Below are 57,671 nucleotides of genomic sequence, written 5' to 3' on the forward strand. Positions count from 1 at the left end.
ACGGCGCTTTAACCGCGATTACTGATAAGCCAACAGACTCGTAAAGCCAGCCATTCCTTGACCAAAGCCCCGCAACCACTTAACGCCATAGAGGAACGCACCATGTCCATACCCACCGAATCCATAGGCAGCATTCCCCGTCCGCCGCAATTGCTCGAAGCACTCCGGGAATTTCGCGCGGGCCGCCTATCGCAACAACGACTCGATGCCTGCTACGACGAAGCGGTACGCGACACCCTGCAACGTTTTGCGGACACCGGTTCACCGGTAATCTCCGACGGCGAACAGACCAAGTCGAGTTTCGCCACCTACCCCTTACAAGGTTTGCGCAACATCGCCGAGGACGGCATCGTGATCCCGTTTGCCGACGGCCACACCCGGCAATTGCCCCGATTAACCGCCGGGCCGTTTCGCTACGGCGTCTATGCCGGCGCATTTGTGCAGGCCGCCAAACGTTACACCACGCGCCCACTCAAGCAGGCGGTGATTTCAGCTTCCGCCTTGAGCCTGCTTTATCCGCCAGAAGGCATAGCCGCTTACTCACGAGAAGCGTTCATTGATGACTTGATCAAGGAAACGGTGGCGGATATTCGCGGCTGTTTGGATCAGGGCGCGCACCATGTGCAAATCGATTTCACCGAAGGGCGCTTGTCGGTCAAACTTGATCCGTCCAAGCAATTGCTGCGACAGTTTATCGAGCTGAACAACCGGGTATTGGCGCACTTTAGCCCGGAACAACGCCAACGCATCGGCGTGCATACCTGTCCCGGCGGCGATCATGACTCCACGCACAGCGCCGATGTCGATTACGCCGACCTGCTGCCGAGCTTGTTCCAGCTCGAAGCCGGTAATTTCTACATGCAGATGGCCAGCGAAAAAAATCCGGAACACGTATTAGCCATCATCAAGGACAATCTTCGTCCTAACCAACGGGTGTTTGTTGGCGTGATCGACGTGCTGAATCCTGACGTGGAAACACCGGAATTGGTGAGGGATCGCGTATTGCGCGCCGCCGAGTACATACCGTTGCATCAGCTCGGCACCACCGACGACTGCGGCTTTTCGCCTTTCGAAGACGACACCTCGACTGGCCGGGACACGGCATTCGCCAAAATCGAAGCCCGCGTTATCGGCACGGAACTGGCTGCTAAGGTGTTGAATAGCTGAATGCGGTGCGATTTGCGGTTCGAACGGGCCACAAATCGCAATGACTAACGGGTAATGCACCGAATGTTAAACGAATGCATGCGACGTAATAAGGCTACGACAATTGAGTTCCCTTGGATTACGCCCTACAGCAATAATTTACATTAACGTAATATTTGAAATGGCCCGGCAACCCGGTCACGGACAACTCGGATCCCAAACCAGGCGCCCTATGTTGGTTAAATCGACGTTTTTATTCACCGGACATTCCGGGCAATCCTGGCGATTGGGGCGATTGTGACAATTCCCGCATTGGCGGATCAACATGTCCGCCCGCTCCAGATCGCGATCCAGTTCCTCCAAATCATTCAATAATCCCCGAATTCTGATACGCAAATCATGCAGGAGTGGCTGCATCGCGGCTGATGCTTCTTTGCCGGAAGCACATTGCTGTCGGGTTTGAGCGAGCTTTTGCACCGATTCCAGCTCGATGCCGACCCGACCAAGCTGCAACGCGATAGCCATGCGCTTCAAATCTTTCCGGGCATAAAGACGGGTGCCGCCCTCGGTGCGGTCAGGAGCGATCAGTCCAAGTTCCTCGTAAAGGCGAATGGTTCTTGGCGTGGTGCCAAGTTCATCGGCCAATTCACCGATTTTAAGAACATCGCGCTGGTGTTTAGGCGGCAGGCGCATAATGGGTTACAAAATATAAGGTAGACGTCACATAGTGTAGGTATTGCACTAACCGAACACAAATTTTGCCTATCAGGATTGCCTGAAAGAATCTTGATCTACTAAGTGGCGATGATGTCTATTAAACCAGTGAAATTAAATTTGCCGAGATAGTTGTCAGGAATGACTGGCAAACACGACTAACAGGCAAGCCCAATAGTACTTAAGGAACATAAATGTTTAGCCAGACAAACCGCCAACACCCTTCGAAGCCTAGCCCACTCAGAATTGGTAGGTCGGCATGAAAACCTCCAGACTTTTGTTATTGCTGGGTATTGCCGCATTGGTGGCAACATTTTTTGCCTTGGACTTGCAGCACTATCTGACGCTGGATAACTTGAAGGCGCAGCAGACCGGTATCGCCGATTACCGTCAGGCTCACCCAATGCTAGCGTCGGCACTGTATGCCGCGCTGTATATCGCGGTCACTGCGCTGTCATTACCGGGGGCGACGATATTGACCCTGGCCGGCGGCGCGGTATTCGGGGTGTTATGGGGTACGCTGATAGTGTCGTTCGCCTCCAGCATCGGCGCTACGCTGGCATTTCTGGCCGCACGGTTTTTGTTGCGCGACTGGGTCAAATCCCGATTTAGCACCCGATTACAAGCCATTGATGAGGGTGTGAGCCGCGACGGCGCCTTTTATTTGTTTACCTTGCGATTAGTGCCGTTGTTTCCGTTTTTCATGATCAATCTGGCGATGGGTTTGACGCCGATCAAGACCAGGACGTTTTACTGGGTCAGTCAGGTCGGCATGTTGGCCGGCACCTTGGTGTACGTCAATGCCGGCACCCAGTTGGCGAAAGTCGAGTCGCTCTCCGGTATTCTGTCTCCAAGCTTGCTGGGTTCGTTTGCCTTGCTCGGCGTGTTTCCTTTGTTGACCAAGAAAATGCTCGAATTTTTCAAACAACGCAAAATTTACGCGGACTGGCCTAAGCCCGACCGTTTCGACAACAATTTGCTGGTCATCGGCGCCGGTGCTGGCGGTTTGGTGTCGGCCTATATCGCCGCCGCCGTCAAAGCCAAAGTGACGCTGATAGAAAAACACAAAATGGGCGGTGACTGCCTGAACACCGGTTGCGTGCCGTCCAAGGCGCTGATCCGTTCGGCCAAGTTGCTGTCGCATATCAAACGCGCGCCCGAGTTCGGCATCGCCAAAACCGAGGTGGAATTCGATTTCGCCGCCGTGATGGATCGGGTACAACAGGTGATCAAAACCGTAGCACCGCACGATTCCATGGAACGATATACCGAGCTGGGCGTGGAGGTCATCGAAGGTTCGGCTAAAATCGTTTCGCCCTGGGCGGTGGACGTCACGACAGCCGACGGCGTCAAAACCCTCACCAGCCGTGCTATCGTCATCGCCGCCGGCGCCCGGCCCTTCGTGCCGCCGATTCCCGGACTGGAAAACATCGATTATCTGACTTCGGATAACATCTGGAACTTGCGCGAATTACCCAAGCGCCTGCTGGTGCTAGGCGGCGGGCCGATAGGCTGCGAGTTGACGCAAACCTTCGCCCGCCTGGGCAGCAAGGTCACCCAGGTGGAAATGGCGCCGCGCCTTATGCTGCGGGAGGATGCGGAGGTGTCTGACATCATCCAGGCCCGCTTCCAGGCGGAAGGCGTGGATGTCAAAATCAACCACACCGCCAAGGAACTCATCGTCGAAAACGGCGAATACATTATGCTGGCGGAACACGACGGGCAAATCGTCAAAATTGCCTTCGATAAAGTGCTGATCGCCATCGGTCGCGCCGCCAATGTACAAGGCTATGGCGTCGAGGAACTGGGCATTGCCTTGTCGCCGCGCAACACCCTGGAAACCAACCCGTTCCAGCAAACCAACTATCCGAATATTTTCGCCGTCGGCGATGTGGCGGGGCCGTATCAGTTTACCCACACCGCCGCGCATCAGGCTTGGTATGCGGCGGTCAACGCCTTATTCGGACATTTTAAAAAGTTTCGTACCGATTATTCGGTGATCCCCTGGTCGACCTTTACCGATCCGGAAGTGGCGCGAGTGGGTCTGAACGAACAGGATGCGCAAGCGCAGAATATCGCTTATGAAGTCTCAACCTACGGCCTCGACGATCTGGATCGGGCGATTGCCGATGGCGAGGCCCATGGCTTTGTCAAAGTGCTGACCGTGCCCGGCAAGGACAAAATCCTCGGCGTAACCATCGTCGGCGAACATGCCGGCGATTTGTTGGCGGAATTCGTGCTGGCGATGAAACACGGCATCGGCCTGAACAAGATTTTAGGCACCATTCACATCTATCCAACCCTGGCAGAAGCGAATAAATATGTGGCCGGCGTCTGGAAACGCAATCACGCGCCCAAGCGTGTGCTGGCATGGTTGGGCCGTTATCACGCCTGGCGGCGCAAGGTTTGAGCCATGCAAACGCTTTTCCCCGACAGCGTGCTGCTGATTTTTTGCAAAGCGCCAAATCCCGGCCAAGTCAAAACCCGGCTGCAACCGACCTTAAGCGCCGAACAGGCTGCCAAAGCACATAAGCAGTTGACCTATATGACGCTGGACCGGGCCTTCCAGCAGCCTCTGTGCGCTGTTGAACTCCACTGCGCGCCAGACGCCAGCCATGCCTTTTTTCAGGATTGCGCGCGCCGTTATCCGCTGACATTGAAGTTGCAACACGGCGCCGATCTGGGTGAACGCATGCATCGCGCTTTCGATGATGCACTTGGCCGATACCGGCATGCATTGCTGATGGGTTGCGATTGCCCCAGTCTTTCCGGTGGCGACCTACGTCGGGCACTGACGGCGTTACACGAAGGCCACGATGCGGTCGTTGCACCGGCCGACGATGGCGGTTACGTCATGATCGGTTTAAACGAGGCACAACCGAGACTGTTCAGCAACATGAACTGGGGTCATGACCAGGTGATGTCTTCCACCCGTCGTCGGTCAGAAGACATCGGCTTGAAGGTTTACGAACTGGACAGTCAGTGGGACGTGGATACCTATCAGGACTGGCAACGTTATTTAGAGTTAACAAATCGCTGAGACGAAATGGCATTCCCCCAAAGGTTTCTTTAACTGTTTATGCATACAAAAAAGCCGAAATGCACCAATTGCACGGAATTGGCGCATTTGAGCTATGGCGAAAACAATCAACCCTTTAAGCGCATTTCTGGCTGCTGCAATGCGCCGGTTCGTCCCAAGCTTCGGCCTGGAATGCGGTGTCCAACGGGGTATTGATAATATGGTTGGTGTAGTTGCTGAGGGTTTTGAACGCCACGCCCAACACCACTTCCAAAACCTGCGCCCGGCTGTAGCCTGCCGTGATAAATTTGTCCAAGGTTTGACCGCAAACTACGCCGCGGTTTTTTACCACTGCACGGGCAAATCCGGCCAATGCCTCCAATTTGCTGTCAGGCAGCGGTTTACCGTTGCGTAAGGCTTCGACAATCGCCGGATCGGCTTTGACCATGTGTTTGGCGATCATCGAATGCGCGGCGACACAATAAGTGCAATGATTCTCGGCGCTGATGGCCAGCAAAATGACTTGCTGTTCGGTCGGGCTAAACGACGTTTGGTCAAACAAGGCCGTCAACTCGATGTAAGCTTTCAGAGCCGCCGGCGCTTCGGCCAAACCGCCATGCAAATTGGGCACGAAGCCGTATTTTTTCAACGAGCCTTCCAGTAAAGGTTTTGCCGTGGCATTGGCGGTCAGGATGGAATGAATTTGAAATTGGGACATGATGTCTCTCCTTTAATTTATAAACATGAGGTGTAATGCCGATGCGAATTCGTTTCGACGGGAATAGGTTAAGAAAAACCATTGGTTCATCCCATGCGCACACTTCCGGCGTACTTGTCCGATATTCCGGGAGTAAACGATGGATGCCTTGACCCCGTTGATCAATGGTTTGAATCTGCACGCCAAATTGGTCTATTCGGGTGGGGTGTGCGGGCGCTGGTTGATGGACCACAACTCACAGACCTCGGTCTGGTTTCACTTGGTCAGCAAGGGACGCGGTTTTGTCCACTCACCACGCTGGCCTGAGCCATTGCGGCTGGATACCGGCGATTTGATTCTGTTTTTGCCGCATGCAGCCCGGCATTTTTTGTCTTATAGCGCCGAGCATTTGCCAAACGACGCTAACGATACCCAAATGACTCCATGGCTGGAGGGCGAGGCCGGTTTCGTTTGCGGGGAAATTCAACTGGCCACCCCAAAATCCCTGTTATGGCAAGCGCTGCCGGCCGAAATCGTGATCCGGCAAAACCAGAGCGGGACTATCCTGACGCGTTTACTTGAACTGGTGGTAGCTGAAGCGTCAACACCGCGTTTTGGCAGCGATTCAATCGTGGAGCGCTTGTGTGATAGTTTGTTCGTATTGGCGATTCGTCATTGCATCGAGCAAGACTGGGTCCGCGAGGGTGTGTTTGCTGCCATGCAGGACAAGCGCCTGGCCAAAGCGCTGAGCTTGATTCACGAACAGCCTTGGCATGCCTGGACGCTCAGCGAATTATGTACCCAGGCCGGTGTTTCCAAGTCAGTGTTATCGGAGAAATTTACCTCCTTGATCGGCCATTCGCCCATCGAATACCTAACGCTATGGCGCTTGCAAATCGCTGCTCACTGGCTAATGGAACCCAACATGAGTGTAGAACGCGTTGCAGAAAGAAGCGGTTACGAGTCGGTGCCGGCCTTCAGCAAAGCCTTTAAGCGTCACCTTGGCGTATCGCCCGGAACGTTCCGGAAAAGTTAAAAGGCGCTCGTCAGTTCAACGCCAATTCTGCCCGAAGCCTTTCAACCATCAAATCGACGAACGATCGAATTTTCGCCGACGAGTGGCGGCCTTCGCGGTGCAGGATATGCACAGGAACCGGCGGGCTTTCGAATTCGCCGAGCACGATTTTTAGTTTGCCGGTTTGTAACGGCGCGGCGATTTGATAATTCAGCAGGCGGGTGATGCCCAATCCGGCCATGGCGGCGCTGGCCGCCGAGTCGTTGTCGCTGACACTCAACATCGGTTGCAATTTGACCGTCTGCACCTGTCCATCGTACTGAAAGCGCATCTCGTTGTGCGGATTTAGACCGCGTGCCAGAATGATGCGATGTTCGGTTAATTCGTCCGGCGTTTGCGGTATGCCGTGTTCGGCCAGATACTCCGGCGAGGCACACAATACCCGCCGCACCGAGCCAACCCGTAGCGAACGGTACGAGGAATCGGGCAATTCTGCGATGCGGACCGCCACATCCACCCCTTCCTCCAGCATATTGACCACCCGGTCGACAAACAAAGCATTGACTTCCACCGCCGGATAGCGACGCAAATACGCGACAATACCCGGCATGATGAACAAACGACCGAACAGCACTGAGGCTGTGACGGTGAGTTGGCCGCGCGGCTCGGCATTGATGCCCAGCGCCGCGTCGTCGGCTTCATCGGCCAAGGCGATGATGCGTTTGGCGTCCTCGTAATATTTCTGACCGGCTTCGGTCATGCGCACGTAGCGGGTGGTACGGTTCAGTAATTTAACGCCCAAGCGTTCTTCCAACGCCGCCACCGCTCGCGTCACGGCCGGTGGTGACATGTGGAGCTTACGCGCACCGCCGGCAAAGCCTTCCGCCTCGACCACCGCGACATACACGCTCATTAAATGCAGACGATCCATTGATAATTCCTATTATCGGAATAGTTAATTGGAAATTATAGATATTCTTTATTTTTATGCAATAAGACACACTGTACCCGCCTGCTGAATTTAACCCAGGCATACGACAACCTATTTCATTTTTTGGAGAACACTCATGAGCCGTATTACCAGCGTTAGCAACGAAACCGCCAATATCGAACAACGTGCCCTGTTTGAAGCCATCCAAGGTCAATTGGGTATGGTGCCCAATTTTCTGCGTGTATTCGCCCATTCGCCGGATGCCTTGAAAGCCTTCCTCGGTTTGCATCACATCGCCAATCACGGTTCGCTGGATGCCAGCACCCGCGAACGGATTGCATTGGCGCTGGCACAGCAGAACCAATGCGCATACTGCTTATCCGCCCATACCGCCATCGGTCGCGAAACCGGTTTGAATGGCGCGGAAATCGAAGCCAACCGGGCTGGTACCAGCCAGGACGCCAAAGCGGCGGTCGCGGTCCATTTCGCCCGCGCCTTGGTCGAGCATAAAGGCGAGGTGACCAATACCGAACTACAAGCGATGCGCGATGCCGGTTTCAGCGAGGCCGACATCGTCGAGGTGATCACCCATGTCGGCATGAATATCCTCACCAATATTTTGGGCAAAGCCAGCCGGGTCGACATTGACTTCCCGAAAGTCGAGTTAAAACAAGCCGCTTAAAGCCTAACCGGGCGAAGCGCAGAGATGGCGTTTGGCCCGGTTTATTGCGCTGATTGGAATAAGGTATTTCAAATTATGACTATTCAGCACAGCTGATGATTGTGCCAGAGTAGCCATCAACATTTCACCCCGTCCGGAGTAAAGACCATGGCCCGTGCGTTTGCCAAGATCAGCTTCACCCCCAACGTCCAAGCGGTACAAACCGAAATGGGCAGTCGCACGGCCTACCGGACAGCCGAACTGGGCGACACCGAAACAGTGGCTTTGAGCGAATTCGAACAAGCCTTCATCACCGAACGCGATAGCTTTTATCAAGCCACCGTCAGCGAATCCGGTTGGCCTTATGTCCAACATCGCGGCGGACCGGCGGGATTTTTGAAAGTATTGGATGAACAAACCATTGGTTACGCCGATTTCAGCGGTAATCGCCAATACATTTCGGTGGGCAATTTACGCGGAGATGATCGGGTGAGCTTACTGTTGATGGACTATCCTGGTCGACAACGCTTAAAAATCTGGGGACGAGCACGGGTGGTGGACGAACGTAGTGAACCGGCATTGCTATCCAAGCTAGAACCGACAGACTTTCGTGGCCCAGTTGAGCGCGGCATCGTGATCCGAGTCGAAGCCTTTGATTGGAATTGTCCCAAGTACATCACACCACGTTACAGCCAACGCGAAGTCGAAGCGCTATTGGAGCAAACCCGGCCTCAACAACAAACCAATCCGGTAGCACCGCAAGCGCCCATTGTTTTGGGAAACGGCGCATTGCCCTTGACCATCCGCGGGATTCGCCAGTTAACACCGCGCATTCGCGCTTACGAATTACGCCATGCCGACGGCGAGTCGCTGCCGAACTACCGGGCAGGGGCGCATATCCGCGTGCCGATCATCCTGCCGGACGGTAGCGTCACCTCCCGCACCTATTCGCTAACCGACACGCCGGAGGATCCGGATTGCTATCACATCGCAGTTTTGCGTGTCGACGATGGCGAAGGCGGCTCGTCGGCATTGCACGACGGCTGGCAATTGGGTAGCCGCATCAACGTCGATGCGCCGGAAAACTATTTTCCATTACACGATGATGACCGCCCTACATTGTTAATTGCCGGGGGTATTGGCATCACACCCATCAAAGCCATGGCCGAAAGCTTGGCCGCACGGAATACGGAATTTCAACTGCATTACACCGGCCGAGCGCCGCAAGACATGGCCTTTGTTAAAGACTTGCAACGGCAGTTTTCCGATCGATGCCGGTTTTATTTCAGCCAGGCGCAAAGCCCTATCCGGTTGGACGTATCGGCGCTGCTTGCTAACGTATCCGCAGATACCGTCATTTATGTCTGCGGCCCACCCCGTCTGATTGACAGTGTGCGCCAAACCGCTCGCCAACTCGGCATTGCAGACGACAGAGTGCAATTTGAGAGCTTTAATTAACCGAAGGAGTCCAACATGATTACCCTGTACGACATGCCACTATCAGGCAACTGCCACAAAGTTCGCTTACTACTGAGTTTGCTGGCTTTGCCCTATCAAATCCAAGCCGTGGATTTACGCGGCGGCGAGCAGCGCGGCCCGGAACATTTGCAACGCAACCCATTCGCCCAGGTGCCGGTGTTGGATGACGAGGGCCTAATCATCCGCGACAGTCAGGCCATTTTGGTGTATCTGGCCAAACGTTACGGCGGGGAACGGTGGTGGTCGGACGATGCTTACTCGTTGGCGCAGATCGCCGCCTGGTTATCGACCGCCGCCAACGAAGTTGCTAACGGTCCTGCCAAACTGCGCGTACACCATAAATTCGGTAGTCCTATCGATACGGCAACGGCCCGGCAAACCGCCGACAAAGTGCTGGGCATTATCGACCGCCATCTGCAAAGCCGCGATTGGCTGGTCGGCGATTCGGTATCCATCGCCGACATCGCTGTCTACCCCTATTTGGCGTTGGCGCCGGAAGGCGGTTTGGACATCGGAGCCTTCCCCAACATCATCGCCTGGTTCCAACGCATTCGCGCATTGCCCGGTTACATGACCATGCCCGGCATGTGGCAAGAATAAATCAATTCCTTTTCATCACGGAGAAACATCATGACCCAAGAAATCAAAGCCCCCGTCCCGCCCTTTACCGCTGAAACCGCCGCGCAAAAAGTACGCATGGCCGAAGACGCCTGGAACTCGCGCGATCCGGACCGCGTCGCCTTGGTCTATACCGAAGACACGCTCTGGCGTAACCGTGCCGAGTTTCCGCAAGGCCGCGAACAAGTCCATCAGTTTTTGCAACGCAAATGGGTCAAAGAATTGGACTATCGCTTGATCAAGGAATTGTGGGCATTTACCGACCACCGCATTGCCGTGCGCTTTGCCTACGAATGGCACGACGATTCCGGTCAGTGGTTCCGCAGCTACGGCAACGAAAATTGGGAATTCAACCCGCAAGGTTTCATGCAAAGGCGCTTTGCCAGTATCAATGATTTGCCTATCAAAGAAGAACAGCGCTTGTTCCACTGGCCATTGGGCCGCCGTCCCGACGATCATGCCAGTTTGAGCGATTTGGGGTTATAAATGGTCGATTGACGGTGCGATTGAGCCATCTTCGGGAAACGTCTTGACAATATTAGCCTCGGAGAGGATTGCATCCGAGATCAAGCTAAAGGCCTTTAAAGTTTAGAACTCTCAACCTACCGTCAATTTTTACAGCTAATCGCGAATTCGTCATCAGCTGCAAACGACCTCCTTAAAATCCGCTTCACAATAATGACCATCCCAACCGGAGGTCATTATGGAACCCGTTGCCATTCCCCAATCGATAGACGATCCGATTCACATTTTGCTGTGGAGTGCGGATGAAATTGTGCCTTTCATGGTCAGCATGCTGACGGGTATGCTCATCGACCAATTCATTCCTGCTTTGGCCATTGGCCTGATCGCCGTGAAGTTTTATCGCCGCTTTCGCGATAACCGCCCAGATGGCTATACCTTGCATGCCTTGTATTGGTTAGGCCTTTTGCCCAGTCGAGCATTGACCATTCCCAATCCGTATATTCGGATCTTCCTGCCATGAGGTTGTCGGATTTTCTACAGACCTGGGACGGGCATGAGACCGAAAATCGCTTCAGTCGGGTCATTATCATCGGCCTGCTGGTGATTTGTGTCATTACCTCACTGGCGGCCTGGCGTACCGAGCGCAGTATCATTTTAGTACCGCCCACGTTGAGTCAAGAAGTAGAAGTAACACGCAGTAGCGCCTCTAGTGAGTTCAAAGAGTCTTGGGGTTTATACATGGCGGAATTACTCGGCAACACCACGCCAGCCAATGCCGATTTTCTGAAGGTAGCCATCGAGCCTCTATTGGCGCCGGACATTTATCGCAGTGTCTTGGATGCCATGACCGATCAAATCAAGGCCATCAAGATGGATCGGGTGGCGATCAGCTTCACGCCTCGTCATGTCGATTATGAAACCGAGACCAACAAAGTCTTCGTCAGCGGCGAACTGAAAAGCCAAGGCCCCAGTTCCAAACCCGACATCAAGCCGCGCACCTACGAATTCATCATCACCATCAAGAACTACCGGCCACGTCTGGAGTTCATTGATGTTTACCCCGATTCGCCCAGAACATTGGATCGTTTGAAAGCGACCCAAGGCCAAACCCGCGAGGCTCAACCATGAAACGATCATTCCCGCCATTTTGGTTACTGTTGACGATTAGCGCCCCCTTGTCTGCCAACGAATTACCGATCACCGTGCTGCCGCCAGTGACTACCGTAGCCGATCGATCATCATCGCCACAGCCACCCGCCAATCAAAATCAGGATTTTGGCATCGAGCTGCCGTCGGTGGATGCCAGTGTATTGCAGACAGCCAAGCAACAGGCGGCAGCCACATCGACAACGTCCGTCGCTCCGCAACACATTCAAGTCAAACCTGGCATTAACGAATTAATGCCGATTGCCGTCGGCCACTTGAATCGTCTGGTCACGCCGTTCGAGCATCCGGTGGTCACGACCACCAGTCAGGCCACCACCAGTACAAAAGGCAAAATCGTTTATGTCGCCACCGCCGACGAAACACCGGTCACTTTATATATCACCCCCGGCGACAATCAAGACATCGCCTTATCGCTGACCTTGATCCCCAAACGCATTCCAGCACGGGAAATCCATCTCAGTCTGGATAAAGACAGCTACAAGCTGTTGAGCAAACTGCAATCGCCCAGTACGTCTTCAGGCAAAACCAGCGATCAGGAACAAGCTTACATCGCCCAAATTAAAAAGCTATTCCGCGACCTGGGTCTGCAAAAGACACCGCCTGGTTTTTCCCTACGCGATCCGAGTAAGAGCGAACATATTCAGTGCTTGCAAGATCGGGTACAGATTAAGACCGGTCAAGTATTGGAAGGTCACGACATGTTGATACTGGTCGGTCTGGCTCGTAATACCGGCATGGAGCCTCTTGAGTTTGACGAGCGATCTTGTGCAACGACCCAAGACGAGGTGTTAGCTGTTGCCAGCTGGCCCAAAGTCGTACTGGGACAGAACGAATCTACCGAACTCTATGTTGCGGTCAGACATGCTCCAGAAGAATCATCGACGCTCAGACCGTCATTGCTCAAAGGGAGTCAACCCTGATGGCCGGCATGGACAACTGGTGGTCACGTTTGAGTCCTACCGCCAAGCGCAATGTTGCGGTAGGCAGTATCGGCACCGTGCTATTGGCAACCATTATTGCTCTAGCATCAGTGTCACCAGAGATCGCCAAGCCCACCAGTAAACAGGCGACGATACAGCACATCCTGACCGACAGCGATCCTCGTTCTTTAGGCATTGACGGCATTTCCTCCCAGCTTCGCGATCTGCTGCAAAAAAACGAAGAGCAAGGACGGCGGTTAGCGGCGATTGAGGAACAGCAAAAACGCGAGCAGCAATCCGACGAACTGCGTTTCAAGCAATGGACTAGCGCTGAACGGGAAGCCTATGAAGCTAAACTCCAAGCTGTTAGCGGTGAAGTCGAGTCGTTAAAAAACAAAACCACAGTAACGCCGCCTACAGAGAGTGTTGATCCTAATGCATTGCCTGGCAACAACACAGCACTGCCCAATTATGCTGGCCACCGTTACAACTCGACTAGGCCCAACACCGCGCAAGAAGATCTGAACAGCGTGTTTGAACAGGCGGCGATTCCTACACCTACAACTGGCAATGCCGGTGTCTCGGGCGGACGAACCAATGCCAATGCACAAGCGCCTGCAGCGATGCAGATTCGCGTGATCCAGGAAGACAAATCGTCTAAATCGACCACAGATGCCAAAGCAACGGGCGAGAGTAGTGCCACTCATTCTACCCACAACGACGTATTCATCCCTGCCGGTAGCATTCTGACTGGCGTGTTATTGAACGGCCTGGATGCACCTACCGGCAAAAAAGCAAAAAAAGAACCGATGCCGGTGCTGTTCCGCATCAAGAAGGAAGCCATTCTGCCCAACCGCTTTCACGCCGATGTCCGCGAGTGCTTTCTGTTGGCCGCCGGCTTCGGCGACTTGAGTGCCGAGCGCGCCTATTTTCGTGGCGAGACCTTTTCCTGTGTGCGCCAAGACGGTGGCGTGATCGAAGTACCGATGAATGCTTATGCCACCGGCGAAGATGGCAAAAACGGGGTGCGCGGTCGCGTCGTGTCCAAACAAGGCGCGTTATTGGCGCAATCGATGATGGCCGGATTCCTGAGAGGCTTTTCCGATGCTTTTGGCCGCAATCAGATTCCGGTGTTGATGACCGGCGGCCTAGGCAGTCTGGCGGGCAGTACACCGTTCCAAAGTGCCTTTTCCTCGCAGTCGATGGAAGGCGGCGCACTGAAAGGTGCCGGTTATGCGATGGAGCGGCTGTCGCATTTTTACATGGATATGGCCGAAGAGATTTACCCGGTCATCGAAGTCGACGCCACCCGCCAAGTCAATTTCATCGTGCAGAAAGGCACGGCATTGAAATTGAAAACCGCTAGCTGATTCCTCAACCCAAGATCCGGAATGATTTTATGACCCTACGCCAGACCAGCTTACTACTTCCATTATTTTTATCGGCTTCAGCTGCATTAGCTACCACCCCACCCAAACCTAATGCATCTGACATTGCCGCCAGCTTACTGTCGATCAAAATCGACGGCATGCAGGATTTGCCGATCAGCGGATTGAAGATGGTCAAGACCGGCGCACAAACGGTGTTCATTTCCAATAATGGTCGCTTTGCCTTTTACGGCGGCAAGCTAATGGATGTCTGGACCCAGCAGGAAATCAAGGATCTGCCTGACATCGACAAAATCGCCAATCGCATCGATCTGTCGCGGATGAAACTCAACGTCGATGACTTGGGACCAGTCACGGTCGGACATGGTAAAGAGTCGGTTTTGGTGTTCATCGATCCGCGTTGCCCTTATTGCGGCAAGGTCATGAAAGACCTGCAAACCTTGCAGGACAAATACACCTTCAAGCTGGTGATGGTGCCGATCCTCGGTGCCGAATCGCAAAACATCGTCGTGCAACTGGCGTGTCAGTTGGGTTCAGCGGATGTCAAAACCAAGGAATCCGTGCGCGAACGACTGTTGAAACAGGATTACGCCGGGTTACCGACCGAACAACCCACGCAATGTAACAAAGAACCGTTACAGAAAACCATCGTTACCGCCAAGCTGTTTGGTTTGCAAGGGGTGCCGTTTCTGATTGCCCCAGATGGTCGCACTCATAGCGGCGCACCTGAAGCTCTGGCCGATTGGTTGGCCAATAAACCCAATGCCGTATCCGTATCCGCCGCAACCGCTACTGAACCTACGAAAGTGGAGAAAAAGCCATGAAACGTTACTGCCCGTTTCCGTTACTCCTTTCCAGCTTGATGTTGGTACTTGTCACTGGCTGCGCAACCCAATATGGCTGTAAAGGTATGCCGGACGAACCGCAGTGTTTGTCGACCACACAAGCCTATCAAGTCACTAACCCTGCCTTGGCGGAACCATCAGTCGAACAGGACACGCCTATTGAACCTCAACTTCAGCCGAGCCCACCCTTACAACAACCCGTACCGAAGATCGATGACCCCACGCCGATTCGCACCCCGTCGCAAGTCATGCGGATCTGGATCGCGCCTTGGGAAGATGCCGAGGGCGATTTGATGGTGTCGAACTATGTCTATACCGAATTGGAGCCCAGACGCTGGATGATTGGCAAGTCGGCACCGACTTTGAGCCCATCGCTCATTCCGCTGCAAGTCGAGCAAAGGCCACCTGAAAAACATCAGGCATTGGATAACGATGATTTGGAATCGCGTGGTTTGCCATCCACGCTGAACAGCCCAGCCGCCAAAAACTAAATTCTTCACCGCCGTGACCTTCGGGATCGGCGAGTCTTAGCGGGCGACCGCTGATGTTGAGCCGGAGCAAGCTTCCGAGATCGGACGGGTAACTGTCGTCATTCAACTATGAGGTCGTCTTGTATGAAAGTGTCCTATCGAACCGGGGTTCTAGTCGCCCTGGCTTCCTTGTTTTTTGTGTTGTTGGCGCCCGACGCCATGGCCGGTGCCGGCGGCACCGAGTTCAACAACGTCTGGACCTTGCTGACCGGTTGGGTCGAAGGTTTGTTGGGTCGGATCATCGCCATCGTCTTCGTGATTGTCGGTCTGGTCGCAGGCGTGGTACGCGGCAGCATCATGGGCTTTGTGCTGGGTATCGCCAGCGGCGTGGGTCTATTTGCGGCACCGACCATCATCACCAATATTGTCACCGCGACACTATAAGGTTGTTATGAGCAACATTACCGGACCACACCCCGTTACCGAGATGACGGCGGGCAACCGCCGTAACCCAGAACACACGACTGATCGCACGGTTCGCGTTCAGGCCGCCGATGGTAAACCAATCAATCCGTGCCATCCGGCGCGAGCGCGGGAACTGCTGTGCAAGAAACGCGCGGTCCGCGTCAGCCGGCATCCCTACACCATTAGACTGTTGCTGCAAAATCAGGCCGAAACCATGCGTTTGTTATACGCAGAGGAGGAATCGGCATGAAACAGTCCAGAATCCATACCGCCGATACGCTTTTTTCAACCCTCGCTTATGACAACGACCATCACCTGTTCTTGCTGGCGGATTCCAGCGTGGGCTTTGGCTTTATCTGCCGGCCATTGACTGGGGCCGATCCCAGTGTTTCCGCTCGAGTCAATGTGTTGCTGAATCAGGACTGGCCGACCGATACTTTATTGCAAGTCAGCCTGTGGACGTCGCCTGACATCGAAGAATCGCTGGCGGTGATGCATACCCGGCGCCTAAAGCAGCAAAAACAGACCTATAAAACGATGACCGGTGCCAGCATCGATTTCCTGCGACAAGGCACCACCAAACCACCGGAATCGATTTCAGGCGCGCGACTGCGTCGCAGTCATGTCATCGTCACGGTAAAACTGCCCATCGCCAATCCAAGACCTACGGAAGCGGAAATCCGTCGCGCAACCGAATTACAACTGGCCACGCAGCAATCTTTATCAACGATTGGCTTATATCCATCGATTTTGGGCTCCGACCAATATGTGCGGGTATTGAATACCGTCCTCAACTGGAGCCCGGATGCCGGTTGGAAAGACCGAGTAGTTCCGGAATGCGATCCGACCCAGTTGATCCGCGACCAATTACTCGATTTTGACAATGCCCTACAGACCGACGAAAAAGGCATTTGGCTCGGATCAAAACGGGTAAAAACCCTGTCAGCCAAACGCACGCCGGACCATTTTTACTTTGGTAGCGCCAAGAGTTATCTGGGCGACATATTGTCCGGCACCCGCGGTATTCGCCAGAATGCGCTGATCAGCCTAACCCTTCATTATCCCGATGCCGAATCCACTCGCACCCGGCAGGAAGGCGTTCGGCAATTCATCACCAACCAGGTCAACACACCGATTGCCCGATTTTTGCCGGTACTGGTGCAGCGTAAACATAATTTCGATGTGCTGTTCGAAGCCTATGGTGACGGTGATCGGCCCATACGCAGTTATTTCGGCGTGCTGTTGTTCTGCGATGAATCTGATGAGGCTGCAGCGGTTTCTAATGCCCGTGTGTATTTTCGGGAACTGGGCTTTCAACTGTTGGAAGATAAATACTTCTGTCTGCCGTTTTTCCTCAACTGTTTGCCGTTTGGCCCAGAGCGCTCGGCGATTTCTGATTTGAAACGCTACCGTACTTTGGCCACTCGCCATGCCATTCCCTTATTACCGCTATTTGGCGACTGGGCCGGCACCGGCACCCCGACGTTGAATTTTGTCTCGCGTAACGGCGAGCACATGGCCGTGTCATTGTTCGATACCACGGGCAACTACAACCTCTGTATCGCCGCCGAATCCGGTAAGGGCAAATCTTTTCTGACCAACGAAATCATCGTCAGCTATCTGACCGAAGGTGCGCAAATCTGGGCCATTGATGTGGGCCGCTCCTATGAAAACCTCTGCGAGGTTCTGGAAGGCGATTTCGTCAAATTTACCCACGGTTCTGGCATCTGCATGAATCCGTTTGAGATCGTGCAGAACTTCGAAGAAGAAGCCGACATGCTGGCAGGGCTGGTTAGTCAAATGGCGGCACCCACCGAGAAATTGACCGACTTTCAGACCGCCGGTCTCAAGCGCATTCTCAAACAACTGTGGACTGAAAAAGCCCAGTCGATGTCGGTCGATGACATTGCCAAATGCCTGTGTGCCGAAGGCGATCAACGTTTGAAGGATGTTGGCGAACAGTTGTTCCCCTTTACCACCCGAGGTGAATACGGCCGTTATTTCAACGGCCACAACAACGCTAAATTCGCCAGCGACTTTACGGTATTGGAATTGGAGGAACTCAAGGGTCGCAAGCACCTGCAACAGGTGGTCTTGCTGCAACTGATCTACCAGATCCAGCAGGAGATGTACCTGGGCGAACGTAACCGGCCCAAGATCGTCATCATCGACGAAGCCTGGGATTTGCTAACCGAAGGCGATGTGGCCAAGTTTATGGAACATGGCTACCGTCGCTTTCGTAAATACGGCGGTGCCGCCGTCACCATTACCCAGTCGGTGAATGACCTATACCGAAATGCCGCCGGCCGAGCCATCGTCGAGAACTCAGCGAATATGTATCTGCTCGGTCAAAAAGCTGAAGTCATCGAAGGCATGAAGCAGGATCGTCGCTTACCGTTATCCGATGGCGGTTATGAACTCCTCAAAACCGTCCACACCCTGCCAGGCGCCTATTCGGAAATCTTCTTCATCACCGAAATGGGATCCGGCATTGGCCGTCTGATTGTGGATCCGTTCAAACGCATTCTTTTTTCCACCAAGCCAGAAGATGTGCAGGCGCTGAAGCAGCTGCGTAGACAGGGGCTCAGTCTGGGCGATGCCATTCAGCAATTAACAGACGCACGCCAACCGAAATCACGGGAGTTTAACCATGGACGCTAAATCGCAATGGCTGAGTGTTGTCTTGATCGCCGCCAGTTTAGGCTCGGTGGGCGGTTGGTTTTCAGCTTATCAACAACTTCGGCAGCCACTGGCACGCCTGAATTTGGTGACGCCGGTATTCGTACTGGATCGGGCCAAATTGATTCAATCAATTCCGCCGAATGCCACGCAAGAACAAATGGCCAAGATCGTCGATGACTGGCAAACCCAGGCCAAAAAGCTCAGTGACGCGGGCTATCTGGTGATCGATTCCACGGCAGTGGTTACGGCACCTGACGATGTCTATGTCCGGCAAACCCAAAGGTGATGCGATGGACAAACCCATGACGATACGTCAAACATCCCACAGAAAGCCTATCGGCAAGTTCCTGCTCAAAGCCTTGCCGATCTTGATTCTGGTATTGGTGGTTGAGCATTACATCGGCCAACGCTTCCTGATTGGCGGCGACGATCAGGTTGATCGTTGTTTACCCGACAAATGGGTTTATCTGATCGATACCTACAACAAGGACATCTGGCGCGGCGATCTGATGGCATTTCGTGCCGAGCGCATGTCACCGTATTTCAAGGACGGCCAGATCATCGTCAAAATTGCCGCAGGTGTTACCGGCGATCATATTCAGGTCGACAGTCGGCAGACCACCGTCAACGGTTCCTTGATCATCGAAGGTTTGCCATTAGCGGAAAAACTCAAGAAACCCGCGTCTAGTTTCAAACGTGACGAAACCATTCCGCCGGCGGCCTATTGGTTGACCGGCAAAACGGATAAGAGTTTTGACTCGCGGTATTGGGGCTATGTCTATGACCATCAAGTGATTGGGCGGGCTTATGCGCTATTTTGAATTCCTGTCCAATCGCCCGCGTAAAGTAGTGTTCTTTTGCTTGGCGAATGTATTACTGGTGGCCTCGGTGAATGCTGAGGAGGAATGGTTATCCAGATCGCAACGAATTCTGAATACCTTGGATGGTCAAGCTAAGCCTGCGTGGCTGGAAGGCAATGCCTATCAGTTGGAAGCAAACCGGCAAGCTATGGAGATGATGCAAAACTCGAAGGCTATGCAATCAATTTCAGCATCCTCAAACCCACTCGACAAAACAGCAATACCTCATCCTGGCAAACCGCTCAAAGTGGTGTTCGTTTCGTTCTCGCTTGGCGATACCACATTGAAAGGCATGTTCGAAGAGGCATCTGGACAGGACGATGCTTTGTTGGTGTTTCGAGGCCCCAAGCCCGGTCAAAAACTACCTGCTCTGTTTGCCGATCTCAAACGGCTTCTAAAGGACATCGATCCCGTTCCGAACATAGTGATCGATCCTCCCCGGTTTCAAAAATGGGCGGTAACGTCAGTGCCGGCCATCGTCGTCGAATCGGATGACAAGGCTTTACTACAAGTCAGAGGCGTCAGCAGTTTGACTTGGCTGAATGATAAATTCAAATCCGGTGCTACCGGCGATTTAGGCCGATTGGGCGATGTTTACGACATCGCCGAAATCGATCTGCTCGAAGAAATCAAACGACGGATGGCCGCGATCGATTGGCGGCAAAAGCAACAACAAGCCATCGCCCGTTTCTGGGATCAGCAAAAATTCGAGGTGTTGCCAGTCGCGTTGGAAGACCGTGAGCGAGTAATCGACATGACTATCACCGCGCCGCGCAATCTGATTGCGCCGAATGGTCAACTCATTGTCCGGGCCGGACAACCCGTCAACCCCTTGGACAAAATGCCGTTCGGCTTATGCCTGATTGTGTTTGATGCTACCGAAACCGCCCAAGTCCATTGGATTCGCCAATTGTCATGCCAGGACAAAAAAGCCCGCGTGATGTATCTGACCACGTCGGTGTCGCGTCAGGACGGCTGGGCCAACTTGAGAGCCTTGGAAACATCGCTGAATTCATCGGTGTACTTGTTGACGCCAGACGTGCGTAGCCGATTTCAATTACAGCATGTGCCGAGTCTGGTAGAGCAGACTGGCAATCGTCTAGTGGTTCGCGAACGAAAACTGCCGGCTTCGGCGGGAGAGCGGTCATGAATTGCCTGATTTTCCCTTGGGTCTTCTGGCTGCTCATATCCCTGGTGAGCAACCTACATGCCGACACCACAACCAGAGCCACCGATCCGCTGTGTGCGGATGCCGAGCTGTGGTCAGGAAAACTGGTCACCGATATTTGCTGGAGCTGTCTGTTTCCGATACGCGCCGCCGGTGCCTCATTAGGCGGTGGCAATGTGCCAAGTATCGCTACCGATGAGAAGTTTTGCTTCTGCACCGATCCCATGGGTATACCGCAATTAGGCATGACGGTAGGCTTATGGAATCCGGCTCGACTGATTGAAATCGTCCGTAATCCCTGGTGTTCACCGGCACTGGGCGGCCATAAAATCAGTGCCTCGAATGTACGTTTGATTGCCACTACCGGCAAGGCGGATTTCGATGCCAGCGAGATGTCGTTTTTCAATTACCACTACTTCGCCTTTCCGCTGACCATCATGCTGGACCTGTTCTGGGATGGACGATGCAATAGCGACGGCTATCGCGACTTTGATTTGCTGTACGTCTCGGAACTCGACCCCACCTGGAATAGCGATTTGCTGGCGTTTTTCACCAGTCCGGAAACGGCGTTGTTTGCCAATCCAGTTGCCATTTCCGCTTGTGTAGCCGATGCCGCAGCCGCCGCGACTGGAAATTCCCTGGATGCCTTGTTCTGGTGTGCCGGTGCCTGGGGTCACATGTATCCCTTGTCCGGTATTTCGCCGACCAGTTATGGCACCGATCCTCGGATTACCAGTTTGTTGGCCACGCGGGCGACAGCGGCCTTACATCGCCGAGGCCTAGCTTGGAAAACATCCGGTAACGATGCCCTGTGCGGCGGGACGATTTATCCCTTCATCCCCAAATCCCAATACCGGCTCAGTATGTTTTATCCGGTAGCGGAAACCGAGTCCAATCATGTCATCGGCGAGACCACCTTTAAATGGGGTGCGGGACGTACCTTCCCAGGTCCGGGCGAAGATCATCTCTACATCCTGTGGCGCTGGCAGGATTGCTGTGTGGGGTTGTGATGCATATCTGGACATTATTCGAGCCGCATCGCTGGTTTACCCAAGCACTATCCGCCCTGTTATGCGTGACGATGGCCTGGACGCCGTTTGGGGTATCTTGGGCTGATGCGATACAGGCGGCTGGCAATGATGGCCAGAAATTGGGGCAGCAGATTGTTGGAGGTTTTCAATTTCCAATCGATACCGGCAGCGGTTCTCTGTCGTTGAATCCAGGTACTTCGCAGGAAAGCGCGATTTCGATCGGCACGCTGTTTCCAGATACCAACAGTGCAACCACGACAACCAGTGACCTTGCCACTCTCTACGGTAACAATCCCGGTACCATCGCCGCCGGCTTGAATGCCCAAACCACTTTGAACGGCGAAAGCAGTTTTACCGGCGAAGCCTATCGCACTCTGATCGACAACGCCCATCAGTCGCATCCGGATTTACACAACGATGCAGTCTGGAATACCGGCGATCAGGTGTTTGCCAATTTCACGCCCTGGGCGCATTCGTTTTCGGACTGTACCACCGTGACCACGCAAACCGAGACCAGCTATTCGGTCCGTATTCCCGACTATCAATTGTGTCTGCGCCAACCGACGGTACCGCAAAGTTGTACGGCGACACATCAAGTCAATGTAGAGACCCTACTCGGTTTTGTATCCGGGAACGGCGGCATGTCCAGTTGTGGATCTGGCTGTATGGACTTGTATGTCGGACGTGTCGGCGATAACTACTGGTCGGCTGGTTGCGGCATATTCAACTGGGAAGTGACTTACAACGTCCTGCATCCGGAAGCCATCATCAGTGCCACGCTGGAAGACGTCGAATTCGATGACCATGCTCGCGTGTATTACGGCGGGAATCTAATTTATACCGGCTCGACCGGCTGGGGTGGCTCTTGCGAACTGAGTAATAGCTGGGTCGATCATCCCAATCGTGATGTCACCTATGCCTTCAACAGCACGGGCAACAAAGTCTTCAAACAGGAAACCATGGTCGGTGGTAATGGTGAAGGTTATTCCAGGATTCGGCTCCGATATGATTTGTCGAAACTAATCACCCAGGATCAATGGAGCTGGAGCGGACCGAATTGCCAGAATCTGGCCAATGCCATTACCGATGGGATTTGCCAGGCTGGCAGTCAGCTCAGTTGCAGCAATGATCCCGCTAATGCCTCGGGTTGCTATGTCGACTCAACTTCGCAAGTCATGGTCTGTGGTTCCGATTTAGCCCAAGCACCCGTGGCGAGCTCGACCGGTATTCGTAATACCTGTATGAGGATCGATGCCGCCGGGCAATGTGATTTGAATCAATACGGTCAATGCTGGACCGACACGGCCGGCACGCATTGCTTGGAGCCACCTGCCAACGGTGTTCCCGCCAAGACTTGTGATACTTTTGAGACGCAAGGCTGCTCATTCATCAAAAGCCAATGTCTGGATGTGCTGGCATCGGGCACCTGCTGGGACAGCATCGACACCTACGATTGCGGACAATCAGCTGGCATTCCCGGCATTCAAAGCAACACCCAACAGCAATGCGCGGGGCCTGTTCGCTGCATGGGCGAAGACTGTATCACCGTGAATCGGACTCAAAGTCAGGATTTCACCAAGGCGGTGGCCTTGCTGAATAGCGCACAGCAAATGGCGATGGATTTGCATTGCGACTACGCCAACGCCGATCTTCAGCAAAAGGATCCGACCACTTGCCAGGTGTTCCAAGGCAAACCTGCCAGTTGCAAAATGGTTGGCGGCGCGCTCAGTCTGGTGGATTGCTGTGAAACGCCAGCGGGGGCGATGGGACTTAGTCGCTATATCGATTTGCTGTTGGCCACCAGCCAACTGGACAATGCCATCATGACCATGGACAGCACCTCCATCGTCCGTGGCGCCTGGGAAACCATGCGCACGCCGTTTACCCTGGCCGGCGATGCCTGGAATAGTTTTCAGGCTGATTTTGCCTCGGGCGTAAATGACTTGGTCGGTACCGATATGCTGAGTACATCCGACGTCGCCTCACAAGGTTTACTGGACTCGCTGAAAGGCGAACTGATGAAATCGGTCGCGGAATGGATCGGTAATATCTTTGGCGAGGCTGCGGGTAATGCCTTGTTCAGTGCCGGCGGGCAAGCGGCTTTCGATTCGGCCGGCAATCTAACGCCGGCGGCGGAATCCGGCGGCGTTGAATTGGGCGGCGGCGCAGCCGTGGCAGGTGAAATGCTCAGTACCTTGATGACGGCTTATACCGTGGTGATGATCATCATCATGATTATCCAGATCGTATACGCCTGCGAACAAGCAGAATACGAACTGGCGGCGAAGAAGCAGCTTAAAGTCTGTACCGACTTGGGTACTGTCTGCGAAAGCAAGGTAGCGGGGCTTTGTCTGGTAAGAAAGGAAAGTTACTGCTGCTACAACTCACCGCTGGCCCGCATCCTCAACGAGCAAATCAAACCGCAACTGGGGATGGATTTTGGCACGCCGGAAAGCCCTGTCTGTACGGGGATTAAAGTCTCGGATCTGGATAGAGTCGATTGGACTCAAGTGAATCTGGACGAATGGATGGGGATTTTGGCTCAGACCGGGCATTTACCGACTGCAGCCAACGCCGCAGCCATGCTGAATCTTGATCAGTTGACCGGTAGTGGCAGCCGACTGAATCCACAAAAATACGGCGCCGCCTCCAGTGGCCGACAAGACACCTTAACCCGCACCCAAGGCCGGATGACCGACCTGGATGTACCTACGGTCAAACGGCAGTCTGAATTGGAAGGCTGGAGCATGGGGCCGCAATAATGCGGCCTAAACCTTACTGAACGGCGTCTTTCAGGCCCTTACCTGCTTTGAACGAGGGTAATTTAGCGGCGGCAATCGTAATGGCTTCACCGGTTTGAGGGTTACGACCAGTACGCTCGGCGCGTTCTTTTACTTCAAATGTACCGAAGCCCACCAACGCCACGGAATCGCTGGCTTTAAGCGCGGCTTGGATCGATTGAGTAATACCATCCAATGCACGGCCGGCATCGGCTTTCGTGAGGTTAGCATGGCTGGCGATGGCGTCGATGAGTTCGGATTTGTTCATACGTCAATTTTCAAAAAGTGATTGAAGAAAAGAAATCTAGTCAAAATTAGTGAATTAGCTTCGATTTTTAGGACTTTGGAATACATGTTTACAGACAAAGTTCGGCATTGCTTACATCAATTGGATACCGAGCCCCCTTCAGAGCAAAAGTAGTCTAGCCTTGAACCATTAAACCACATGATAATAGCCGTACAGTAAATTTCGGAGATATGAGGAATGGCAGACAAGTCACTTAACATGGAAATGGGAAATCTTATTTGTCGATTTGGAGATAAAAAGGTATTGCTTGATTTAGCTGAAGAAGTAGTGTTACCTGCTTTTATTGATAATTCACTTGTCAGAAGCTACGACAAAACAAGTTATTTCTTTTACGACGTATCTCCAGTCGTTTTACTTAATAATCAGCACGAACAAGTTATTGGCATAGCTGGCCGCTTTATTAAAGATACGACATTGGAGCGAGAGCAAATATTCGAAAATGGAAAAGGACTTATTAAAGACAATGAGTATATGCGTTCATCTCCATCAGCTCTTTTCCTGCTCATTCTAAATAACCACCGATTAATATATGTCAAAGAGACAAAAGATGCACCATCAAAAGAGTCATTCCGTTCCACTCTACTAAACTTCCTTAGTTTTAAGCATGAACAGCATATAAAAATTGAGCATGAAAGACTCAAGAGTGATGGAAAGAGCATCACAAAAAAATCTCTTTACATCGAAACACCAAGACCAACGCTAGAGTTAATACCTTTAACATCGGAAGACAGTATTGAAGAGTTCTTAAAAAAATACGACGTACTCAAGTCAATTGAAATTACTCTTTCAGATAGGAATGATGAAAACGACAACGATCCTTTTTTTGACGAATTACAAAAAAGAAAAGACAAAATTGGAAGTAAGACTTCAGTAGTCAGACACGCCAATTCACAGGGTCTGAACAAGGATAATGCAATCCAGGAAATATCAGAGGCAACAGAACAAGGAAATCAATCGGTCAAGCTTAGCGGAATTGACATAGATGGTGACATATTGAGTGGCAATAATGAAAAATTTCAATTAAGAAAACCGTTGGAAAACTTGAGCTCAAAGCCAAACCAAGCAGCAAAAGAACTTTATCAGTCTTTTCTTGGATTAGTGGACGACGGATTGGTGAAAGTGCCTGAAACCTCACCAAAAGCGAGAAATATTATTGGACTGCTAATGCAGAGGTTGTTCTGATGGTAAATACAGACTTTGATCCCAAAGACCTGACGAAGGAAAAAAGCTTATGGGACGTGTATATCGAATCCAGAAAAATACCTTCTAGCAGATTTAACGATTTAACAACTTTAGCAGTGGCTACGCTGCTAATCTTAAATGCCTATTTAACAAAAACACCGATTAACGAATTGCTAGAGTTAGTCAGAAAGTCATCAGACACAGGTCTTTCTGTTTCTCTCAGTACACTTGGATTCTTAGTTTCAGGATTCACAATATTTGCAACCATATCTCAGCCAGCACTTTCTATTAAAATGTCTGAAATAAGACATCCAGAAAGCGGTCTATCTACTTTAAAACATAACTACTTTATTTTTCTGAGAGTATTCATTTATTATATTGCCTTCGCTTTTTTCTGTTTGTTAATAACCATGTTTGGTCATCAGGGCGGCCTAGTGGCATTGGCGGTTTCTTACTTTGATTGCATACCACTCTTAAAACCAGTTTTAGTAAAAATGTCCTATATTCTATTATTTACTGGATATTTTTATCTGCTTATTCAACTTAAATCATTCATTTTCAATATTTACCATGCCGTTATGACGGCGCTTCGATGGAAAGCTGAAGGATATGATGAGGAAGAAGGTAATCAAAATACCCCCTCACCATAATCACTGTCTCTGAGAGACACTATTTTCTGTCAAACTAGGCTTATAAGTCACATCAAATACAGTATCGGCCAACCAGCGTTTAAAATTTGGATTATCACTAAATTGCTTAAACAATTCGGTATGATCGGCCAACAGCTCTAAAATTACTCTATTGAGAGCCTTATCATGTTCCATTCGGGCAGTGGACGGCGTATTTGCCATCGCGTTTTGATAGGCCTTATCCTGAGAAACCCGATTCGGAATTTCCTCGGTAATCACCTTGCGAATCTTGTCGCCATCCTTCCATTCGATATTGCCGAACAAGTCGTTGAAGGCTTTGATGATGTTGGATAGCTTGTCGATTTCGGTAATCTTGCCTCCACCGCCAGCACTGGTCGGTGCGGGCTCTACACTGCCATCCTCATCTTCCATGCCCATACTCAACGCGGCTTTCACTTCAGGCCGATAGCTGTCCATGTCGATGGCGTCGAGCACGCCTTTGGAAAGATCTTCCTCTTTCGGCGCCGGCAATTTCGGTATCAGGAAATTCAAGAAAATCGCCAGTTTTTCCCAAGCAGGGTGACCATAGGTCAATATCGCACCGAGGAAACCATAGCTGCGCACGAAAGCCTTGGCTTTGCCTTTAAACTCGACTTGGGCATTTTCATCCAATTGCTGTTTGTACGCTTCGACGCAAACATCCAGAATCGGGTCCAGCTTGTCGCGTTCCGCACCTTTGATGTACAGCGCCACCAAGTCTTCCACCTGCTGCCAGGCATACACTTGATGGCCGTCCAGATCGTTTTTCAGGTCATGCAGTTTGTTCGGGTCGGTTTCGCCGACTTGCACCGTGGCGCGGTAATATTCCTGAAACGCCGCCTGTACCGCTTCGGCGTTGTCGGCAAAGTCCAGCACAAAGGTATCGTGTTTTTGCGGATGGGCGCGATTCAGTCGTGACAAAGTCTGCACGGCCTGCACCCCAGCCAGTGCTTTATCGACATACATGGTATGCAGCAATGGCTCGTCGAAGCCGGTGACGAATTTGTTGGCGACAATCAAAATCCGATACGGATCCTGCTTCAGCTTGACCGGAATGTCCTTACTGGGAAAACCATTCATGTCAGCTTCGGTCACATTCTTGCCGCCCACCTCATGCTCGCCGGAAAACGCCACGATAGCTTTATAGGGGCTTTTGATTTCCCGCAGGTAATCGCTGATCTCGCGATGATAATCGATGGCCCGCGCGATGCCGTTGCAGACCACCATCGCCCGCGCCTGCCCGCCGATCTTGCGTTTACCGATCACCTGCGCAGTGAAATGGTCGATCATGATTTCGGCCTTGCGGCGGATGGCCTTGTCATGCGATTCGACGTAATGGCGAATTTTCTTTAACGCCTTGACCTTGTCAAAATCCGGGTCGTCTTCCACGGTCTTGGCGACCCGGTAAAAGCTGTCCACCGATGTGTAATTCTTGATGACATCCAGGATGAAGCCTTCCTGAATCGCCTGCTTGGTGGTGTAGGTTAATTCCGGCGGCGAACGGAAATGCACTTCGTCGCCTTCCTGGTAGCGCTCGCCGAACAGTTCCAGGGTTTTATTTTTCGGCGTCGCGGTAAAGGCAAAGTAACTGGCATTCGACAGCATCTTGCGCGACTCGATTAGTTTGTTGACCGCGTCTTCGACCGACTCTTCGTCATCTTCATCGTCGCCGGGCGCGGCGGACAAGGCAAGGTGCATCTTGGCTGTGGTTTTGCCGCCCTGACTGGAATGCGCTTCGTCGATCAGCAGCGCAAAGCGGCGGGATCCCAGGTCGTCCAGCTCGTCCAAAATAAACGGAAACTTCTGCACCGTGGTGACGATGATTTTCTTGCCCCTGCGCAAGAAGCCGCGCAATTCCTCGGCGCTATCGGAATGGCCAAAGATCGAGGCGACATGGTCATAGCCCTTGATGGTCTTGGCAATTTGTGTGTCCAGCGCACGGCGGTCGGTGATCACGATCACCGAATCGAATTGCGTGCTATTGGCAGCGTCGGCCTGTTTCAACTCCACTAACTGATGCGCCAACCAGGCTATGGTATTGCTTTTGCCGCTGCCGGCCGAATGCTGAATCAGGTAACGGCAGCCCACGCCTTCGGTTCCGCAGCGGCGCAACAAGGCCCGCACCGTGCGCATTTGATGGAAGCGAGGGAACACCTGTTTGCGCTTTTTCTTGCCGCGCTCGTCTTCCTCTTCGACGATCTGGGCAAAGTTTTCGATGATGTTCGCCAGCGATTCCTTGGCCAGCACCTGTTTCCACAGGTAATCGGTTTTCAACCCGTCCGGATTAGGCGGATTGCCGGCACCGCTGTTCCAGCCCTGGTTGAAGGGCAAAAACCACGAGGTTTTGCCGGTCAGATGCGTGCAAAACGCCACCTCGCTATCGTCCACCGCAAAATGCACGATGCAGCGGCCCATTTGAAACAGCAATTCGCGCGGGTCGCGGTCGGTTTGATATTGGATGATGGCGTCGGCCACGGTTTGCTTGGTCAACGAGTTTTTCAATTCAAAGGTTGCCACCGGCAGGCCGTTGATGAAAATCGCCAAATCCAGCGAGCGCGCGGTTTCGTCGTTGCTGTAGCGCAGTTGGCGGGTGACGCTGAACAGGTTTTTGGCGAAATTCTCCGCCGAACTGGCATTGCCCGGCGTCGGCAGAAATTTATACAAATCAACATGCGCCGGACCGTGGCTGACGCCCTTACGCAACACATCCACCACGCCGCGTTTGGCAATCTCGCCCTGGATGCGATGCAGAAACTGGGTGCGTTTGATGCCGTCCTGCGCCAACTCCAGGGTTTCGACGATCTTGGGCTGGGTGGTTTGCAGAAAGGCCAGCAACTTGACGACATCCAGCGCCACATCGCGGTTGTAATCGCTGGGCTGGCCTGACTGATAGCCGCCGACGCTGTAATAGCCCACACTGGATTGGACTGAGTTATCCGCTGCAGTAGCCGGGTTTTGTTGACCGGTGAGATGTCTAACGATCAGGACTTCCAGGCCTTTTTCGCTGGTGTCGGTGGGCTTCATGCATTGTCTCCCTTCTTTCCGCTCTGGGGTTTGGGCGCTTGGCTCGCCGCCTCGGCAATGGTCGCCGGCTGCGGCAAAGTGACCTGTGCGGCTCGTTCGCGCGCCAGTTCCACGGCGCGGTGTAGCTGTGCCTGCAAAACTTTCATGTCCGGGATGTGCGCCAGATATTCAGCCACGCGGATATTGGAGGCATCCATATCCATCAGCTTGACCTGCTCCGCATCCTTGGTGGCGCACAGAATCAGTCCGATGGGTGGTTCCTCGCCCACGGCGCGGTCGTGCTGGTTCAGCCAGCGCAGGTACAACTCCATCTGGCCCTTGTGCGCGGGTTGGAACTTCTCCAGCTTCAGTTCCACCGCGACCAGCCGTTTCAGATGGCGGTGGTAGAACAGCAAGTCGAGGTAGAAATCGTCCGCGCCGACGCTGATGCGCTTTTGCCGCGCCACAAAGGTGAAGCCCACGCCCAGTTCCAGCAGAAAGCGCTCCATTTCGCGCAGGATGGCGTCTTCCAGGTCGCGTTCGCTGTAGTCGTGCGGCAGGCCCAGAAAGTCCAGCATGTACGGGTCGCGGAACACCAGTTCGGGCGTCATCTGCCCACCCGCGCGCAGGTGGCTGATTTCCGCCTTCACCACGAATTCCGGCTGCTTGGCGATGGCCGTGCGCAGGTACAACTGGCTGGCGACGCGCTCGCGCAGGGTACGCACGCTCCAGCGCTCCACGCGGCACAGCTCGGCGTAATACTCGCGTTCCAGCGGCTGCTTGAGCGGCAGGATTTCAATGAAATGGCTCCAGCTCAATTGTGTCGCCAGCGGCGACACAATGTTTTCGTCCGGAAACACCTCAGCGAACTGAATCATGCGGCGCAGGCTGCGCAAACCGAAGCTCTGACCATACTCCCGTACCAATTGTGTCGACAGCGTCGACAAAATCTCCTCGCCGTACTCCGCGCGACCATCGCGCAGCACTTCACTACGGATGCGTTTACCCACATGCCAATACAGCATCGTCAGCGTGGCATTGGCGGTCTGCGCGACGTGCTGGCGGGCATAGTCGATCAGGCCGCGCAACTCCAGCAGTAAGGCGTCGGCCGGTTTGGGTGCGGCGGGTTTATTCTTCGCCATTCTCTTCCTCCCCATTGGCTTCGAGGTCTTCGTCGCCACCCAGTGCCGCCAGGTTTTCCTCGGCCACCACGTCGTCCGGACCGGGCAGCCAATTGCGGACATCGATTTGGCCGGTGACGACATCGGCAATCAGGCGGTCGCGGTATTCACGGAGCAGGTCAATCTCCCGCTTAGTTCGTTCAATAGCTTCATCAAGTGGCTGACCATCCACCTCGACCCTATCAAGAATTATTCGTTGCTCTTCGACTGGAGGAACTGCAAAAACAACATTGACCAGTTTTTCTCGCGTTAAATGTGCAATGCTCACTCGATTGACGATTGATTCAAATCTGCCACGTTTCCCATTTGCAAAGAACTGTAAATATAGGAATTCCGATAGCATCTCCTGCTTTACGGCAATTCGGTGTACGGAGTTCTGAATGTAACATTCGGGCAGTTCGTCATTCCAAAGGCAAGCTCGGCCGACTTCACCGCCTTCGCTCACCAACAGATCACCTTTCTTGACGCGAAGCTGTGATTTTTCCGAATTGGCAATCCACATTTCACGTATGTCACGAATATCTGGTGTTAGCCACTGTATATTCGTAGATCTCAAATAAGGCTTGAAGTCACCATCGCTCTTTTCTTCAGTTGTGAGCATCTTGCCCAAAATGACATCAGCAATGTTTTTAAGTCTCTTTGCTTCCCAATGCTCAGGTATATCCCCTAGCCATTCTATGCCCGTTGGTTTCAATTGAACCGATGGGTCAAGACCGCGCGTGACGGCTTGATCAATTATTTGCAGCTTCTGCTCAATCAGCAACTTAATCAACTCACGCTTAGCTTTGATGAAACGGGCAATGTGAGCATCCTGCACCCGCAGATAGGCGACGATTTGTTCCTGCTCATCTCGTGGCGGCAATAGCGAAGGCATTTGCTTGAATTCGTCCCAATACAACCGGTTACGATCCGAGACGATGCCGCGCGAGAACTTATTCACCTCGCGCATATAGGCTGCCGTGCGGAACAGATAGCTGTAATAGGCACTGTTGGCTTCTGGAAACGGACTGGCCACCACATAAGCCGGGCTGACCAGACCATCGACCGGCGCCGCGCCGAGCGCGCCTTGCCACATGCGCATCATGTTATAGGCAATGTCGCCCTTGGCCGCGCGTTTGTATTTTTCCTTCTGGCTCATCACCTGCTTTCGCTTCAAGTTCTCCATGTCGCGCACCCGCACGCCGGTGCGCAATGACACTTCCAAAATCGGCAAGTCCGGAAAGCCGGTTTGCACCCGATGAGCAAACAGTCGGCCATTGCGTAGCACCTGCCAACCTTCCGGAATTTCAGGCACCCAAGGCAAGCCGGAGTCTCGATAAGACGGATATCGAACCGTATCCATTACGCAACTCCCGCAGCTTCGCAAGGGCTATAAGTCAATTGTCTACTCAGTGCGTAGACAAAACCGTTCATGCCGCCCCCACGATTTTATGCAACAAGCCCTCGGTCTGCTGTTCCAGGGCCAGAATGTCAGCGCGGATTTGATCCAGTGTCCTGAGCGGCGTGGGCCGGTAGAAGTAGCGGGCAAACGAGATTTCATAGCCGATTTTGGTGGCGTCCATCGCGATCCAGGCGTCGGGCGCATGCGGCAACACTTCGCGTTTGAAGAAGACTTCGATACCGCCGGGCTCGGTCAGCGACACTTGTTCGGTGTCGCGCAAATCGCTGTCGGCTTCATATTCCAGCATGTAGCGGTCTTTGCCGTCTTGCTCCAGATAAGCGCCGTCGTAGCCGGGCTCGAAGAAGTCGTTCGACTTGAGTTTGGTGCGTTTGGCGATCACCGGCTGCGCGGTTTCGTCACGCCAGCTCACGGCTTTGTAGATGATTTTTTTGTCAGAAGCGCTGGGTTTCTTATCAAGCTGTTTCATGGCCGCATCGAAACGAGCGCGGAACTGGTTGTGATCGTCAAAGATGTCTTCGCCGAGTTCCTGTTGCGCCAAACGGGCCAGTTCGACCAGGGCTTTGTCGCGCAGCCAAGTGGCTGGGTCGAGCAGTTTTTTCCGGCGTTTTTCGGGTACGGCTTTCTTGGCGGACTTGCTGTCTTCCTCGTCGCTGTCGTCCGCCTCTTCGTCGCTGTCGTCCCCTTTCAGCCAGGCTTCGATCTCGGGCCGCAATTTGGCGAACTGATCGTACAGTGCATCGCCCCAGCGGCCATACATTTCGCTGCGCAAGGCTTCATCGCCGGAGGCAAAGCGCAGGGTTTCGATGGCGCTGCGTTTGAGCTGGCTCTTCAGGCGTAACGGCCGTTCGACGGTGATTTTCCAATAGCCGAAATCGGCGTTGTTAAACCATTTGGATTCCGGCATTGTTTTTGCCGCATCGTCATCGGCCGACGGCGATTGCAGGTAATGTTCCAGAATGCGTGCAATGTCAGATTCGCTTAGCTCGCAATTTTTCTTGCCCATGTTACGGCGCAAGGGCTGGAACCATTGGCTGGCGTCGATCAGTTGCACTTTGCCTTTGCGGTGTTCGGCCTTGCGGTTGGTCAGCACCCAAATGTAGGTAGCGATGCCGGTGTTGTAAAAGATGTTTAGCGGCAAGGCGATGATGGCTTCCAACCAGTCGTTTTCGATGGCCCAGCGGCGTATGTTGCTTTCGCCCTGGCCGGCGTCGCCGGTGAACAGCGCCGAGCCGTTATGCACCAAGGCAATACGGCTGCCCAGCGGGGTGTTGTGTTTCATCTTCTGCAGCTTGTTGACCAGGAACATCAACTGGCCGTCACTGGAACGCGTGATGAGTTTGTATTCCGGGTCGCCGTCGTGAGTAACCATGAAGCGCGGGTCGCTAAAACCGGCTTTGCCGCCCATGCGTTCCAGGTCTGTTTTCCAGCTTTTGCCATAAGGCGGATTGGACAGCATGAAGTCGAATTCACGCGCCGGAAATTGGTCGGCCGACAAGGTGGATTTATCGGCGCCGCCGACGATGTTCTCGGCCTCTTCGCCTTCGCCCTTTAGCAGCAAATCGGCTTTGCAGATGGCGTAGGTTTCCGGATTAATCTCTTGCCCGAATAAATGAATCGAAACTTCCTTGCCATGGCTGGCGGCCAGTTCCAGCAGAGTTTCTTCGGCCACGGTTAGCATGCCGCCGGTACCGCAAGCGCCATCGTACAAGGTATAGGTGCCGGATTCGATCCGGTCGGCGATCGGCACGAACAACAACTTGGCCATCAGTTTGACCACATCGCGGGGCGTCCAGTGTTCGCCAGCCTCTTCGTTGTTGTCTTCGTTAAATCGGCGGATCAATTCCTCGAATGCCGTGCCCATGCCGTGGTTGTCCAGTCCCGGCAGTTTAATGCGGCCATCGCCATCCAACACCGGCTGCGGCGACAGATTAACGTCCGGATTGAGAAAATCTTCGATTAGGTAGCCCAGGACATTGGCATCGACCAAGGTCTGAATCTGGTCGCGGAATTTGAATTTGGCCAGGATTTCTTGAACATTGTGGGAGAAACCATCGAGATAATCGATGAAGTTATCGCGCAATCTTTGGCCTTGGCTACTGGCCGCCAGACGCGACAGGGTAAATTCCGAGGTGTTGTAAAAAGCTTGGCCAGCCGCCATGCGCAGCGCACCTTCCTGATCGACAACGCCATGTTGATCGAGGAACTTTTTGCGTTCTAATACGACATCTTTTGTGGATTCCAGCACCGCATCGAGGCGGCGCAGTACGGTGAACGGCAATATCACATCGCGGTATTTGCCGCGCACATACACATCCCGCAGACGGTCATCGGCGATATTCCAGATGAAGTCTGCAATCCATTTGAGTTGGCTTTGATCCATGGTTTCCTATCGCCGGTTGTCCGGCTTAATCGTTAAATTCGGGTTGATTCAATTCCGAAGCACCCATCCAATAGCACAGCAACGGTGCTGGCAGACGCATGATCTGGCTGGCAGTCTCGCCAGTTTGCGGCAGACCAGTCATTAAACCGAAGTCATCGAGCGATTTGGTAACAACATAGCCTCGGGCGATTTTCTTTTGCTCGCACAGTTCGATCAAGCCTTTCAGCTCCCGCGCGCCAGTATGTTGAGCACGGTATTTCACTTCGAAGGGTATCAATTGCCCGCCAATTTCCGCGACCAAATCGACCTCACGGTCTTTTTTCCCATGCCAGTAAGTAAAACGCACATTCTGGGAATAATAGCGCGCGAATAGGTGTTTAAACACCGCCGTTTCGGTGGCCACGCCCAAGGCGGCGGGATCGTCGATGATGCTTTTGCCCTTTAGCAATACGGCGGGCGCGATGGCGGCATCGGCCAGGTAAATTTTGAAACGGCCCTTGAGCACGTCCTTTCCGTAACCAAACGGCGGCAAGCGATAAATCAGGTGGCAGGCTTCCAGCAGTTCGATGAAATGCTGGGCGGTCGGGCGTTTGACTTCCAAGTTACTGGATAAATCGGTGATATTCAGCAACCCGCCATCGTGCATGCACAGATACAGGAAGGTATGTTCAAGATCCAGAATGCGACGCACACCAAACAGCGCGGTCATATCGCGCTTGAGCGCCTTATCGATAATGTCTTCACGCAGCAAGCGCTGAGCCTGGGTGATGCTTTCCACTTGGGCTGTTTGCGGGAAACCGCCGCGAATCAGATACTCGTGAAAATGGCCGACATAAGGCACGGCGATTTCCTGCGCCCGGTAAAACTGCGGAGGTGTCCAGTCGAACAGCTCGGCCAAACTTTTTAATGGCGGCAACGGCGGCAATTGCACCTGTTTGATTTGCAGGTACTCGTAGAACGATAGCGTAGTCAGCCGAATGGTATGCCAACGACCGACGCCGGACTCCTGGTCCGCTTCCACCAAGGGCATGGCCGAACCGGTAAAGACAATACGGCGCTGTTTGTTGAAATCGATCTGGTGTTTTACCCAAGTCCCCCAATCACGAATAAACTGGGCTTCGTCGAGGAACAGGTATTCAGGCCCATCGACACGCGGCTCGCGCTCACGCCACGCTTCCAACACGGCTTCCATACCTGCTAGTTTGAGCACTGGATGGTCGAAGGTGGCGTATAGGATGTTGGCCGCTGGAACACCTTGCTTTAGTAAGGCATCGATCTGTTGTTGCAACAGAGTGGTTTTGCCGACCTGACGCGCACCGGACAACAAAATGGCGCGATGAGCCGGAGGATGATTGATCCAGCGATTTAACTCACGCGAAGCGGCACGCTGCCAATCCGGTAAATCGGCAATGGGTTCGCTACGCCACCAAGGATTGAATTGGGCCAATACGGCGATTAGTTCTTCTTTTGAGACTCTCATGAAGCAATCTTAGCATCCCGCTCAGTTTATTGTCATGTATAGATAGCAATAAACAGGATTTTATGCTGTTGATACCTAATTTTTCATAGTTCGCGCATTCTTCTGCCTGGAGGCATTTCGCCCCCTTCGACAGCTCCGGCAGTAAGCCCATGCACACGAGTTTGCCAGCGGCAAAGCAATCCTTAAAGAATAGGCGATTGTCTGGTCAAAAAAGACATCAAGTCACTTTTGCAAACCTAATTAAAACGCCGATGATATTGCAGATTAACGATATTATTCTGAATCGATTCATCAGCTTTAACGCCGACCAACTGATCGAGAAGTTCAGACTTTACAAACATTAAATCGGCAATCATTTTTCTGGACATGCCGCATTGTTGAGCTAAAACCTTCATACTGTCCAAAATGACTTCAGGCTTTTCCTGAACCATATCTCGATCTTCATGCTCCTGAAGCGCTTCCCCGTGTCGACGTAAAGTAATAACGCCAGATCGATATTGCTCTTCCGAAAACGCCCCTAGTTGCCGGCCGCGATACAAAATCGCCGCTTTTGAGACACCCCAACGCATTTTGATGTCGGTCAATACCTGCCAATTAAGCCGAGTGCCGCGTAAAGCTCTATGGCACTCCTTAATGAAATACGCACGCGGCATTAAAAATGCGCTCGCAAATCGGTTGGCTTGGGTTTCCGTCGCCCGATCACCCGTTTGGATGCCAACGTGAATTGTTAAATGTCCAATTTCGTGCGCGATTCCAAATCGGGTACGGCAAGCCGATTTCCCTTCAGCATTTAACGTAATAACCGGCCGCCGAGTGGCAAACGAAATGGCGTCGATCTCGTCCGCTAACCCATCCGTTTTAACCAATACCGCACCAGCATTCTCAGCAACGCGGCTCATGTTGGCAATTGGTCCTAAACCCAGTCCCCAATGAGACCGGCTTATTTCAGCAACACGTTCTATCTCTTCGGGTGTTGATACCTCTTCATGTAGAAAATCGTAATTCGGAAAATCTAGGTTCTGGTCAAGAACGGATACCAGTCGCTTAAACATCTCGCCCTGGGCACGGGCAACCTGTTTAAGCGCAACTTTCGTGGTCAGCTGTTTACGAAAATGGCACTGCTCGTCCGAAATCGGCATCGGATCAACTTCCCTGAAAAATCGGGGCAGCACGTCCAGAGCTTCCGCCAAAGCTATTTCCAGGCTTTCATGTGGAGGCTCTAAGCCAGACTCCAGCCGACTGAGATATTGCTTTGACTTATTGACTCTATCGGCCAAATCCTGCAAAGAAAGCCCGTGAAACAATCGAGCAAGCCGAAGGTTTTGCCCAAGGAAATCAGCGGTCATAGCTGATTGGCCTCGTCTGCGGATTCTGCGACTGATTTTTTCGGTTTGACGGCAGGTTTGCCTATCTCAACAGCGTCAGGAACAGCAACTGTATTAACGCTATTGAAAGTTCTGATCGCACCGGACTCCCATTGACACCTCACCACACCAGTCGCGTCGAATCCGAGAAAAACAACAGAAGGCTCTGCATCATCATTAATTCCTTGATCAATGACGAAACAATAACGGCATGGCTCCTCGTCGCTCTCAACATCATCGAAAAATGAGGCTTGGTAGCGATGGGTCGTTAATACAGCTTTTTTCTTCGGGCTGCTCGGATCGTCACTGCTGAACCGACAAGGTACGCTACCAATTGTGAAGACCAAGTCATTGGCGTTATTACTGATCTGCAACCAAGGATAAGTTTTTGCCAGCGCCACGCCCTTAATCCGGTTTTTTTGCCGCCCGAACGAGGTACAGCCGCGCGTATAATTATCATCTGTTTCAGAAGAAAGATCATCGAGCGTTTTGTAGTGTTCATCCAGTAACAGCTCTGCGACGACGGATAAACGCTCGTGAGTCAAATCCGAGTGGTAGTGTATAGGTTGAGGAAGCATTCGCTCTCCAAATTGTGCAAAATATAAAAATCGTCAACCTAATAATTGTGCATTTTTGTATTTTTGTCAACCCGTTAATTCAAGATCACTAGCATACCCAGTTGAATCTGCGATGAAACCTTCTGAGACCACTTAGTGCTTAACAAAATTTATATTGAATTGGTCGAAATTCAAAAATCAATGAAATTGCAGATAGGTTTTGCTACCGTGGGCTATACCCCATAGCAGCCAAGTTTCCCCTGAACTTTTCCGCTGCCGACTGCATTCGGTAAGCCTCGTCATCATCGACAGCATTACTGCGAAATTCCGCAAAACCAACCCGCTTTAGAAACTGCGCCAGATCCCAAGCCTCCTGATCGAAAAATTGCACCATCAAGCATATTTCCTTCGGATTGTCGGTCATCTCGCACCGTCCATATCGTCGTTTTTTGGTGGCTCATTTTCCTCTGTCACCGATTCATCTTCGGTAACGGCTTCCGGCTCATCTTGCAGCCCTGATTCTTGCCGTGCCAATCGCACCTCTTCACCATGCCCTTGTGCATAAGCCGCCCGATGCGCCTGCCGCTCTATGGTGACTATCCGGTTGGCCAAGCGCTGCAAGCGTTGCTGCCAATGGTATCGGGCTTCCACGCAGTGCTTGTTGTCGATGACCTGGCAAAGCCACAAGGTATCCATGACGATCATCAATTGGTCCAGTAAGCGAATCAGTTCAACGAACTGAGCAATTTGCGGCGATGCGATCTTGGCGACAAATTCGGTCGGATGAGTGTAGGTCGGCGTTTCGGTTATACCGTTGTCGGCTTTGAGTTTTTCCAGGCGGGCTTTTTCCTGCTGAAGTTGCGTGGCGCAATCGGCAATCATCGTGCTGACAATGGCCTCGATTTCATCAATGGCTTGTTCCTGGCCGACGATGCGCAAAATCACATCGATCGCATACAGCGACTTGATCAGCCGGTCATAACTTTTGCGAATGACCCGTATCGCCTGTTCGCTGTTGATCTTGAAAGTGCGTTCGAATACGGGCCGGCTTATTTCAAGTCGAGCCGGTTTTACTGGGGCAGAAGTTTCAGCCATTTGCATTCCTTGATGAGTGTGGGATGGACTCCGATAGTAATCGAAGATTTTTTCATCCCTTTTGCAGCTAATGGTGAATTCGACATTAGCTGCAAGCTCACACCAAAACATTTCTGCTTCAATGGCGCCAAGTGTTATTGGCCGCAGCCTACCTGATCTTTCCGGGCATTCATTTTTTGCCAAAAACACTTCCCCACTCTTCATGCTGTCTTTCCAGATAGCTTGGATCCGGTTTCGGCCGGCGTTCCGTTTTTAAGCGGCGTCGATGGTTTTCATCGGCGTGTCAGGTGCGTCAAGCCTGATGTGTTTTCGTTTTTTTAACCCTGTTCCTGGGAATGCTTATTCCCAGTCGGGGTGAGCCTGCGGGACTCTACCCATCACCGCGCAGGTGGGTTTATTTCTTTTTTGTCGGGCGCGGCCGATTGGAGGATTTCATCATGGCAAGTCGTGGTGTGAACAAAGTCATATTGCTGGGCCGTCTCGGCGCCGATCCGGATATTCGGTATTTACCCAATAACGGTGGCAAGGTGGTGGCTATACGTTTGGCCACCAGTGAAGTCTGGAAGGACCAAGCCAAAGCCAAACAAGAACATACCGAGTGGCATCGGTTGGTGTTTTTCAAAAAACTGGCCGATACCGCCGAGCAGTATCTGCGCAAAGGCAGCAAGATCTATGTGGAAGGCAGTCTTCGCACCCAGCAATGGGATAAAAACGGCGAAAAACGCTACCGCACGGAAGTGGTTGTCCGTGAATTACAGATGCTGGACCGTGCCGATGAAAACGGGGCGCCTCGTCACTCCAGTCAATCCCCTACACCGCCAACTGCGGCAAATGAGGACGACTTGGACGAGGATTTCGATGACATTCCGTTTTTCTGAGTAGCCACTTGGCAAAAGTTATCCGCTATTCAGATTGATCTTTAATTTACCCACCAGGCAGCATCCGCTGTTTAGGTGTTTCACCCGATGGGGACGTCATTCCCCAACCGGGGCATTGCGTCCTCTATTTTTTAAGGAGACACGCCATGAGCAATCAACCTCGCAATAATCCTGTAAAAACCCGCAATCTGCCAATGCCCATTGATGTCAATCAGGTCTATGGCCTTTCCGAGCAGTCCTGGAAAGTCCTCACAGACGTGACGTTCCCAACCGCTAAAACCCCGGAAGCCATCATGATGGCGCTGGATTACTGCAAGGCCCGCAAACTGGATATTTTCAAAAAACCAGTCCATGTGGTGCCAATGTGGAGCGCCGCCTTGGGTCGTAACGTCGAAACCGTCTGGCCGTCCATCATGGAAATCCAGACCACTGCATCCAGAACCGGCCTTTGGGCTGGGATGGATAGACCGGTTTGGGGTCCCGATGTGACCAGAACGTTCACCGGGCGCTACAAGGACGACAACGAGCAATGGCAGGAATCTAGCGTTACTGTGACCTTTCCCGAATGGGTCGCGGTCACGGTGTACCGGATCGTCGGCGGCAAGCGCTGTGCATTCACCGAGGAAGTGTATTGGCAAGAAGCCTACAGCACCGCCGGCGGTAAAAACTCACAAGTGCCAACGGCCATGTGGATCAAGCGACCCAAGGGTCAATTGGCCAAATGCGGTAAAGCGGCGTCGCTGCGTGCAGCCTTTCCGGAGGAATGCGGATACGCCGCCGAGGAAATGGATGGCAAAAGCATCGACGACATGAATGACAGCAGCGTGATTAACGGCACTGCCAGTCGTATCGACGAAGCGGATGTTATCGATGATGCGATTGTCGGCAGCGTCGAACCACCGCGGGTGATTGATTTATCCATGATACCGCCCAAAGTACAAAAAGCGGTCAGTGAACTGGTTAGACGCACCGCACTTGCAGGCGCCTGGAAAGCCGCCTACGACTATGCCAATAACAAGTTCAAAGGCCTGGATTTGACCTATGCCATTGCTGAACTGGACAAGGCATCAGCATCTGCCAAGGCGGCATCGACTAAAGGTGATGTTAATCATCAGCCCATAGACGCTTCTGGTATGCCACCCGCTAGTGATCCGGCTTCAGAGGCTCTGAACAAGGCTCGCGAGACCTTGGGATCGGCACGTCAGTCATAGCCGTTTTATTCATCAACCGCCGGCAAATTGCCGGTGATTATTTTCAACCCTACCTGGGCGTCTTGAATCGCCCTTGGGGTGAAATTCATGACGCCCTTTTTGTTTTAGAGGAGATGTCATGAATGCCATTGATCAATCATCCAACCGCATACCGTGTCATACCGACTGGCATCGCTACGATTCACCCACGGTGATTCGCCGGCATGGCCGTGGTTACTTGGAGCGTAACTGGAGTCCGGGCAATTCTGTCCATGAAGTCCAAGCACCTACCAAGCCAGAACTGCAAAGTCTGGTGGAAAGCTACGGCGGTTTGGTCATGCCGACCCCAGATCTCGTGTTGCTGCTGTTTGCAGACTATCACTGGGCTCGGCGTTGTGAAAGCCAACTCATAAAACGCGGATTGTCGACACTGCGCCTAGGCTGCCATATCCAATTGCAGGAGTATCGGTGATGAAAGTCATCAATGTCTCTCAGCGATCACCGGAATGGCGGTTATGGCGTTCACAAGGGCTTAGTGCCAGTGAGGCGGCGATCATTATGAATCGTTCGCCGCACAAAAGCCCTTGGCGGTTATGGGCCGAAAAGACGGGGCTCGTGCTGGAACAAAGCCTGGACAACAATCCTTTGGTCCGAATTGGTATCGAACAGGAACCCGAAGCCTTACAGCGTTTTGAAGAAAAGCACGATGTCATGCTGCTGCCCCTCTGCGGCGAGTCTGATTGGTATTCGCTAATGAGGGCGTCCTTCGACGGTTTGTCGGAAAACAACGAACCAGTCGAAATCAAATGCCCGCATGAAACGACTTTTCTGGATGTGATGCTGAACCGCGAACAGTCTGAAGCCTATCAGCTTTACTGGTGCCAAGTGCAACAGCAAATGCTGGTGGCAGATGCGCAGCGCGGCTTTTTGTTCTTTTATCACCAGGGACAGGATGTGGAGTTTGAGATCGAGCGGGATGAAGTCTTCTTAAACCGGCTCGTCGATACCGCCATGGAATTCTGGTCGAACGTCAAACAGCGACAGGAGCCCGAAAAAAATCCTGACCGCGATCTTTATCTACCCAAAGGCCATGCCGAACTGCAATGGCAGCAATTGGCGGCGAATTATCGCAGCCAGGCGTTAAAGATCGATGACCTGAAAGCCCAGCTCAAAGCTTTGGAATCCGCGCAATTCGACATCGAGCAAACCTTGGTGTTGTTGATGGGTGATTTCATGGCAGCCGAGCATTCGGGTTTACGTGTCAGTCGCTTTCAGATCCAAGGCAGTGTTGATTACAAAGCGGTGATGAAGGCCTTACTACCGGATGTCACGGAAGCGATGCTCGACACTTACCGAAAACAACCGGCTAACCGCGTCCGCATTACTTGTCGGGATGACTCCGGCAGACTGGCGGAAGTGCCTTTCGATGCGGACGCGTTGAAAGAGATGGTCGGTGCTGATTTCTGGTTCTGATCTTGGATTTTGATGCCAGTGAGGAAAATTTAGCTCTCAAACAGTTTGGCTGTTTCTTTGGAAACACGCTGAATCCGGTGTAATACGGCGTTCCGCTTTTGAGGCGGCATGAGGGTGAAACACTTTCATGTGCCAGGTGCGTCAAACCTGGTTTGCAGTCCCGTCGGGGTTCATCACCCTAGCGGGTCATGGTGGCCCCTTTTATCAACAAAGGAGGTTCGCTATGAATAAAGACTTTTGGAAATGCCTGTTTTGCTGGTTGGAAACGGCCAGTGTTGACGAGATTAGACATAAGCAATACGTGGTGCGGCAGATGCTCGGTCAAACCCGAGATCCGGATTTCAAAGCCGACATTCGCCGGATTTTGCGCTTTATGGACGAGGAAGTCCTCGCCCGCGCGGAATTGGCGAAGCTGATGCGCATTTCAGTATCGATGCCGCGCTAAAGGTAGTTTTGACAACGCTTTAACCTTTTATCGTTCAACGTACTAAACCCCTGGCTTGCCAGGAAATTATCTCAACCCGACGGGGCCACACACTTCCCGTCAGGGGAATGGTGCGCCTCATGTTGCGGGTTCAACCCAAGCATAAGGAGTTCACCATGTATCAACAATATTCCATTGCCGACACCTTCGGCATACCTGCACCAGCCTCCATGAAAGTGGAAGGCTTTATACCCGGACAAAACGCCTATGTACCGGCGCAAAAGCCGTATGTGTTTCGCAAGGATCACTTGCGCGATGTGTTGGCGTTTTTAGGCGCACACAATGGCGACGGCTTATACCTGACCGGTCCTACCGGTTCCGGTAAAACCTCGTTGTTGGAGCAAGTCGCGGCGCGTCTCAATTGGGGCGTGCATTCGGTCACCGGCCATGGTCGATTGGAACTCAACGATCTACTAGGTCAGTACATGCTGGTCGATGGCGGCGCGATGAAGTGGATCGACGGTCCCTTGACCTTGGCGGTTCGCTTGGGCCATGTGTTGTTGATCAACGAAATCGATGCCATCGATCCGGCGGAGCTGATCGGTTTGAATGAAATCGTTGAAGGCAAGCCGTTGACGATTCCGCAGACCGGCGCTGTGATTGCCCCGCATCCCAAGTTTCGTTTGGTCGCCACCGGCAATAGTGCCGGGTCTGGTGATCAGTCGGGCTTGTACCAGGGCGTGCTACGTCAAAACCTAGCGTTTCTGGATCGGTTTCGTTTGATGGAAGTCGGTTATCCCGAGCCCGAAGACGAAATGAAATTGTTGGCCGATGTGGTGCCGAGCATGCCGGAAACGGTACGCGAAAGCATGATCAAAGTCGCCAACCAGATTCGTAAAGTCTTCATCGGCGGTGCGGATGGCGGCGGTATGTTATCGGTGACCTTATCCACGCGCGGTTTAGTGCGTTGGGCGTCATTGGTCGCCACGTTTAAAAGTGCGCCGAATGCCTTGGCGTATTCGCTGGATCGGGCTTTGACCTTTCGAGCTGAACCGGCTGAACGCGAAGCGATTCATCGCATCGCCAAGGACGTGTTTGGCGATGACTGGCAGGTGTGACCATGGCAGCCTGGAATTTATATCGTCATCGTAACAGTGACGGCAGTTCCAAAGACTGGGCAGTCAGGAGTAATTCGGATGGATCAATCACTACGCGTTGGGGCAAAACAGCAGATAGTTTGCCTGGCGTTAGCAACCGATACGGCGTTAAGCAGCTCGACATCGAACGACAAAAGCAGGCCAAAGGCTATGTGTTGGTCGGCGCAGTGGATATTGATGTTAACGGCAATGTGGTGTTTCCTGGTAATACTCCGGCAACCCAACCACAAAACTCTGATCCCGAACCCGTGCCAACACCCCCAGTCGAGTCGCTGTATTGGACCATCGAATGTCGAGCAAAACAGGTCGTTCGTGTGGAATTGGGTATCGAGGTCAGGCGACTGATCGGCGCTATTCAAACCTTGTCGGATGGTCATGCTACTTCTGAACAGGAGTGGAATGGCTGGCAACAATTGATTGATGCCACCCTCAATGCTGAAGTCTTTGAACTAAGCGGCCAGATTAAATCTGCCCACGGCGTTTTGCCATGTCTGTTTTTACTGGCGCTGAAAGCAAAAGGCCTCAAAGGCGTGGACATTGATATTGCCACCGAAACCGCCCGAGACCTCTCGGTTGAGCTGAAGGCTGAACAGGACGTACTGGCATTTTTCGGCACCGACCTGGACAGCATCAGAGAAACCGCTGAAATCTTAGGTCTGCTCAAACCCCGATTAAATCTGGCAGCGGCCATGTCCGACACGGACGACTGCTGGTTTTAACCGGTTTGTAATTTTCATTTAACCCGACAGGGGCACATCAGCCCCTGCGGGGATGAGTGTGCCTCTCATTTTAGGAGGTTCCCATGCCCCATGAAACGCAAGTGATATTAGACCGCGTGGTCTTGGTAAAAGTGGATGCCAATATCTACGGCGCCCGCAAGAAACTGAAAAAAGAAGACCTGGTGCTGGCCGACGGTAGCAAATTGCCACCGGAGGATTTAGCCAGTTTAGGTTCCAAACGTTTGCTCGATCCCGATAAGCTGACGGTGTTCAACCGCCTGAAGAAGGAGGCCGAACGCATTTGTTTACGCGTCGGCACCCGCTTTCTGGGTGGTTTTGCCGTGCCGGTTGAGTCTGCTGCCGGTATTACTGCAGAGCTCGAGCGCATCGCCCTGGATTTTGCAGCGGCTAAAACCGAGTTTATTGCCGGCTATGATGCCGCAGTGAATGACTGGGTGGTTCGCCATCCGGAATTCGCCGGCATCATCGAGCAAGCGGTGGATTCAGTGGAGTTTGTCTCGACGCGACTGTCGTTTGATTTTCTGGTGGTCAGTGTCGGTTTACCCGAAAGCTTACCGCCGGCGGATGTCGCACGACTGGAAAGCAAAATCGGTTCACTCAGTGAGCAGATGTTCTATGAAATCTCCGTGGAAGCCAATCAACTCATCGAGCAATCATTGCTGGGCAAGGAGCAAGTGACGCGTAATGCGTTACGGCCGATTCGCCGCATGCGTGACAAACTCGATGGCTTGGGCTTTCTGGATCATCGGGTCGCGCCGGTGGTCAGCACTATTGACGATCTTCTGGCGAGAATTCCCAACAAAGGCGCCATTGAAGGCAGCATTTTGCAGGAGATTCTGGCCACGGCGATGCTGTTGTCCGATCCGGATAAAACCCGGCGGCACGGTGAAGGCTTGTTGGCGGCTCAACCGCCCGTTATTGAAGAGACTGAAGAAGTCATCGAACACGAGGAGCCCGAGCTATCAGCAGTACCAACACCTGTCATCGCTGAAACCGCTTCAGACACCCCCGATTTTACCGATCTGTTTGACGGCATCTTTGATGATGAACTCGAACCGGAATCGGCATCGGATGACTGGGCGTTTGAGGTTTTTTTGGATAAAAATCAGACCAAACTGGACACCAACAGCGATGCAGATGAATCCAACCCTTCTGAGCATTCAGCAGAACCGGCAACAGTGACGGCAGGAGACGATGAGGAAGCGGACGATTCTGACCAGGACTACTGGTTCTGAATGATCTGACGCCATTTAACTATTCACCCATTGGGGCAAATTCATGTCCCAATGGGGTCATGGTTTGCCCTGCATTTTGGAGCACACCATGAAAAATAGAACCTTACACAACGCATTCCCCATCGTCGCGGCGGCCATTGGCAATCGCTTTGGCGTCAAAGTCAGTGTCGGCGGTGATAAAGCCGAAACCGATGGCCAAACCATTTGGCTGCCGGCCTATGAGGGCGACGATGCGGATTATCAGGATTACGCCTGGGGACTATTGGCCCACGAGGCGGCGCATATTCGTTATTCGGATTTTACGCTGCGCTTTGGGCATTCGGTATTACGCAGGCGCTTATGCGGTGCCATCGAAGATGTCCGCATCGAGCACGAACTGGCCAAGGACTTTCCGGGAACGCGACTAACCATCCGCACCGCAATTGAAAAGATGATTGCCAAAGGCGACTTTGTGGCCAGTAGTATTGATGATCATCCGGCTAATATTCTGTACAGCTTTGTGTTGAAAAGTTTGCGGGCAAAGGTATTAGGTCAATCGGCCCTGCAACCTTTGGTTGAGCAAACCGAACTGGCACTAAAAGCGAAGTTTCCGAAAGGTGCGGTAACCCGACTGAAAGGCTTATTGTCCGAAGTTCCGCTGGGTTTGCAATCGGAATCCGATTGTCTGCAGTTGACCGATCGCATCCTGACCATGATTGAGCAGGAGTTCGAGCAACAACGGCAGCGCAATCAGGCCCAACAATCGGTAGATGAGGATACATTGTCTGACCAGACTGATACGGATGATGCAGAACAAGACACTGGCGACAACGCGTCTTCAGAATCTGAGGGTGACGATGATTCCAATCCGGGAAATCCTGACGATGAACCGACAACATCTCCCGATAGTACCCCATCCAACCCGCAAGGGGATGATGAAGATGCTATGGAGATTCCCGACCCGATGGGCGTCTTGCAAACCCTGTTGTCCGCCGGAGACGGTGACATCGAGCAGGATTTATTCGAATCGCTGAAATCGGTGTTGTCGTTAGCAGCGGAAAACGTATCGGAACTGTTGATGCCCAGTGGCCACGAGCCGCCCATGGACGAGCGAGCCGGTGCGTTTTTGCTGCGTAAGGTGCAAGGCGAATCGGGAAAAATCCGTGTCGCGTTGCAAGGCCTGGTGCAGTCACAAACCCTCAACCGTTCGCAACATGCGTGTCGTGGACGGCGGATGGATAGTAAGCGTTTACACCGTTTGCCACTCGGCGAAACTAAGCTGTTTCAGCGCAAAGAGATCAAAGCGTCACCGAATACGGCGATTCATCTGTTACTGGATAAATCCGAAAGCATGGGGTATCAGGTCACCGATAGCCAAGGCCAGCCCATTGGATCGCGAATGCCGATTGCACTGGAAGCCACTTTGGCGTTGGCTTTGGCCTTTGAAGGGATTCCGGGAGTCAATCCTGGCGTCACTGCGTTTCCTGGCCATCACGATGATTCGGTTTTTCGTCTGCTTGAGCATGGCCAACGCGTAAATACCAGAACAGGTGCCTTTTCGCTAGCCGCTACTGGCAGTACGCCGATGACCGAGGCAATTTGGTTTGGCGCGGCATCACTGCTGCGTTGCGGGGAATCGCGCAAGGTGTTGATGGTGATGACCGATGGTCAACCCAACGACACCCTGAGCACGCTGGAACTTTTGCAGCGCTGTCGGGATAGCGGTATTGAAACGGTCGGTGTGGGTTTGGGACTGGATGTCAGTCATCTATTCCCGATTGCCATCACCATTAACGATCTATCAGAGCTGAGAGCGCAATTGTTCGATCTCTCGAAATCGGTGTTGTTGGCGGCGTAATCCTCAGTCCGTTATCCGTAGCCCAATCCTTGGCCCAATGCCTTGGATTGTGGCTATGGGTAGCTGATTGCACTTTCTGTTTGTCGAATGTACTCCACATAAAGAGCCCATTCGACAAACAGACATTTCATGCGTTCTTTCCAGAATGCTGAATCCGACCTCGGTCGGCGTTCCGTCATTAGGCGGCGAGCAAGGTGTTTCCTTGATCGTGTCGGGTACGTTAAGCCCGATGTAAAACGCAGTGGTATGACCCTCTGCAAATTCCAAACCCGCTTCGGGCGACCATCGCCCAGCCGGGTGCTGTTCATTCGAAGTGCTTTCTTAAATTTTATAAAGGAGAACTTCAATGAACTTTATCTTCGGCATCATTATTTTGGCGATGTTCATTCTCGCCTTGCGAGTGATTTGGGCAACCGCGTGGCAACAGTTGAATGCATTGAAACACGCAGCTCAAACGTTTCACCGCTATCGTGCGCAGCGATTGGCACGTAACCGGCTACCGGTCATCATGCCACGTAGCCGCGAGGACATGGATTGGTTGGCGATATCGGATTCGGTGCGTCAGGAAATTCAAACCCGCAATCACGGTGTTAATCGTGAGGCTGTCCGACTGGAAGCACAATTACAGGCCAAGTTAAAAACGATCGAAATCTACGAGGCGGATATTCAAATCGCCAAACTGGAACGGGAGTTGTTGAAAATTAAGCCTGTGATTGATAGTCCCGAGCCTGAAGTCAAAAAAACTCGACGCTCTAAAAAGCAATCGGTTGCGGTTGCTGACGTGGCGGTCCAGAAAGTTCCGCATCAGGTATCCCAATTACGGGCAGCGCTGAAAGGCAACGGTTTATCGGTGCCGGTCAGTGAGTCTGTCCGCCATTAAATACCGCAAGCGTCGCGCCGGTTTGTGTCATCACTGTGCGTACTGGCCTGGCCAAATCAATCTTGGGTTCGTTGAAACGAAAGCCCTCCGGCAATAGCGATTGGAGATCCTCAAAGGTTTCACGTCGCAATTGTCGGATATTGCTCAACAACTCCCAGGCTCGCTTCGGATCATCGATATTTTGCAAAACATCGGCTTCCGCGGCATCCAACTTGGTCAAAATTGTTTTGCAAAGATTTAACGCATTCAGTCTGGGATCGAGTGGAATTGCCATCGGTTTTCGACTTGGATACTGCTCCTTGGTCTGCTTAGGACTGAGGAAATCAAAAATGCGCAAAATATCGTCAAACATAGCTATTTCTCTACTTTTTAATGAGTTTTAGCCACCATATACCGATTTTTACGTGAATTCAACCCCGCTGCATAAGCCAGTTTTAGGCTTTTTCAGCGTTTTTAACCCTGCAGGAACCTCATCCTGCCGGGTGGCTGTTCCTGCGTTTTTTTGGAGGAAATGACCATGACATTAATCGAACAACCAAACATTACCGCAATGCAGACCGAAGCCAGCACGGTTCGCTATCTGAATCAGTACCGCTGTCCCTACTGCCAAACCGAATGGGAGGATGTATGGGATTGCGCCTGCAACGATCGCTGCCCGGACTGTAACAAGGAGATCGAGCCTTATGAAAGCGTATTGATCGATGGTGAATCGGTGGAAACCGAATCGCCAGTCGAAGAACCAGTCTTAGCCAATGCCACGCCGGAAGGCATGAATCGACGTTTCGTAGCGTCCTACGAAATCGACTATGTGCACCGGGTTTCGGTTGGTATCACCGCGGATAGTCCCGAAGCGGCACAAGAGATTGCCGAACAGGCATTCAACGATGCCACCATTTGGGATGACACCGCCACCATGCCGTTATTGTCGGATGAATACCTTGAATCGGGCGATGAAAGCCTGCTCTGGGAATGTGTTGCCGTTGAACAGCTGCCGGAACCGGATCATTCGGTACGGCAATTGAAGAAAGAGCAAGCGGCCATGCGGGTTTGCCGGGGATTGGTTGAAGCCTATCAACATGGCGAAGCCAACGGCGGCAGTATCGATTGGGACGACTTGGATCAGTTAATCCCTCTGTCCTTACAAGCATTGGGAAAACCGGCACTGGAAATCCAATCCTAAAAAATGCGCGCGGTGTTTAAGCGCAATTTGTAAAAGCCTGATTTAGCCAAGTCATTCGATTAGGCGCTCATTTTTATCCACCCACACGGGAATGTCCTATTCCCGCTGGGGATGCGTGATGTTTCCGTTTTAATTGAGGACAACATCATGAACCCACACATCTTTGCACACACATTCGGCACGGGTCATTGCATCCAATATCAGCGTTTGCCCTCCGGCACTTGTTATCACGCCGATACAGCGGAACCGGTAATCGAGTTACTAGAACAGCTTCGGCACAACCGGCGCAAAATCCGGCTGTATTACGGAGACCCAACAACCGGGCAGTCCTGGCTCGATGAGCACGATGTCATCGGCTGGATTGGTCGCTCGACGGGCACGATCAAAGTGCCGTTATTGATCGAACCGGGTGACATCGGCGGTCCGGCCTTGCTGGATCATTGCATCGTTCGTATCGATAGCCCGCGCCAGGTGCTTTACCAACACGAAGATTTTCGAGTTGGTGACGTGGAACTGGTTAGAGGTGAGCTTAAACGCTTGCCCTGGGAAATGTTCATCGACGGCAGCGTGCATGCCCGATTCAAAGCAAAAACCGAAGCCCGGCAGTATCAGGACTTCATTCAAGGTAAGCGGTTTGCGTTGATCTGACGCGCCGTTTTCATTGTTGACACTCGGTTAAGCCGAGTTTTTCACACTACCCCTGCGGGATGATTCTATCCCGCCAGGGATAAATCTGTCGTCAGGGGTCTCATCGGAGATCACCATGATAGACAATCTTCAATATTATCCAACGCCTGAAGCTTTAAGTATCAAGGCTTGGGAAACCTTCAAGAACAAGAATTTTGTTCGTGTATTGGAGCCCTCTGCAGGCGAAGGCCATTTGTTAAAACCAAGGCCTTACAACCGCTGGCAGCAAATTCCGGTCGATTGCATTGAAATCGATATCAGCAGACACCCGATCTTGCGTTCGCAAGGTTATTCGGTGGTTGGTATGGATTTTATGCAGTTCAAAAGCGGCAGCCTGTATTCCCATGTGTTGATGAATCCCCCGTTTGCCGACGGCGCACAGCATGTGCTGAAGGCGTGGGAGATTTTGTTCGACGGTGAGATCGTGGCCATTCTCAATGCCGAAACCTTGAAAAACCCGTTTTCCAAGGAGCGAAAGCATTTGGTCAGATTGATTGAGCAGTTTGGCGAATTGGAATACTTGTCGGCGATGTTTGCCGGCCAGGATGCTGAACGCAAAACGGATGTGGAAATCGCGCTGGTCTGGCTGAAGAAAACCTCAACCTTCGAAGAAGATCTGTTAGGCAACATCCTCGATGACTTACGTCGCGATCAAGCGAGCGCCGAGAGTTTGGCCGGCGATGACCAGCCGGTTCATGAACTGGCGTTAGCCAATGCTTTTATCGACAATGCGGTGCTGATGTTCAATGCCGCCGTCGAAGCGGCCCGGCAATCGGCATTCAGTGAAGCGCGCGCTATGCGCTATCGCAAGATGCTGGGGCAAACGCTCGGTGAATTGAATGGCGATGCGGCGGTCAAATCCACGCATACCACGCTGGATTGGGTAAAGAATCAGCTTTATACCGATTACAGCGATCTGAAAGATCGTGCCTGGTCGGGTATTTTGCGTTCCACGCAAGTCACCTCGCGGTTGTCGTCGGCGGCGCAAAAACGGCTAGAGTCGGATTTCGAGACGATTAAGTCACTGGAATTCACCGTACCTAATATCTACGGATTTTTACAGGGCATCATTGATCAGCAAGGCGATATTCAGCTGAGCATGGTCTGCGATGTGTTCGACTTAATCACCCGCTACCACAGTGACAACACGGTGTTTTTCATGGGCTGGAAGTCCAACGATAAACATCGTACGCTGGGCATGCGCATCAAAACCACCCGTTTTGTCATCCCTGGTCATGCCACCGAATCGTATCAAAAAGATTTGTCGTGGGAGTCCCAACGGATGCTAGCGGATTTTGACAAAGTGTTTGCGATGCTGGATGGCAAGTATGAAGCGGCTGTAGGGCTGGAATCGGTTTTTCGAAATCACTTCCATGCCCTGCGGACCGGGCAACGGATTAGCGGCAGCTATTTTGATGTTCGCTACTATCCGGGCGTGGGCACGATTCATTTCTTCCCAGCCAACAAAGCGCTAATTGATCGAATGAATCGTCTGGTTGGTAATCATCGCCGTTGGCTACCACCGGCGGAAACCAAAGCCGGAACCGGTTTTTGGCAGCAGTTCGACCAAGCGGAAAAACTCGATAAAGCCTTCCGAACCGAAGTCAGTAAACACTGTAAACGGGATGGTCGGCATTATCGCTTTGATCCATTTTGGGCGATCAAATACGGCGGTGAATCGGAACGGGAACAGGGGCACGCCATGCTGACCCAAGCCATGAGTACTGTATTAACGAATCATGGCATCGATCCCGATAGCTTGTTGGATAGCGATCAAAACGGTGTCCAGCAATTGGATTGGGATGGCCTGCCTGATAGTCATTTGGCTTTAGCTTCATAGCCAGGGCGCAACACCTAAAGCATTACTTTTACATAACCACTGGTCTAACCAGTATCACCCGCCTCGGGGAGATGAACGACTCTCCCCAAGGGGTTAGTCTGTTTCATGTCCTCGGGGTTTTTTTATACCCGGAGATAACATATGAAAACAGAAACTAACGAAGTCGCTATGAAAGTAAACCAGGCCAATTTGGTCAAGAGCCTACGGTTCAGTTTCACCAACAAAACCACGGTTCTGGGCGAGCTAATCCAAAATGCTCGCCGGGCCAATGCCGCCATGGTGGTGATTAACTTTTGCCCTGAAACCAAAACCCTTCAGGTTTTGGATGATGGCTGCGGCATCGACTCAATTGCAACACTACTGACAGTAGCCGAATCCGGTTGGGACGCAGACGTGGTTGCCCATGAGCATCCGTTTGGAATCGGATTTTTATCGGCACTGTTTGCCTGTCGGCAAATCAGCGTCATGAGCAAAAGTGGTTCGATCGATATCGAAACCGACCACATTTTGGCATTTAAGCCGGTGACGATCACGCCAGTCCAAGACTGGAACGGCATCACTAGCATTACCTTGCAGGATGTGGATATTGAAATGGGTCAAATTGCCACCACGCTGAAACGCTTGGCGCGCGGTTTCCCCATTCCAGTGCTGTTCAACGATCACTTGCTTGAACGTTCATGCGCACTGGATGGCGGATTGACCTTTATTGACACCGAAATTGGCGCGATTTATTTGCATGGCATGGACCAACCCAATGGGGCTCAATATGAGTTCGATATTTATCTGCAAGGTTTGCCCATTTATACCTCGCACAGCTACACATCGCACCGCCATATCATTCATCTTGACTCTTCCCGTTTTCACGCCCGCTTGCCGGATCGTGACAAATTGGTGGATGAAGCTGATGTGATCAAACGGGTTAAAGCCGTACTAGCGCAAACCATCGAACAACGTTTTATCCAGATGAAAGGCACTCAGTCTGCCGAGGATTTCGTAGGTTTTTATGAAATGCTTCGGCATTGGGAGCTTTTGAAGTTGCTTAACGATGTGCCCGTAGTGCCGCCTGAAGCATTACGCGAAATCATTGCCTATCCGGTTTGCGATACCGAAGTTTTTGATAACTTTGAGCAACGGCCGGAAAAAGCCATGACCCGTGCAGAAATTATGGCCCGTGGCATCGTCTCGATTGATGATGCCATCAAGCAGGACGGCGCCGGGCGTTTTATGTTTGCCTGGAGCCGAGACCATTTGCTCTATTACGGCACGTTGGATAGCGGGCATTGGCTTCATGAATTGGTTCGGCATCTTAATGATGAAGAACTGGTGATTGAACCGATCAATGAAAGCCACGAGGCTCAATTCCAAGGTGATTGGTGTTGGGTTCCCGTGCGTTTTTGCGAGGCTTACCGAATCCGGCTTGGGCAGGATGTTGTTGAAATCACGGATGAGGCTTGTTATCAAGGCCAGGAAAACGCCGATGACATCATTGTGCCCAAGGGTGATTGCTCAGCACAGGCATTGCAGCAAATGGCCAGCTTCAGAAGCGAATATGATGAGTTTCAGGAATCGACCTTTGAAAGCGATTCGGATGCCTTCATCGCCTTTGTGGTGGCCAATACCGCCAGCGATCCGGCCAATGCCATGCAACGACTGTTGCCGAATTTTTGCGGCTGTCCTGCACTGTACGGCAAAGCCTTTGTTGTATCACTTGATCAGCAAGGCAAACCGGCATCAGTGATGGCATATCCGACTGAATCGGGCCAAAAGCAAATCTTTCAAACCAGCATAGATAGTTAAAACTTGATGAGTGAGCGCATTATCCAGCCGGATAATGTGCTCATTTTCATTACCGAAAACAAGCTACCAACACTTGTCCCCCTAAAAACATTGAGATGCACCTTCGAAATGCTATCTATCTACCAGTAGCCGCCCGCAACGCGTGATTCGGTCGAAACTAAACACATGCTCTCTTGGACTTTCATAACATCGCCCAACCAATCTTCGCCGGTAATCAGGTTCGCCTTTTTCGAGATAAATAGTGGCGCCACATATTGGGCATACCGCCGAATACCGAACCAAGCGAACCACTCTTAAATCTCCATCTCGTAGCAGTTCGAACTGTGCAGACTGTTCATAAAAATTTGTGAATAGTTCATGGGCTACAACAATTCGATCATCCAACAATAATATCCAAGGCTTGATGATAGTGACCCAGGAACCATAAGGAATCACAAAAATACTTACCAGTAATGTCAAATCTTGCGTTGTCACCGGCCTGGGCACGGATAACGATAGCCATCCGGCATAAGCAATTAACACCGCGAACCCAGCTATGATTGCTAGCCAACCCAATATAACCCATACATGCCATTGTCTTAATTCGATTTGTCCATGCCGGAATAGCCAACTCGCGATCCAACTGGGTTTGACTTCACCCAGTTCAGTCATTTGGTAGTTGGCTTTCATCTCGGCTGCGTTGCTGCCAACCCGAACCGCCTCAATTGCTTGGGCTTCTTCCGTAATTTCCGAAACCGGCTCCGCCTTGATATAGAACGTCGTGAGTCGCCCCGGACCGCCCTTTGTGCTTTTTCGTTCCGGCTTCGGGTAATGCTGTAGCCCGCGTTTACGAGCAAACTCTACAATTTGCCCCTCGCGAGTTTCGCAATATTTCTTTAATGAGCCCGGCCAGTCGATCCATTTTTTAGGTTCGGCACTTTCTAAAGTTTCACCAACAGCGGCGACGATTTCTTCGGCTGTGAACCGTCGCTTCGACTCATCGAAATCCGCTTTCTTCAACGATTCCTGGGCTAACGCGCGCAATATGCGGTGGCCTTTTTCATCGCTTTTCTCACTATCCAGCCAGTCAATCAAGCATTGAATTACCTCGCGCATAAACCACCCCAAACCAGGTAACCGACAGTAACGGACTGGTTAGCGAATAGCCGATTCATAACAATGTCCTCCATAACAAATTCGAGATGAGCGATATAAAAATGTTGGAATGCACTTATTCAGGTCAAACACCAATTATGGCTCCACTTGTTGTAGGCAAAGCCTCTGATAAGCAGAACGAGATTAGAAGAATTTCAGGATCATTCAATCCATCAGGCCGAACAAATAGCCTGGCGTTATCAAAGTGGCCATCCATCACATGCCGAAAAAGGCGTCGCCAGCGCAATAAGCCAATTATTTTCAACAACGCCAAATCATATCAATCGGGGTTTCCGGAGCTTTGTGACCCAAAACAGGTCACTTTGCGACCGGGACATTTGCGCGTTGCCCTCCTAGCATATCGACAACAGTCATTAATCAACTCAGAGGCGTTTATGTCAACACTGGATGAAGATCTTGCCCGGTTAAATTTCGAATATCTCATGCTCGCCAGGGAATGCGCACGCAGTAATCCTGAAGAAACGGCCTGGCGATTTGGATTAGACCAGGCTGGCATAGACCGTCTCGCCGGTATGACACAGGAACAACTTCGTGAACACGCCGAAAGCAGTCGCGCGGTGATTCAGTTATTGCCTGTCTATGTCCCAAGCAACTTGCCCATGGTTGCCTATGTGAATCTTCTCCAACCTTGTATCACTGGAACTGCGGATGCAAGCAATGCCCTTTAAAAACAGATCAAACATAGGCGCGGACTTGCTCTTGGCGAAAAGACTAATCCAACACGGTGCCCGTCCTCCAATTGTCAGCCAACTCTGCCATTTAACCCGAAAACAAAGCATCGCTTTTTTTAAAACGGTACAAGGACAATCGCCCAAACAAGGCATGCTGCCACATGATCATCAATGGGCCATCCGCTCGGCGCACAACAACATTCATGCTTCGCTGTTTTTAGGCATGATCGAAGGCATCCGAGACCGGCTTCCTACCCCGAACCTGAGTGCGAACTTACTGGTTGCGGCCTATGAGATCTACATCAACGTTGCTTCAAGAATGTTAGCCGATCGGCAATTTATCCAACCTCACTCCAGCCAACATTATCCGTTAGACATCAACCGGGCTTGGTATTTAATTACCCTGCTCTCTACGGGTGATTTGGTATTCATTCTTTGTGGACGTTGCCACGCCCGTTACCTGGGCATGATTCATCCTGATACTGCATTTAGTCAATGCCCTATCTGCGAGGTGTGGACTGATCGCTCAGGTCGACGGCGTTGGGTTTCCGCAAAATCAAAAAACCACGCCTTGAACAAACCAAGCGCTCGCTAGAGACGATCCATCAGCTACTAAGGAGAAGTCGCATGCATATCGTTGTCGTTACAGCCACCCATTCCCAAATACCCCAGGCAATCCATGGCAAAAATCTCGCGCGACTGGCTCGCGAGTGCTTTGCCAATCAGCAATCGCTAACGATTGATTTTAAGGACGTCAAAACCATCACGCAGGGGTTTTTTCAGGAATTGTATTTTCCGCTGGTCGCCGAATTCGGATCCGATTATCTGAAATCTAAACTGAAAATAGTCAATATGGCGGAGCACATCGACAACATGATGCATTTAGCATTCAAAAATCTCGAGGTCTACTTTGACAAACTGACGGCGATCGATCAAGTGGGTTGCGATGAAGAAATTTATGCCATGAATCAAGCCTGGCTCATCAAAGCCAGAGAAATCGCACGGGAGAATCCTGTGCTGACCGAATTAATCTTGGGGATTACCGATGAGGCCATGCGCTTGGCAGTTGGGCGTTTATCTTTAGAAGACATTGACTTCATTGCCCGCTCCAACTGGCTATGTTTTACCCCCCGATTTTCGAGTCAGTTTATACAAAACATCAACAGAGAATCGCCACAGATGGTGGAAGCCATGCTCGGATTAAGCGGCACTATTGATTAAGGGAGGCGGCGAATGCTCAAGAAATATCAACAACAAACCTTGGCAATAGAGCTGCTCAATCTCCACGCCAAGGTAAAAATTGTGCATCAGGCAACAGGCATTCCGATCAAGTTGTTGCGACAGACCTACCGACAATTACATGGCCGTTCGCCCAGCCGTGGATCCA

The 57,671-nt window shown here is 52.1% G+C and carries 57 protein-coding genes (1 of these 57 running past the window's edge); 42 read left to right on the forward strand and 15 right to left on the reverse strand.

Annotated elements, in window-relative coordinates:
* The first annotated feature begins 102 nt into the window (after window positions 1-102).
* Window positions 103-1,167, forward strand: a complete 1,065-nt coding sequence (locus A1332_RS03350) for a cobalamin-independent methionine synthase II family protein (RefSeq protein WP_064007157.1) — start codon at window positions 103-105, stop codon at window positions 1,165-1,167.
* A 177-nt stretch (window positions 1,168-1,344) separates the two neighbouring features.
* Here A1332_RS03350 and A1332_RS03355 read toward each other — a convergent pair whose 3' ends face one another.
* Window positions 1,345-1,839, reverse strand: a complete 495-nt coding sequence (locus tag A1332_RS03355; RefSeq protein ID WP_064007158.1) for a MerR family transcriptional regulator — start codon at window positions 1,837-1,839, stop codon at window positions 1,345-1,347.
* A gap of 280 nt (window positions 1,840-2,119) precedes the next feature.
* Between A1332_RS03355 and A1332_RS03360 the strand changes: the two genes are divergently transcribed.
* Both A1332_RS03360 and A1332_RS03365 read left to right on the forward strand, forming a co-directional pair.
* On the forward strand, window positions 2,120-4,270 hold the full coding sequence (locus A1332_RS03360) for an FAD-dependent oxidoreductase (RefSeq protein WP_064007159.1): 2,151 nt from the start codon (window positions 2,120-2,122) through the stop codon (window positions 4,268-4,270).
* Between the two features lie 3 nt (window positions 4,271-4,273).
* Window positions 4,274-4,900, forward strand: coding sequence for a TIGR04282 family arsenosugar biosynthesis glycosyltransferase (locus A1332_RS03365; RefSeq protein WP_064007160.1), 627 nt, complete (start codon window positions 4,274-4,276; stop codon window positions 4,898-4,900).
* 115 nt (window positions 4,901-5,015) lie between these two features.
* On the opposite strand, the gene A1332_RS03370 is transcribed toward A1332_RS03365, so the two are convergent.
* The gene (locus A1332_RS03370; protein WP_064007161.1) at window positions 5,016-5,597 is read right to left on the reverse strand and encodes a carboxymuconolactone decarboxylase family protein; all 582 of its coding nucleotides are present in this window, start codon (window positions 5,595-5,597) and stop codon (window positions 5,016-5,018) included.
* A gap of 139 nt (window positions 5,598-5,736) precedes the next feature.
* Here A1332_RS03370 and A1332_RS03375 point away from each other — a divergent pair, with 139 nt between their 5' ends.
* Window positions 5,737-6,612, forward strand: coding sequence for a helix-turn-helix transcriptional regulator (locus tag A1332_RS03375; protein ID WP_064007162.1), 876 nt, complete (start codon window positions 5,737-5,739; stop codon window positions 6,610-6,612).
* Window positions 6,613-6,622: 10 nt separating this feature from the next.
* Here the strand turns inward: A1332_RS03375 and A1332_RS03380 are convergent, their stop codons facing one another.
* Window positions 6,623-7,522 (reverse strand): LysR family transcriptional regulator, encoded by a 900-nt coding sequence (locus A1332_RS03380; RefSeq protein WP_064007163.1) that lies wholly within the window; start codon window positions 7,520-7,522, stop codon window positions 6,623-6,625.
* Window positions 7,523-7,658: 136 nt separating this feature from the next.
* Between A1332_RS03380 and A1332_RS03385 the strand changes: the two genes are divergently transcribed.
* The 18 genes from A1332_RS03385 to traN all read left to right on the forward strand — a co-directional run bounded on the left by A1332_RS03385 (window position 7,659) and on the right by traN (window position 24,503).
* Complete coding sequence (locus tag A1332_RS03385) at window positions 7,659-8,204, forward strand: carboxymuconolactone decarboxylase family protein (RefSeq protein WP_064007164.1); 546 nt, start codon at window positions 7,659-7,661, stop codon at window positions 8,202-8,204.
* 147 nt (window positions 8,205-8,351) lie between these two features.
* A complete protein-coding gene (locus A1332_RS03390; RefSeq protein WP_064007165.1) occupies window positions 8,352-9,641 on the forward strand; it encodes a pyridoxamine 5'-phosphate oxidase family protein in 1,290 nt (429 codons plus the stop codon).
* 15 nt (window positions 9,642-9,656) lie between these two features.
* The gene (locus tag A1332_RS03395; protein ID WP_064007166.1) at window positions 9,657-10,262 is read left to right on the forward strand and encodes a glutathione S-transferase family protein; all 606 of its coding nucleotides are present in this window, start codon (window positions 9,657-9,659) and stop codon (window positions 10,260-10,262) included.
* Window positions 10,263-10,292: 30 nt separating this feature from the next.
* Complete coding sequence (locus A1332_RS03400; RefSeq protein ID WP_064007167.1) at window positions 10,293-10,766, forward strand: DUF1348 family protein; 474 nt, start codon at window positions 10,293-10,295, stop codon at window positions 10,764-10,766.
* Window positions 10,767-10,983: 217 nt separating this feature from the next.
* The gene (gene traL / locus A1332_RS03405) at window positions 10,984-11,265 is read left to right on the forward strand and encodes a type IV conjugative transfer system protein TraL (protein WP_064007168.1); all 282 of its coding nucleotides are present in this window, start codon (window positions 10,984-10,986) and stop codon (window positions 11,263-11,265) included.
* Window positions 11,262-11,873 carry a TraE/TraK family type IV conjugative transfer system protein gene (locus tag A1332_RS03410; protein WP_064007169.1) on the forward strand — a complete coding sequence of 204 codons (612 nt, stop codon included), beginning with the start codon at window positions 11,262-11,264 and terminating at the stop codon, window positions 11,871-11,873. Before traL ends, A1332_RS03410 begins: the two co-directional genes overlap by 4 nt.
* On the forward strand, window positions 11,870-12,832 hold the full coding sequence (locus A1332_RS03415) for a TraK domain-containing protein (protein ID WP_064007170.1): 963 nt from the start codon (window positions 11,870-11,872) through the stop codon (window positions 12,830-12,832). The genes A1332_RS03410 and A1332_RS03415 overlap by 4 nt, the downstream gene beginning before the upstream one ends.
* Window positions 12,832-14,202 carry a TraB/VirB10 family protein gene (locus A1332_RS03420; RefSeq protein WP_064007171.1) on the forward strand — a complete coding sequence of 457 codons (1,371 nt, stop codon included), beginning with the start codon at window positions 12,832-12,834 and terminating at the stop codon, window positions 14,200-14,202. The genes A1332_RS03415 and A1332_RS03420 overlap by 1 nt, the downstream gene beginning before the upstream one ends.
* A 29-nt stretch (window positions 14,203-14,231) precedes the next feature.
* On the forward strand, window positions 14,232-15,044 hold the full coding sequence (locus A1332_RS03425; protein ID WP_064007172.1) for a DsbC family protein: 813 nt from the start codon (window positions 14,232-14,234) through the stop codon (window positions 15,042-15,044).
* Complete coding sequence (locus tag A1332_RS03430) at window positions 15,041-15,556, forward strand: TraV family lipoprotein (RefSeq protein WP_064007173.1); 516 nt, start codon at window positions 15,041-15,043, stop codon at window positions 15,554-15,556. Before A1332_RS03425 ends, A1332_RS03430 begins: the two co-directional genes overlap by 4 nt.
* Before the next feature lie 123 nt (window positions 15,557-15,679).
* The gene (gene traA / locus A1332_RS03435) at window positions 15,680-15,979 is read left to right on the forward strand and encodes a TraA family conjugative transfer protein (RefSeq protein WP_026601817.1); all 300 of its coding nucleotides are present in this window, start codon (window positions 15,680-15,682) and stop codon (window positions 15,977-15,979) included.
* A 7-nt stretch (window positions 15,980-15,986) separates the two neighbouring features.
* A complete protein-coding gene (locus tag A1332_RS03440; protein WP_231890198.1) occupies window positions 15,987-16,250 on the forward strand; it encodes an RRXRR domain-containing protein in 264 nt (87 codons plus the stop codon).
* Window positions 16,247-18,661, forward strand: coding sequence for a type IV secretion system protein TraC (traC, locus tag A1332_RS03445; RefSeq protein WP_064007175.1), 2,415 nt, complete (start codon window positions 16,247-16,249; stop codon window positions 18,659-18,661). The genes A1332_RS03440 and traC overlap by 4 nt, the downstream gene beginning before the upstream one ends.
* On the forward strand, window positions 18,651-18,968 hold the full coding sequence (locus A1332_RS03450) for a hypothetical protein (protein WP_064007176.1): 318 nt from the start codon (window positions 18,651-18,653) through the stop codon (window positions 18,966-18,968). Before traC ends, A1332_RS03450 begins: the two co-directional genes overlap by 11 nt.
* On the forward strand, window positions 18,946-19,503 hold the full coding sequence (lepB, locus tag A1332_RS03455) for a signal peptidase I (RefSeq protein ID WP_082879513.1): 558 nt from the start codon (window positions 18,946-18,948) through the stop codon (window positions 19,501-19,503). Before A1332_RS03450 ends, lepB begins: the two co-directional genes overlap by 23 nt.
* Window positions 19,490-20,692: a TrbC family F-type conjugative pilus assembly protein gene (locus A1332_RS03460; protein WP_064007177.1), complete on the forward strand. Its 1,203-nt coding sequence runs from the start codon at window positions 19,490-19,492 to the stop codon at window positions 20,690-20,692. Before lepB ends, A1332_RS03460 begins: the two co-directional genes overlap by 14 nt.
* On the forward strand, window positions 20,689-21,720 hold the full coding sequence (locus tag A1332_RS03465) for a TraU family protein (protein WP_064007178.1): 1,032 nt from the start codon (window positions 20,689-20,691) through the stop codon (window positions 21,718-21,720). Before A1332_RS03460 ends, A1332_RS03465 begins: the two co-directional genes overlap by 4 nt.
* A complete protein-coding gene (gene traN / locus A1332_RS03470) occupies window positions 21,720-24,503 on the forward strand; it encodes a conjugal transfer mating pair stabilization protein TraN (protein ID WP_064007179.1) in 2,784 nt (927 codons plus the stop codon). Before A1332_RS03465 ends, traN begins: the two co-directional genes overlap by 1 nt.
* Window positions 24,504-24,516: 13 nt before the next feature.
* On the opposite strand, the gene A1332_RS03475 is transcribed toward traN, so the two are convergent.
* Window positions 24,517-24,789, reverse strand: coding sequence for an HU family DNA-binding protein (locus A1332_RS03475; protein WP_064007180.1), 273 nt, complete (start codon window positions 24,787-24,789; stop codon window positions 24,517-24,519).
* Between the two features lie 216 nt (window positions 24,790-25,005).
* Between A1332_RS03475 and A1332_RS03480 the strand changes: the two genes are divergently transcribed.
* Window positions 25,006-26,010 carry a hypothetical protein gene (locus A1332_RS03480; protein ID WP_064007181.1) on the forward strand — a complete coding sequence of 335 codons (1,005 nt, stop codon included), beginning with the start codon at window positions 25,006-25,008 and terminating at the stop codon, window positions 26,008-26,010.
* Window positions 26,010-26,660 (forward strand): hypothetical protein, encoded by a 651-nt coding sequence (locus A1332_RS03485; protein WP_064007182.1) that lies wholly within the window; start codon window positions 26,010-26,012, stop codon window positions 26,658-26,660. Before A1332_RS03480 ends, A1332_RS03485 begins: the two co-directional genes overlap by 1 nt.
* Here the strand turns inward: A1332_RS03485 and A1332_RS03490 are convergent, their stop codons facing one another.
* The 9 genes from A1332_RS03490 to A1332_RS03530 form a co-directional block, all read right to left on the reverse strand.
* A complete protein-coding gene (locus A1332_RS03490; protein WP_064007183.1) occupies window positions 26,661-29,702 on the reverse strand; it encodes a type I restriction endonuclease subunit R in 3,042 nt (1,013 codons plus the stop codon).
* Window positions 29,699-30,838, reverse strand: a complete 1,140-nt coding sequence (locus A1332_RS03495) for a PDDEXK nuclease domain-containing protein (RefSeq protein WP_082879514.1) — start codon at window positions 30,836-30,838, stop codon at window positions 29,699-29,701. Before A1332_RS03495 ends, A1332_RS03490 begins: the two co-directional genes overlap by 4 nt.
* Entirely contained in the window at window positions 30,810-32,204 is a 1,395-nt protein-coding gene (locus tag A1332_RS03500) for a restriction endonuclease subunit S (RefSeq protein WP_064007185.1), read from the reverse strand. Before A1332_RS03500 ends, A1332_RS03495 begins: the two co-directional genes overlap by 29 nt.
* Before the next feature lie 67 nt (window positions 32,205-32,271).
* Window positions 32,272-34,644 (reverse strand): type I restriction-modification system subunit M, encoded by a 2,373-nt coding sequence (locus A1332_RS03505; RefSeq protein WP_064007186.1) that lies wholly within the window; start codon window positions 34,642-34,644, stop codon window positions 32,272-32,274.
* Window positions 34,645-34,669: 25 nt separating this feature from the next.
* Window positions 34,670-36,124, reverse strand: coding sequence for an ATP-binding protein (locus tag A1332_RS03510; RefSeq protein ID WP_064007187.1), 1,455 nt, complete (start codon window positions 36,122-36,124; stop codon window positions 34,670-34,672).
* Between the two features lie 236 nt (window positions 36,125-36,360).
* The gene (locus tag A1332_RS03515; RefSeq protein WP_064007188.1) at window positions 36,361-37,470 is read right to left on the reverse strand and encodes a helix-turn-helix domain-containing protein; all 1,110 of its coding nucleotides are present in this window, start codon (window positions 37,468-37,470) and stop codon (window positions 36,361-36,363) included.
* On the reverse strand, window positions 37,467-38,066 hold the full coding sequence (locus A1332_RS03520; protein WP_064007189.1) for a hypothetical protein: 600 nt from the start codon (window positions 38,064-38,066) through the stop codon (window positions 37,467-37,469). The genes A1332_RS03515 and A1332_RS03520 overlap by 4 nt, the downstream gene beginning before the upstream one ends.
* Window positions 38,067-38,268: 202 nt before the next feature.
* Window positions 38,269-38,469 carry a DUF7706 family protein gene (locus tag A1332_RS03525; protein ID WP_157203927.1) on the reverse strand — a complete coding sequence of 67 codons (201 nt, stop codon included), beginning with the start codon at window positions 38,467-38,469 and terminating at the stop codon, window positions 38,269-38,271.
* Complete coding sequence (locus A1332_RS03530) at window positions 38,466-39,140, reverse strand: hypothetical protein (RefSeq protein ID WP_064007217.1); 675 nt, start codon at window positions 39,138-39,140, stop codon at window positions 38,466-38,468. Before A1332_RS03530 ends, A1332_RS03525 begins: the two co-directional genes overlap by 4 nt.
* A 437-nt stretch (window positions 39,141-39,577) precedes the next feature.
* On the opposite strand from A1332_RS03530, the gene ssb reads away from it, so the two are divergent.
* The 10 genes from ssb to A1332_RS03580 all read left to right on the forward strand — a co-directional run bounded on the left by ssb (window position 39,578) and on the right by A1332_RS03580 (window position 48,954).
* Window positions 39,578-40,018, forward strand: a complete 441-nt coding sequence (gene ssb, locus A1332_RS03535; protein ID WP_064007190.1) for a single-stranded DNA-binding protein — start codon at window positions 39,578-39,580, stop codon at window positions 40,016-40,018.
* 146 nt (window positions 40,019-40,164) lie between these two features.
* Entirely contained in the window at window positions 40,165-41,229 is a 1,065-nt protein-coding gene (gene bet, locus A1332_RS03540; protein ID WP_064007191.1) for a phage recombination protein Bet, read from the forward strand.
* A 118-nt stretch (window positions 41,230-41,347) separates the two neighbouring features.
* Window positions 41,348-41,680 (forward strand): hypothetical protein, encoded by a 333-nt coding sequence (locus A1332_RS03545; protein WP_064007192.1) that lies wholly within the window; start codon window positions 41,348-41,350, stop codon window positions 41,678-41,680.
* Window positions 41,680-42,681 (forward strand): YqaJ viral recombinase family protein, encoded by a 1,002-nt coding sequence (locus A1332_RS03550; RefSeq protein ID WP_064007193.1) that lies wholly within the window; start codon window positions 41,680-41,682, stop codon window positions 42,679-42,681. Before A1332_RS03545 ends, A1332_RS03550 begins: the two co-directional genes overlap by 1 nt.
* 223 nt (window positions 42,682-42,904) lie before the next feature.
* Window positions 42,905-43,126 (forward strand): hypothetical protein, encoded by a 222-nt coding sequence (locus A1332_RS03555; protein WP_064007194.1) that lies wholly within the window; start codon window positions 42,905-42,907, stop codon window positions 43,124-43,126.
* A gap of 155 nt (window positions 43,127-43,281) precedes the next feature.
* The gene (locus A1332_RS03560) at window positions 43,282-44,223 is read left to right on the forward strand and encodes an AAA family ATPase (protein ID WP_064007218.1); all 942 of its coding nucleotides are present in this window, start codon (window positions 43,282-43,284) and stop codon (window positions 44,221-44,223) included.
* 2 nt (window positions 44,224-44,225) lie between these two features.
* Window positions 44,226-44,981 carry a hypothetical protein gene (locus A1332_RS03565; RefSeq protein ID WP_064007195.1) on the forward strand — a complete coding sequence of 252 codons (756 nt, stop codon included), beginning with the start codon at window positions 44,226-44,228 and terminating at the stop codon, window positions 44,979-44,981.
* A gap of 83 nt (window positions 44,982-45,064) precedes the next feature.
* Window positions 45,065-46,237, forward strand: coding sequence for a DUF3150 domain-containing protein (locus A1332_RS03570; RefSeq protein WP_064007196.1), 1,173 nt, complete (start codon window positions 45,065-45,067; stop codon window positions 46,235-46,237).
* 88 nt (window positions 46,238-46,325) lie between these two features.
* Entirely contained in the window at window positions 46,326-48,074 is a 1,749-nt protein-coding gene (locus A1332_RS03575) for a VWA domain-containing protein (RefSeq protein ID WP_064007219.1), read from the forward strand.
* A 346-nt stretch (window positions 48,075-48,420) separates the two neighbouring features.
* Window positions 48,421-48,954, forward strand: coding sequence for a hypothetical protein (locus A1332_RS03580; protein WP_064007197.1), 534 nt, complete (start codon window positions 48,421-48,423; stop codon window positions 48,952-48,954).
* On the opposite strand, the gene A1332_RS03585 is transcribed toward A1332_RS03580, so the two are convergent.
* On the reverse strand, window positions 48,932-49,306 hold the full coding sequence (locus tag A1332_RS03585; protein WP_064007198.1) for a hypothetical protein: 375 nt from the start codon (window positions 49,304-49,306) through the stop codon (window positions 48,932-48,934). The genes A1332_RS03580 and A1332_RS03585 overlap by 23 nt on opposite strands.
* Window positions 49,307-49,471: 165 nt before the next feature.
* On the opposite strand from A1332_RS03585, the gene A1332_RS03590 reads away from it, so the two are divergent.
* The 4 genes from A1332_RS03590 (at window position 49,472) to A1332_RS03605 (ending at window position 54,458) form a co-directional block, all read left to right on the forward strand.
* Entirely contained in the window at window positions 49,472-50,134 is a 663-nt protein-coding gene (locus A1332_RS03590; protein ID WP_231890199.1) for a hypothetical protein, read from the forward strand.
* Window positions 50,135-50,281: 147 nt separating this feature from the next.
* Window positions 50,282-50,782: a hypothetical protein gene (locus tag A1332_RS03595; protein ID WP_064007200.1), complete on the forward strand. Its 501-nt coding sequence runs from the start codon at window positions 50,282-50,284 to the stop codon at window positions 50,780-50,782.
* 115 nt (window positions 50,783-50,897) lie between these two features.
* Window positions 50,898-52,661, forward strand: coding sequence for a DUF4942 domain-containing protein (locus A1332_RS03600; protein ID WP_064007201.1), 1,764 nt, complete (start codon window positions 50,898-50,900; stop codon window positions 52,659-52,661).
* Between the two features lie 141 nt (window positions 52,662-52,802).
* Entirely contained in the window at window positions 52,803-54,458 is a 1,656-nt protein-coding gene (locus A1332_RS03605; RefSeq protein ID WP_064007202.1) for an ATP-binding protein, read from the forward strand.
* 111 nt (window positions 54,459-54,569) lie between these two features.
* On the opposite strand, the gene A1332_RS03610 is transcribed toward A1332_RS03605, so the two are convergent.
* Entirely contained in the window at window positions 54,570-55,553 is a 984-nt protein-coding gene (locus tag A1332_RS03610; RefSeq protein ID WP_064007203.1) for a hypothetical protein, read from the reverse strand.
* Window positions 55,554-55,639: 86 nt separating this feature from the next.
* Between A1332_RS03610 and A1332_RS25880 the strand changes: the two genes are divergently transcribed.
* The 4 genes in view from A1332_RS25880 to A1332_RS03630 are tightly spaced (at most 12 nt apart) and all read left to right on the forward strand, a layout consistent with a single transcriptional unit that may run on beyond the window.
* Entirely contained in the window at window positions 55,640-56,281 is a 642-nt protein-coding gene (locus A1332_RS25880; RefSeq protein WP_231890200.1) for a flagellar transcriptional regulator FlhD, read from the forward strand.
* A complete protein-coding gene (locus tag A1332_RS03620; RefSeq protein ID WP_064007204.1) occupies window positions 56,262-56,879 on the forward strand; it encodes a FlhC family transcriptional regulator in 618 nt (205 codons plus the stop codon). The genes A1332_RS25880 and A1332_RS03620 overlap by 20 nt, the downstream gene beginning before the upstream one ends.
* A complete protein-coding gene (locus A1332_RS03625; protein ID WP_231890201.1) occupies window positions 56,825-57,505 on the forward strand; it encodes an STAS-like domain-containing protein in 681 nt (226 codons plus the stop codon). The genes A1332_RS03620 and A1332_RS03625 overlap by 55 nt, the downstream gene beginning before the upstream one ends.
* Window positions 57,506-57,517: 12 nt before the next feature.
* Window positions 57,518-57,671, forward strand: the start of a protein-coding gene (locus A1332_RS03630; protein ID WP_064007206.1) for a FlhC family transcriptional regulator. 311 nt of this gene lie beyond the right edge of the window; the window shows 154 of its 465 coding nt (coding positions 1-154); it begins with the start codon at window positions 57,518-57,520; its stop codon lies off the right edge, out of view.

The sequence above is a fragment of the Methylomonas methanica genome, from assembly GCF_001644035.1.
GTDB classification, from domain to species: domain Bacteria; phylum Pseudomonadota; class Gammaproteobacteria; order Methylococcales; family Methylomonadaceae; genus Methylomonas; species Methylomonas methanica_A.

Coding starts and splice junctions, on each gene's coding strand:
- A1332_RS03480 (WP_064007181.1), top strand. CDS start 25,006: ATGGCAGACAAGTCACTTAACATGGAAATGGGAAATCTTATTTGTCGA.
- A1332_RS03390 (WP_064007165.1), top strand. CDS start 8,352: ATGGCCCGTGCGTTTGCCAAGATCAGCTTCACCCCCAACGTCCAAGCG.
- A1332_RS03530 (WP_064007217.1), bottom strand. CDS start 39,140: ATGGCTGAAACTTCTGCCCCAGTAAAACCGGCTCGACTTGAAATAAGC.
- ssb (WP_064007190.1), top strand. CDS start 39,578: ATGGCAAGTCGTGGTGTGAACAAAGTCATATTGCTGGGCCGTCTCGGC.
- A1332_RS03360 (WP_064007159.1), top strand. CDS start 2,120: ATGAAAACCTCCAGACTTTTGTTATTGCTGGGTATTGCCGCATTGGTG.
- A1332_RS03565 (WP_064007195.1), top strand. CDS start 44,226: ATGGCAGCCTGGAATTTATATCGTCATCGTAACAGTGACGGCAGTTCC.
- A1332_RS03605 (WP_064007202.1), top strand. CDS start 52,803: ATGAAAACAGAAACTAACGAAGTCGCTATGAAAGTAAACCAGGCCAAT.
- A1332_RS03545 (WP_064007192.1), top strand. CDS start 41,348: ATGAATGCCATTGATCAATCATCCAACCGCATACCGTGTCATACCGAC.
- A1332_RS03595 (WP_064007200.1), top strand. CDS start 50,282: ATGAACCCACACATCTTTGCACACACATTCGGCACGGGTCATTGCATC.
- A1332_RS03515 (WP_064007188.1), bottom strand. CDS start 37,470: ATGACCGCTGATTTCCTTGGGCAAAACCTTCGGCTTGCTCGATTGTTT.
- A1332_RS25880 (WP_231890200.1), top strand. CDS start 55,640: ATGAGCGATATAAAAATGTTGGAATGCACTTATTCAGGTCAAACACCA.
- A1332_RS03415 (WP_064007170.1), top strand. CDS start 11,870: ATGAAACGATCATTCCCGCCATTTTGGTTACTGTTGACGATTAGCGCC.
- A1332_RS03570 (WP_064007196.1), top strand. CDS start 45,065: ATGCCCCATGAAACGCAAGTGATATTAGACCGCGTGGTCTTGGTAAAA.
- traL (WP_064007168.1), top strand. CDS start 10,984: ATGGAACCCGTTGCCATTCCCCAATCGATAGACGATCCGATTCACATT.
- A1332_RS03430 (WP_064007173.1), top strand. CDS start 15,041: ATGAAACGTTACTGCCCGTTTCCGTTACTCCTTTCCAGCTTGATGTTG.
- A1332_RS03350 (WP_064007157.1), top strand. CDS start 103: ATGTCCATACCCACCGAATCCATAGGCAGCATTCCCCGTCCGCCGCAA.
- A1332_RS03450 (WP_064007176.1), top strand. CDS start 18,651: ATGGACGCTAAATCGCAATGGCTGAGTGTTGTCTTGATCGCCGCCAGT.
- traC (WP_064007175.1), top strand. CDS start 16,247: ATGAAACAGTCCAGAATCCATACCGCCGATACGCTTTTTTCAACCCTC.
- A1332_RS03485 (WP_064007182.1), top strand. CDS start 26,010: ATGGTAAATACAGACTTTGATCCCAAAGACCTGACGAAGGAAAAAAGC.
- A1332_RS03520 (WP_064007189.1), bottom strand. CDS start 38,066: ATGCTTCCTCAACCTATACACTACCACTCGGATTTGACTCACGAGCGT.
- A1332_RS03560 (WP_064007218.1), top strand. CDS start 43,282: ATGTATCAACAATATTCCATTGCCGACACCTTCGGCATACCTGCACCA.
- A1332_RS03425 (WP_064007172.1), top strand. CDS start 14,232: ATGACCCTACGCCAGACCAGCTTACTACTTCCATTATTTTTATCGGCT.
- A1332_RS03365 (WP_064007160.1), top strand. CDS start 4,274: ATGCAAACGCTTTTCCCCGACAGCGTGCTGCTGATTTTTTGCAAAGCG.
- A1332_RS03525 (WP_157203927.1), bottom strand. CDS start 38,469: ATGACCGACAATCCGAAGGAAATATGCTTGATGGTGCAATTTTTCGAT.
- A1332_RS03375 (WP_064007162.1), top strand. CDS start 5,737: ATGGATGCCTTGACCCCGTTGATCAATGGTTTGAATCTGCACGCCAAA.
- A1332_RS03610 (WP_064007203.1), bottom strand. CDS start 55,553: ATGCGCGAGGTAATTCAATGCTTGATTGACTGGCTGGATAGTGAGAAA.
- A1332_RS03550 (WP_064007193.1), top strand. CDS start 41,680: ATGAAAGTCATCAATGTCTCTCAGCGATCACCGGAATGGCGGTTATGG.
- A1332_RS03380 (WP_064007163.1), bottom strand. CDS start 7,522: ATGGATCGTCTGCATTTAATGAGCGTGTATGTCGCGGTGGTCGAGGCG.
- A1332_RS03460 (WP_064007177.1), top strand. CDS start 19,490: ATGCGCTATTTTGAATTCCTGTCCAATCGCCCGCGTAAAGTAGTGTTC.
- A1332_RS03620 (WP_064007204.1), top strand. CDS start 56,262: ATGCAAGCAATGCCCTTTAAAAACAGATCAAACATAGGCGCGGACTTG.
- A1332_RS03420 (WP_064007171.1), top strand. CDS start 12,832: ATGGCCGGCATGGACAACTGGTGGTCACGTTTGAGTCCTACCGCCAAG.
- A1332_RS03590 (WP_231890199.1), top strand. CDS start 49,472: ATGACATTAATCGAACAACCAAACATTACCGCAATGCAGACCGAAGCC.
- A1332_RS03500 (WP_064007185.1), bottom strand. CDS start 32,204: ATGGATACGGTTCGATATCCGTCTTATCGAGACTCCGGCTTGCCTTGG.
- A1332_RS03580 (WP_064007197.1), top strand. CDS start 48,421: ATGAACTTTATCTTCGGCATCATTATTTTGGCGATGTTCATTCTCGCC.
- traA (WP_026601817.1), top strand. CDS start 15,680: ATGAAAGTGTCCTATCGAACCGGGGTTCTAGTCGCCCTGGCTTCCTTG.
- A1332_RS03370 (WP_064007161.1), bottom strand. CDS start 5,597: ATGTCCCAATTTCAAATTCATTCCATCCTGACCGCCAATGCCACGGCA.
- A1332_RS03585 (WP_064007198.1), bottom strand. CDS start 49,306: ATGTTTGACGATATTTTGCGCATTTTTGATTTCCTCAGTCCTAAGCAG.
- A1332_RS03465 (WP_064007178.1), top strand. CDS start 20,689: ATGAATTGCCTGATTTTCCCTTGGGTCTTCTGGCTGCTCATATCCCTG.
- A1332_RS03475 (WP_064007180.1), bottom strand. CDS start 24,789: ATGAACAAATCCGAACTCATCGACGCCATCGCCAGCCATGCTAACCTC.
- A1332_RS03355 (WP_064007158.1), bottom strand. CDS start 1,839: ATGCGCCTGCCGCCTAAACACCAGCGCGATGTTCTTAAAATCGGTGAA.
- A1332_RS03510 (WP_064007187.1), bottom strand. CDS start 36,124: ATGAGAGTCTCAAAAGAAGAACTAATCGCCGTATTGGCCCAATTCAAT.
- A1332_RS03440 (WP_231890198.1), top strand. CDS start 15,987: ATGAGCAACATTACCGGACCACACCCCGTTACCGAGATGACGGCGGGC.
- traN (WP_064007179.1), top strand. CDS start 21,720: ATGCATATCTGGACATTATTCGAGCCGCATCGCTGGTTTACCCAAGCA.
- A1332_RS03490 (WP_064007183.1), bottom strand. CDS start 29,702: ATGAAGCCCACCGACACCAGCGAAAAAGGCCTGGAAGTCCTGATCGTT.
- A1332_RS03400 (WP_064007167.1), top strand. CDS start 10,293: ATGACCCAAGAAATCAAAGCCCCCGTCCCGCCCTTTACCGCTGAAACC.
- A1332_RS03555 (WP_064007194.1), top strand. CDS start 42,905: ATGAATAAAGACTTTTGGAAATGCCTGTTTTGCTGGTTGGAAACGGCC.
- bet (WP_064007191.1), top strand. CDS start 40,165: ATGAGCAATCAACCTCGCAATAATCCTGTAAAAACCCGCAATCTGCCA.
- A1332_RS03410 (WP_064007169.1), top strand. CDS start 11,262: ATGAGGTTGTCGGATTTTCTACAGACCTGGGACGGGCATGAGACCGAA.
- A1332_RS03395 (WP_064007166.1), top strand. CDS start 9,657: ATGATTACCCTGTACGACATGCCACTATCAGGCAACTGCCACAAAGTT.
- A1332_RS03495 (WP_082879514.1), bottom strand. CDS start 30,838: ATGGGGAGGAAGAGAATGGCGAAGAATAAACCCGCCGCACCCAAACCG.
- A1332_RS03600 (WP_064007201.1), top strand. CDS start 50,898: ATGATAGACAATCTTCAATATTATCCAACGCCTGAAGCTTTAAGTATC.
- A1332_RS03505 (WP_064007186.1), bottom strand. CDS start 34,644: ATGGATCAAAGCCAACTCAAATGGATTGCAGACTTCATCTGGAATATC.
- A1332_RS03385 (WP_064007164.1), top strand. CDS start 7,659: ATGAGCCGTATTACCAGCGTTAGCAACGAAACCGCCAATATCGAACAA.
- lepB (WP_082879513.1), top strand. CDS start 18,946: ATGTCCGGCAAACCCAAAGGTGATGCGATGGACAAACCCATGACGATA.
- A1332_RS03575 (WP_064007219.1), top strand. CDS start 46,326: ATGAAAAATAGAACCTTACACAACGCATTCCCCATCGTCGCGGCGGCC.